At 36.7% G+C, this 57671-nt stretch carries 58 protein-coding genes and 1 other annotated feature (2 of these 59 running past the window's edge); of the genes, 34 read left to right on the forward strand and 24 right to left on the reverse strand.

Going from position 1 to position 57671, the window contains the following annotated elements:
- The 3 genes in view from addB to AC3WVA_RS09785 are tightly spaced (at most 12 nt apart) and all read left to right on the forward strand, a layout consistent with a single transcriptional unit that may run on beyond the window.
- On the forward strand, positions 1-3020 hold the 3' portion of the coding sequence (gene addB / locus AC3WVA_RS09775) for a helicase-exonuclease AddAB subunit AddB (RefSeq protein ID WP_429603900.1). 496 nt of this gene lie to the left of the window's left edge; only the last 3020 of its 3516 coding nucleotides appear in the window; its start codon lies beyond the left edge, outside the window; it ends in the stop codon at positions 3018-3020.
- On the forward strand, positions 3017-6742 hold the full coding sequence (addA, locus tag AC3WVA_RS09780; RefSeq protein WP_098521069.1) for a helicase-exonuclease AddAB subunit AddA: 3726 nt from the start codon (positions 3017-3019) through the stop codon (positions 6740-6742). Before addB ends, addA begins: the two co-directional genes overlap by 4 nt.
- Before the next feature lie 12 nt (positions 6743-6754).
- A complete protein-coding gene (locus tag AC3WVA_RS09785) occupies positions 6755-7042 on the forward strand; it encodes an RNA polymerase alpha subunit C-terminal domain-containing protein (RefSeq protein ID WP_000255723.1) in 288 nt (95 codons plus the stop codon).
- 93 nt (positions 7043-7135) lie between these two features.
- Here the strand turns inward: AC3WVA_RS09785 and AC3WVA_RS09790 are convergent, their stop codons facing one another.
- On the reverse strand, positions 7136-7513 hold the full coding sequence (locus AC3WVA_RS09790; protein ID WP_048526657.1) for a DUF1433 domain-containing protein: 378 nt from the start codon (positions 7511-7513) through the stop codon (positions 7136-7138).
- Positions 7514-7571: 58 nt separating this feature from the next.
- Between AC3WVA_RS09790 and AC3WVA_RS09795 the strand changes: the two genes are divergently transcribed.
- Together AC3WVA_RS09795 and AC3WVA_RS09800 are read left to right on the forward strand one after the other, a co-directional pair.
- A complete protein-coding gene (locus AC3WVA_RS09795) occupies positions 7572-8741 on the forward strand; it encodes a hypothetical protein (RefSeq protein ID WP_098344764.1) in 1170 nt (389 codons plus the stop codon).
- A gap of 10 nt (positions 8742-8751) precedes the next feature.
- Positions 8752-9132: a hypothetical protein gene (locus AC3WVA_RS09800; protein WP_098344763.1), complete on the forward strand. Its 381-nt coding sequence runs from the start codon at positions 8752-8754 to the stop codon at positions 9130-9132.
- Between the two features lie 278 nt (positions 9133-9410).
- On the opposite strand, the gene gerPF is transcribed toward AC3WVA_RS09800, so the two are convergent.
- The 7 genes from gerPF to AC3WVA_RS09835 form a co-directional block, all read right to left on the reverse strand.
- Positions 9411-9626, reverse strand: coding sequence for a spore germination protein GerPF (gene gerPF / locus AC3WVA_RS09805; RefSeq protein ID WP_001141566.1), 216 nt, complete (start codon positions 9624-9626; stop codon positions 9411-9413).
- A 42-nt stretch (positions 9627-9668) separates the two neighbouring features.
- Positions 9669-10055, reverse strand: a complete 387-nt coding sequence (locus AC3WVA_RS09810) for a spore germination protein GerPE (RefSeq protein ID WP_098344762.1) — start codon at positions 10053-10055, stop codon at positions 9669-9671.
- 15 nt (positions 10056-10070) lie between these two features.
- Complete coding sequence (gene gerPD / locus AC3WVA_RS09815; RefSeq protein ID WP_001102342.1) at positions 10071-10265, reverse strand: spore germination protein GerPD; 195 nt, start codon at positions 10263-10265, stop codon at positions 10071-10073.
- Positions 10266-10271: 6 nt separating this feature from the next.
- Positions 10272-10886, reverse strand: coding sequence for a spore germination protein GerPC (gene gerPC, locus AC3WVA_RS09820; protein WP_098344761.1), 615 nt, complete (start codon positions 10884-10886; stop codon positions 10272-10274).
- 68 nt (positions 10887-10954) lie between these two features.
- Positions 10955-11161, reverse strand: coding sequence for a spore germination protein GerPB (gene gerPB / locus AC3WVA_RS09825; protein ID WP_001012508.1), 207 nt, complete (start codon positions 11159-11161; stop codon positions 10955-10957).
- Positions 11162-11175: 14 nt separating this feature from the next.
- Entirely contained in the window at positions 11176-11397 is a 222-nt protein-coding gene (gene gerPA / locus AC3WVA_RS09830) for a spore germination protein GerPA (protein WP_001111188.1), read from the reverse strand.
- Between the two features lie 96 nt (positions 11398-11493).
- Complete coding sequence (locus tag AC3WVA_RS09835; RefSeq protein ID WP_000462846.1) at positions 11494-11673, reverse strand: aspartyl-phosphate phosphatase Spo0E family protein; 180 nt, start codon at positions 11671-11673, stop codon at positions 11494-11496.
- Between the two features lie 246 nt (positions 11674-11919).
- On the opposite strand from AC3WVA_RS09835, the gene AC3WVA_RS09840 reads away from it, so the two are divergent.
- Complete coding sequence (locus tag AC3WVA_RS09840) at positions 11920-12819, forward strand: fumarylacetoacetate hydrolase family protein (RefSeq protein ID WP_176539104.1); 900 nt, start codon at positions 11920-11922, stop codon at positions 12817-12819.
- 34 nt (positions 12820-12853) lie between these two features.
- Here the strand turns inward: AC3WVA_RS09840 and AC3WVA_RS09845 are convergent, their stop codons facing one another.
- Positions 12854-13138 carry a hypothetical protein gene (locus AC3WVA_RS09845; protein ID WP_098521071.1) on the reverse strand — a complete coding sequence of 95 codons (285 nt, stop codon included), beginning with the start codon at positions 13136-13138 and terminating at the stop codon, positions 12854-12856.
- Positions 13139-13248: 110 nt separating this feature from the next.
- Positions 13249-14439: an ornithine aminotransferase gene (gene rocD / locus AC3WVA_RS09850; protein WP_098521072.1), complete on the reverse strand. Its 1191-nt coding sequence runs from the start codon at positions 14437-14439 to the stop codon at positions 13249-13251.
- Positions 14440-14589: 150 nt separating this feature from the next.
- Between rocD and AC3WVA_RS09855 the strand changes: the two genes are divergently transcribed.
- On the forward strand, positions 14590-14958 hold the full coding sequence (locus tag AC3WVA_RS09855; protein WP_048526673.1) for a YisL family protein: 369 nt from the start codon (positions 14590-14592) through the stop codon (positions 14956-14958).
- A 54-nt stretch (positions 14959-15012) separates the two neighbouring features.
- Here the strand turns inward: AC3WVA_RS09855 and AC3WVA_RS09860 are convergent, their stop codons facing one another.
- Positions 15013-15567, reverse strand: coding sequence for a DUF2777 domain-containing protein (locus AC3WVA_RS09860; RefSeq protein ID WP_087957708.1), 555 nt, complete (start codon positions 15565-15567; stop codon positions 15013-15015).
- Positions 15568-15806: 239 nt separating this feature from the next.
- Here AC3WVA_RS09860 and asnB point away from each other — a divergent pair, with 239 nt between their 5' ends.
- The 3 genes from asnB to katB all read left to right on the forward strand — a co-directional run bounded on the left by asnB (position 15807) and on the right by katB (position 20327).
- Entirely contained in the window at positions 15807-17654 is a 1848-nt protein-coding gene (gene asnB / locus AC3WVA_RS09865; protein WP_098344757.1) for an asparagine synthase (glutamine-hydrolyzing), read from the forward strand.
- A 187-nt stretch (positions 17655-17841) separates the two neighbouring features.
- A complete protein-coding gene (gene hemH / locus AC3WVA_RS09870) occupies positions 17842-18801 on the forward strand; it encodes a ferrochelatase (protein ID WP_071758307.1) in 960 nt (319 codons plus the stop codon).
- A 59-nt stretch (positions 18802-18860) separates the two neighbouring features.
- Positions 18861-20327 carry a catalase KatB gene (gene katB / locus AC3WVA_RS09875; protein WP_048526680.1) on the forward strand — a complete coding sequence of 489 codons (1467 nt, stop codon included), beginning with the start codon at positions 18861-18863 and terminating at the stop codon, positions 20325-20327.
- Between the two features lie 228 nt (positions 20328-20555).
- On the opposite strand, the gene AC3WVA_RS09880 is transcribed toward katB, so the two are convergent.
- The gene (locus AC3WVA_RS09880) at positions 20556-21788 is read right to left on the reverse strand and encodes an ammonium transporter (RefSeq protein ID WP_098344755.1); all 1233 of its coding nucleotides are present in this window, start codon (positions 21786-21788) and stop codon (positions 20556-20558) included.
- Between the two features lie 213 nt (positions 21789-22001).
- Here AC3WVA_RS09880 and AC3WVA_RS09885 point away from each other — a divergent pair, with 213 nt between their 5' ends.
- The 3 genes from AC3WVA_RS09885 (at position 22002) to AC3WVA_RS09895 (ending at position 24674) form a co-directional block, all read left to right on the forward strand.
- Positions 22002-23303, forward strand: a complete 1302-nt coding sequence (locus AC3WVA_RS09885) for an alpha-amylase family glycosyl hydrolase (protein WP_195756370.1) — start codon at positions 22002-22004, stop codon at positions 23301-23303.
- Positions 23304-23349: 46 nt separating this feature from the next.
- Positions 23350-23577: a hypothetical protein gene (locus AC3WVA_RS09890; protein WP_098344753.1), complete on the forward strand. Its 228-nt coding sequence runs from the start codon at positions 23350-23352 to the stop codon at positions 23575-23577.
- 215 nt (positions 23578-23792) lie between these two features.
- The gene (locus AC3WVA_RS09895) at positions 23793-24674 is read left to right on the forward strand and encodes a helix-turn-helix domain-containing protein (RefSeq protein ID WP_087957713.1); all 882 of its coding nucleotides are present in this window, start codon (positions 23793-23795) and stop codon (positions 24672-24674) included.
- Positions 24675-25384: 710 nt separating this feature from the next.
- Here AC3WVA_RS09895 and AC3WVA_RS09900 read toward each other — a convergent pair.
- Positions 25385-25876, reverse strand: coding sequence for a YajQ family cyclic di-GMP-binding protein (locus tag AC3WVA_RS09900; protein ID WP_001040149.1), 492 nt, complete (start codon positions 25874-25876; stop codon positions 25385-25387).
- A 389-nt stretch (positions 25877-26265) separates the two neighbouring features.
- Here AC3WVA_RS09900 and AC3WVA_RS09905 point away from each other — a divergent pair, with 389 nt between their 5' ends.
- Positions 26266-27120 carry a CvfB family protein gene (locus tag AC3WVA_RS09905; RefSeq protein WP_048526688.1) on the forward strand — a complete coding sequence of 285 codons (855 nt, stop codon included), beginning with the start codon at positions 26266-26268 and terminating at the stop codon, positions 27118-27120.
- A gap of 51 nt (positions 27121-27171) precedes the next feature.
- Here AC3WVA_RS09905 and prsA read toward each other — a convergent pair whose 3' ends face one another.
- Entirely contained in the window at positions 27172-28029 is an 858-nt protein-coding gene (prsA, locus tag AC3WVA_RS09910) for a peptidylprolyl isomerase PrsA (protein WP_048526689.1), read from the reverse strand.
- A 129-nt stretch (positions 28030-28158) separates the two neighbouring features.
- The gene (locus AC3WVA_RS09915; protein ID WP_001120847.1) at positions 28159-28290 is read right to left on the reverse strand and encodes a DUF3941 domain-containing protein; all 132 of its coding nucleotides are present in this window, start codon (positions 28288-28290) and stop codon (positions 28159-28161) included.
- A gap of 100 nt (positions 28291-28390) precedes the next feature.
- Here AC3WVA_RS09915 and AC3WVA_RS09920 point away from each other — a divergent pair, with 100 nt between their 5' ends.
- The gene (locus AC3WVA_RS09920) at positions 28391-29248 is read left to right on the forward strand and encodes a YitT family protein (protein WP_492321880.1); all 858 of its coding nucleotides are present in this window, start codon (positions 28391-28393) and stop codon (positions 29246-29248) included.
- A 25-nt stretch (positions 29249-29273) separates the two neighbouring features.
- On the opposite strand, the gene AC3WVA_RS09925 is transcribed toward AC3WVA_RS09920, so the two are convergent.
- The 3 genes from AC3WVA_RS09925 to AC3WVA_RS09935 form a co-directional block, all read right to left on the reverse strand.
- Positions 29274-29471 carry a DUF3813 domain-containing protein gene (locus AC3WVA_RS09925; protein ID WP_000527393.1) on the reverse strand — a complete coding sequence of 66 codons (198 nt, stop codon included), beginning with the start codon at positions 29469-29471 and terminating at the stop codon, positions 29274-29276.
- Positions 29472-29612 carry a hypothetical protein gene (locus AC3WVA_RS09930; RefSeq protein WP_030023925.1) on the reverse strand — a complete coding sequence of 47 codons (141 nt, stop codon included), beginning with the start codon at positions 29610-29612 and terminating at the stop codon, positions 29472-29474.
- Positions 29613-29717: 105 nt separating this feature from the next.
- Positions 29718-30527 carry a Cof-type HAD-IIB family hydrolase gene (locus AC3WVA_RS09935; RefSeq protein WP_001041237.1) on the reverse strand — a complete coding sequence of 270 codons (810 nt, stop codon included), beginning with the start codon at positions 30525-30527 and terminating at the stop codon, positions 29718-29720.
- Between the two features lie 492 nt (positions 30528-31019).
- On the opposite strand from AC3WVA_RS09935, the gene AC3WVA_RS09940 reads away from it, so the two are divergent.
- Together AC3WVA_RS09940 and clpB are read left to right on the forward strand one after the other, a co-directional pair.
- Entirely contained in the window at positions 31020-31199 is a 180-nt protein-coding gene (locus tag AC3WVA_RS09940; RefSeq protein WP_000531421.1) for a YjzC family protein, read from the forward strand.
- A gap of 210 nt (positions 31200-31409) precedes the next feature.
- Positions 31410-34010: an ATP-dependent chaperone ClpB gene (gene clpB, locus AC3WVA_RS09945; RefSeq protein WP_098344752.1), complete on the forward strand. Its 2601-nt coding sequence runs from the start codon at positions 31410-31412 to the stop codon at positions 34008-34010.
- 33 nt (positions 34011-34043) lie between these two features.
- Here the strand turns inward: clpB and AC3WVA_RS09950 are convergent, their stop codons facing one another.
- Positions 34044-34226, reverse strand: coding sequence for a YjzD family protein (locus tag AC3WVA_RS09950; protein WP_001211116.1), 183 nt, complete (start codon positions 34224-34226; stop codon positions 34044-34046).
- A 156-nt stretch (positions 34227-34382) separates the two neighbouring features.
- Here AC3WVA_RS09950 and AC3WVA_RS09955 point away from each other — a divergent pair, with 156 nt between their 5' ends.
- The 7 genes from AC3WVA_RS09955 to AC3WVA_RS09985 all read left to right on the forward strand — a co-directional run bounded on the left by AC3WVA_RS09955 (position 34383) and on the right by AC3WVA_RS09985 (position 40637).
- Complete coding sequence (locus tag AC3WVA_RS09955) at positions 34383-35117, forward strand: lipase family protein (protein WP_098521073.1); 735 nt, start codon at positions 34383-34385, stop codon at positions 35115-35117.
- A gap of 29 nt (positions 35118-35146) precedes the next feature.
- Positions 35147-36019: an NAD-dependent epimerase/dehydratase family protein gene (locus AC3WVA_RS09960; protein WP_141539611.1), complete on the forward strand. Its 873-nt coding sequence runs from the start codon at positions 35147-35149 to the stop codon at positions 36017-36019.
- Between the two features lie 53 nt (positions 36020-36072).
- Positions 36073-36249: a ComZ family protein gene (locus AC3WVA_RS09965; protein ID WP_048527481.1), complete on the forward strand. Its 177-nt coding sequence runs from the start codon at positions 36073-36075 to the stop codon at positions 36247-36249.
- Between the two features lie 401 nt (positions 36250-36650).
- The gene (gene fabH / locus AC3WVA_RS09970) at positions 36651-37583 is read left to right on the forward strand and encodes a beta-ketoacyl-ACP synthase III (protein ID WP_001100534.1); all 933 of its coding nucleotides are present in this window, start codon (positions 36651-36653) and stop codon (positions 37581-37583) included.
- A gap of 31 nt (positions 37584-37614) precedes the next feature.
- Positions 37615-38853 (forward strand): beta-ketoacyl-ACP synthase II, encoded by a 1239-nt coding sequence (gene fabF, locus AC3WVA_RS09975; protein WP_000412652.1) that lies wholly within the window; start codon positions 37615-37617, stop codon positions 38851-38853.
- A gap of 106 nt (positions 38854-38959) precedes the next feature.
- Positions 38960-39748: a DUF2268 domain-containing putative Zn-dependent protease gene (locus AC3WVA_RS09980; RefSeq protein WP_098344751.1), complete on the forward strand. Its 789-nt coding sequence runs from the start codon at positions 38960-38962 to the stop codon at positions 39746-39748.
- A gap of 142 nt (positions 39749-39890) precedes the next feature.
- The gene (locus AC3WVA_RS09985) at positions 39891-40637 is read left to right on the forward strand and encodes a YjbA family protein (RefSeq protein ID WP_098344750.1); all 747 of its coding nucleotides are present in this window, start codon (positions 39891-39893) and stop codon (positions 40635-40637) included.
- A gap of 210 nt (positions 40638-40847) precedes the next feature.
- Here AC3WVA_RS09985 and trpS read toward each other — a convergent pair whose 3' ends face one another.
- Entirely contained in the window at positions 40848-41837 is a 990-nt protein-coding gene (gene trpS, locus AC3WVA_RS09990) for a tryptophan--tRNA ligase (RefSeq protein WP_000110997.1), read from the reverse strand.
- Between the two features lie 75 nt (positions 41838-41912).
- Positions 41913-42129 (reverse strand) — a binding site (T-box leader).
- Positions 42130-42234: 105 nt separating this feature from the next.
- On the reverse strand, positions 42235-42615 hold the full coding sequence (locus tag AC3WVA_RS09995) for a DUF3899 domain-containing protein (RefSeq protein ID WP_071758296.1): 381 nt from the start codon (positions 42613-42615) through the stop codon (positions 42235-42237).
- 319 nt (positions 42616-42934) lie between these two features.
- Between AC3WVA_RS09995 and AC3WVA_RS10000 the strand changes: the two genes are divergently transcribed.
- From AC3WVA_RS10000 to AC3WVA_RS10020, 5 genes are all read left to right on the forward strand, one after another.
- Positions 42935-44566: a peptide ABC transporter substrate-binding protein gene (locus AC3WVA_RS10000; protein WP_098344749.1), complete on the forward strand. Its 1632-nt coding sequence runs from the start codon at positions 42935-42937 to the stop codon at positions 44564-44566.
- Positions 44567-44693: 127 nt separating this feature from the next.
- Positions 44694-45623: an oligopeptide ABC transporter permease gene (opp3b, locus tag AC3WVA_RS10005; protein ID WP_000534165.1), complete on the forward strand. Its 930-nt coding sequence runs from the start codon at positions 44694-44696 to the stop codon at positions 45621-45623.
- A complete protein-coding gene (gene opp3C / locus AC3WVA_RS10010; protein ID WP_000974099.1) occupies positions 45620-46636 on the forward strand; it encodes an oligopeptide ABC transporter permease in 1017 nt (338 codons plus the stop codon). Before opp3b ends, opp3C begins: the two co-directional genes overlap by 4 nt.
- An 18-nt stretch (positions 46637-46654) precedes the next feature.
- The gene (locus tag AC3WVA_RS10015) at positions 46655-47698 is read left to right on the forward strand and encodes an ABC transporter ATP-binding protein (RefSeq protein ID WP_000854346.1); all 1044 of its coding nucleotides are present in this window, start codon (positions 46655-46657) and stop codon (positions 47696-47698) included.
- Positions 47691-48626 carry an ABC transporter ATP-binding protein gene (locus tag AC3WVA_RS10020; protein ID WP_000166346.1) on the forward strand — a complete coding sequence of 312 codons (936 nt, stop codon included), beginning with the start codon at positions 47691-47693 and terminating at the stop codon, positions 48624-48626. The genes AC3WVA_RS10015 and AC3WVA_RS10020 overlap by 8 nt, the downstream gene beginning before the upstream one ends.
- A 110-nt stretch (positions 48627-48736) precedes the next feature.
- Here the strand turns inward: AC3WVA_RS10020 and AC3WVA_RS10025 are convergent, their stop codons facing one another.
- Positions 48737-50182, reverse strand: coding sequence for an MATE family efflux transporter (locus AC3WVA_RS10025; RefSeq protein ID WP_492321881.1), 1446 nt, complete (start codon positions 50180-50182; stop codon positions 48737-48739).
- 353 nt (positions 50183-50535) lie between these two features.
- On the opposite strand from AC3WVA_RS10025, the gene AC3WVA_RS10030 reads away from it, so the two are divergent.
- Positions 50536-52182, forward strand: a complete 1647-nt coding sequence (locus AC3WVA_RS10030) for a peptide ABC transporter substrate-binding protein (RefSeq protein ID WP_071757022.1) — start codon at positions 50536-50538, stop codon at positions 52180-52182.
- Positions 52183-52209: 27 nt separating this feature from the next.
- Here the strand turns inward: AC3WVA_RS10030 and AC3WVA_RS10035 are convergent, their stop codons facing one another.
- Entirely contained in the window at positions 52210-52413 is a 204-nt protein-coding gene (locus tag AC3WVA_RS10035) for a hypothetical protein (RefSeq protein WP_000559976.1), read from the reverse strand.
- A gap of 594 nt (positions 52414-53007) precedes the next feature.
- Here AC3WVA_RS10035 and spx point away from each other — a divergent pair.
- Entirely contained in the window at positions 53008-53403 is a 396-nt protein-coding gene (gene spx, locus AC3WVA_RS10040; RefSeq protein ID WP_000258267.1) for a transcriptional regulator Spx, read from the forward strand.
- A gap of 49 nt (positions 53404-53452) precedes the next feature.
- Here the strand turns inward: spx and AC3WVA_RS10045 are convergent, their stop codons facing one another.
- A complete protein-coding gene (locus tag AC3WVA_RS10045) occupies positions 53453-54127 on the reverse strand; it encodes a TerC family protein (protein WP_098344748.1) in 675 nt (224 codons plus the stop codon).
- 342 nt (positions 54128-54469) lie between these two features.
- Between AC3WVA_RS10045 and mecA the strand changes: the two genes are divergently transcribed.
- The 3 genes from mecA to AC3WVA_RS10060 form a co-directional block, all read left to right on the forward strand.
- Positions 54470-55153 carry an adaptor protein MecA gene (gene mecA, locus AC3WVA_RS10050; protein ID WP_000350711.1) on the forward strand — a complete coding sequence of 228 codons (684 nt, stop codon included), beginning with the start codon at positions 54470-54472 and terminating at the stop codon, positions 55151-55153.
- 72 nt (positions 55154-55225) lie between these two features.
- Positions 55226-56770 carry a cardiolipin synthase gene (locus AC3WVA_RS10055; RefSeq protein WP_048526701.1) on the forward strand — a complete coding sequence of 515 codons (1545 nt, stop codon included), beginning with the start codon at positions 55226-55228 and terminating at the stop codon, positions 56768-56770.
- Positions 56771-56850: 80 nt separating this feature from the next.
- Positions 56851-57671 carry the 5' portion of a competence protein CoiA gene (locus AC3WVA_RS10060; RefSeq protein ID WP_098344747.1) on the forward strand. The gene runs 424 nt beyond the window's last position, so only the first 821 of its 1245 coding nucleotides appear in the window; the start codon lies at positions 56851-56853; its stop codon lies beyond the right edge, outside the window.

The raw sequence follows: 57671 nt of genomic DNA on the forward strand, positions 1-57671 counted from the left end.
TACAACTACTATATGATGATTTTGAGCGTGCTTTAATCGGAAAATATTTAGATTCAGAAGACTACTTGCAATTGCTAGTCGAAAAGCTTCCGCAGTCTGAATATGTAAATGGGGCTGAAATTTATATAGATGGATTTCATTCATTCTCACCGCAAGAGCTAGAAATTGTAAGACAGCTTATGATTTGCGGAGCGAGAGTGACAATCACGTTAACACTAGATGAAAAAACGTTAGCACAGCCAGTAAATGAACTAGATTTATTTTATGAAACGACGTTAACGTATGAAAAAATAAAACAAGTAGCACGTGAAGAGAAGATAGAAATTGAAAAAACGATTCCGCTTATGGAACAACCGCGTTTTCATTCGCAATCATTAGCGCATTTAGAAACGCATTACGAAGCTCGTCCAAATGAAAAGTTTCACGGAGAAGCGAGTGTAACGATTAGTACAGCAGCGAATTTACGAGCTGAAGTAGAAGGCATTGCGCGTGAAATTCGTAGACTTGTGGCAGATGAAGACTATCGTTACCGAGATATCGCGGTACTTCTTCGTAACGGGGAAAGTTATTATGATGTAATGCGAACGCTATTTACAGATTATAATATCCCGCACTTCATCGATGAAAAGCGCCCGATGTCACATCATCCGCTAGTAGAATGCATTCGTTCTGCACTCGAGATTATTAGCGGGAATTGGCGTTATGATGCAGTGTTTCGCTGCGTGAAAACAGAGCTTTTATATCCATTAGACGTAAGAAAAGAAACGATGCGTGAAGAGATGGATGAGTTTGAAAACTACTGTTTAGCTTATGGTGTACAAGGGAAGAGATGGACTTCTGAGGATCCGTGGATGTATCGCCGCTATCGTTCTCTTGACGATACGGACGGGATGATTACAGACAGTGAACGTGAAATGGAAGAGAAAATAAATCGATTGCGTGACGTTGTAAGAACGCCTGTTATTCGTATGCAAAAAAGACTGAAGCGTGCGGGAACAGTTATGCAAATGTGCGAAGCTGTTTACTTATTTTTAGAAGAGCTTGACGTTCCGAAAAAGCTAGAAGCATTACGTATTCGTGCAGAAGAGAGCGGAGATTTCTTATTTGCGACAGATCACGAGCAAGTATGGGAAGAAGTAATGAGTCTTCTTGATACGTTCGTAGAGATGCTTGGCGAAGAGAAAATGTCACTTTCTATGTTCACAGACGTTATGTCGACAGGTCTTGAGGCGCTTCAATTCGCCAACATTCCGCCGTCATTAGACCAAGTGTTAATTGCGAATATTGATCGTTCAAGATTATCAAATGTGAAAGCAACATTTGTCATTGGCGTAAATGAAGGAGTTATTCCAGCAGCACCGATGGATGAAGGTATGCTTTCTGATGAGGAAAGAGACGTTCTTAGTGCTGCAGGTATCGAATTAGCGCCAACGACGAGACAAACTTTATTAGAAGAACAGTTCGTTATGTACCAAATGGTAACGAGAGCAACTGAGAAATTATACATTTCTTGTCCGCTTGCAGATGAGGAAGGAAAGACGTTACTTGCTTCTAGCTTTATTAAGAAAATAAAAAGAATGTTCCCTGATGTGAAAGATACATTTATTACGAATGACGTAAATGATTTATCCCGTTCGGAACAAATTTCATACGTAGCAACGCCAGAAGTAACGTTATCTTACGTTATGCAGCAACTTCAAACGTGGAAGCGATACGGATTTGAAGGGAATTTAGACTTTTGGTGGGACGTATATAACTTCTACGTTACTTCAGATGAATGGAAGCAAAAAAGTAGCCGCGTATTATCAAGCTTATTCTACCGAAATCGTGCGCAAAAGCTAAGTACAGTTGTAAGTAGAGATTTATACGGAGATAAAATAAAAGGAAGCGTCTCTCGTATGGAACTATTTAACCGTTGTGCGTACGCTCATTTCGCGCAGCACGGTTTATCGTTAAGAGAGCGTGATATTTTCAAACTGGATGCGCCAGATATCGGCGAATTATTCCATGCAGCGCTGAAGAGAATTGCAGACAGGCTATTACGTGAAAATCGTACTTGGGCAGACTTATCAATAAAAGAATGCGAGCATCTTTCTGTTTTAGTAATAGAAGAGATTGCACCGTTATTACAAAGACAAATTTTATTAAGTTCAAACCGCCATTTCTATTTAAAACAAAAATTGCAGCAAATCATTTTCCGTACGTCAATCATTCTTCGTGAGCACGCGAAATCAAGTGGTTTCGTACCAGTTGATTTAGAAGTACCATTCGGTATGGGCGGTACAGGATCGCTTCCGCCGATGGAATTCTCATTACCAAATGGTGTGAAGATGGAAGTAGTTGGCCGTATTGACCGTGTTGATAAGGCAGAAGATGAAAACGGGACATACCTCCGTATTATTGATTATAAATCGAGCTCAAAAGCGTTAGATTTAACGGAAGTGTACTACGGATTAGCACTTCAAATGTTAACGTATTTAGATGTTGTTACTTCAAATGCACATACGTGGATGAAAAAAGGCGGAACGGCTTCACCGGCTGGTGTACTGTACTTCCATATTCATAACCCGATTGTTGAGATGAAAGGTGACGCATCTGAAGCGGAAATTGAGAAAGAAATTTTAAAGAAATTTAAAATGAAAGGACTCGTGCTAGGAGATGCTGACGTTGTTCGTTTAATGGATAACAAACTTTCAACAGGAAGCTCTGATATTATTTCTGCTGGTCTGAAAAAAGACGGTAGCTTTAGTGCGCGTTCAAGCATTGCAAGTGAACAAGAGTTTAACGTACTGCAAAAATATGTACACCATACGTTTGAAAATATCGGAAAAGATATTACAGAAGGTGTGATCGATATTGCCCCTTATAAAAAAGGGAATAAAGCGGCGTGTACGTTCTGTAACTTCAAATCTGTTTGTCAGTTCGATGAATCACTTGAAGATAACCAATTCCGTACGCTAAAAGATATGAAAGATAGCGAAGCGATGGAGAAAATTAGAGAGGAGGTTGGCGGAGAATGATAGAAAATTGGCCTAAAAAACCAGAAGGTAGTCAGTGGACAGATGACCAGTGGAAAGCCGTTGTAGCGAACGGACGTGATATTTTAGTCGCGGCAGCAGCTGGTTCAGGGAAAACAGCAGTATTAGTTGAACGTATTATTAAAAAGATTATAAATGAAGAAAACCCAGTCGATGTCGACCGCCTGCTCGTTGTAACATTTACGAATGCAGCGGCGCAAGAGATGAAAAACAGAATTGGGGAAGCGTTAGAAAAAGTATTAATTGATGAACCAGGCTCTCAGCACATTAGAAAGCAGCTGAGCCTATTAAATAAAGCTTCTATTTCGACGATCCATTCCTTTTGTTTACAAGTAATTAGAGGATACTATTACATGCTTGATGTTGATCCTCGTTTCCGCATTGCGAATCAAACGGAAAATGAATTGTTAAAAGAAGAAGTGCTAGATGACATATTAGAAGAAGAGTACGGAATTGAAGATAATACGATATTCTTTGAGCTCGTTGATCGTTATACGAGTGATCGTAGTGACGATGATTTACAGCGTATGATTTTAGCACTTCATACAGAATCAAGAGCGCATCCAAATCCGGAAAAGTGGCTCGATAAATTAGTAGAAGCATATGACGTGGAAGGAAAGACAATTGAAGATTTAGTGTATGCTTCTTATTTATTAGAAGATGTGAGATTCCAGCTTGAAACAGCGGAACAGCATATTCGGAAAGCGACGGAACTCGCAATGCTTCCTGACGGTCCAGCGCCTCGCGTTGAAACACTGCAAGCAGATTTAGCTTTACTTGGAACGTTATCATCAGCCGCTCGTGAATCGTGGACAAGCGTGTATGAAGCGATGCAAAACGTATCGTGGCAAACGTTAAAGCGTATTAAGAAAAGTGATTACAATGAAGATATTGTAAAACAAGTAGACTCTCTTCGTAATAAAGCGAAAGATGAAGTGAAGAAATTACAAGAAGAGTTATTTAGCCGCAAACCTGAAAGTTTCTTACGAGATTTTCAAGATATGCACCCAGTATTAGAAAAGCTTGTTCAACTTGTAAAAGTATTTACAGAGCGTTTCCAAGCGATGAAGCGAGATAAAGGAATGGTCGATTTCACAGATTTAGAGCATTTCTGTTTACAAATTTTAAGTGAACATAGTGAAAACGGTGAAATGAATCCGTCAGCAGTAGCGCTTCAATATCGTAATAAATTTGCTGAAGTACTAGTCGATGAATATCAAGATACGAACTTCGTACAGGAATCTATTATTAAATTCGTAACGAAAGATTCTGAGAGTGAAGGAAACTTGTTCATGGTAGGTGACGTAAAACAGTCAATTTATCGTTTCCGACTAGCAGAACCAGGTTTATTCCTAGGAAAGTATAAACGCTTTACACAAGAAGGATCGGGTGGCGGAATGAAGATAGACTTAGCGAAAAACTTCCGTAGTCGTCATGAAGTGCTAGCAGGTACAAACTTTATCTTCAAACAAATTATGGGCGAAGAAGTCGGAGAAATCGACTACGATGCTGACGCTGAATTGAAGTTAGGTGCTACCTATCCAGAAGGTGAAGATGTAGCGGCTGAACTACTATGTATTCAGCAAACGGAAGAAGAAGTGCCAGAAGGTGAAGAAGGTGCCGAAGTAGAAAAAGCACAGCTTGAAGCTCGACTTATGGCGCAGCGTATTAAAGCGATGGTTGATTCAGGTTATGAAGTGTATGACCGTAAAACGGATAGTATGCGCCCTGTACAATACCGTGACTTCGTTATTTTGCTTCGCTCTATGCCGTGGGCGCCGCAAATTATGGAAGAGTTAAAGTTGCAAGGAATTCCAGTATACGCTGATCTTGCGACTGGTTACTTTGAAGCGACAGAAGTAAATATAATGATGAACGTATTCCGCGTGATCGATAATCCGATGCAAGATATTCCGCTTGCAGCAGTGCTTCGTTCACCAATCGTTGGATTACATGATGAAGAACTTGCAACGCTTCGTGCCCACGGAAAGAAAGGTTCGTTTTATGAAGTAATGAGCTCATTCTTAAAAGGAGCACCGCTTGAAGAAGAAAAAGAACTACATGATAAATTAGAGTGGTTCTATAACTTACTACAAGGATGGCGTGAATTCGCACGTCAACAGTCTCTTTCTGATTTAATTTGGAAAGTGTACGGTGAGACAGGTTATTACGACTTTGTCGGTGGTTTACCAGCCGGAAAGCAAAGACAGGCAAACTTGCGTGTCTTATATGACCGCGCAAGACAATACGAAGCAACATCGTTTAGAGGACTATTCCGCTTCTTACGTTTTATTGAACGTATTTTAGAACGCGGTGACGATATGGGTACGGCGAGAGCTTTAGGTGAACAAGAAGACGTCGTTCGCATTATGACGATTCATAAAAGTAAAGGGCTTGAGTTCCCAGTCGTATTCGTAGCGGGGCTTGGTCGCCGTTTTAATACACAAGACTTAATGAAACGTTTCTTACTGCATAAAGACTTCGGATTCGGTTCGCAATTTATCGATCCGCGTAAACGAATTAAATATACGACATTATCGCAACTAGCGATTAAGCGTAAAATGAAAATGGAATTAATTGCGGAAGAAATGCGCGTATTATACGTAGCGTTAACGCGTGCAAAAGAGAAGCTAATTTTAATTGGAACAGTGAAGGATGCAAATAAGGAAATGGAAAAATGGCTTGATGCGAGGGAGCATAGTGAATGGTTATTACCAGACCATATACGTGCCGGAGCGTCTTGTTATTTAGACTGGATTGCACCTTCATTATATAGACATCGTGATAGTGAAATGCTTCTTGAATTAGGACAAGGTAGTATTCCGGCTGAAATTTATGGGTATGACACTAGCTGGAAAGTAGAAGTTGTGGACGGTAATACGTTACTTGCGCCAGAACCGGTTCAAGAAGAGAAACAAGAATTACTAGAAGCACTTCGTGAGAAAAAAGCTGTTCCCCTGCAAAGTGAACGAAAAGATGAAGTGTACGACAGATTAATGTGGAAGTACGGATATGGGGAAGCAGCATCTCACCGTGCGAAACAATCTGTTACGGAAATAAAGAGAAATTATCAATCTGAAGAAGGTAGCGATAACGCCTTTATTAAAAAACTACGTGCGCCAATTCAAACACGCCCTCGTTTTATGGAGAAAAAAGGATTAACGTACGCTGAAAGAGGTACGGCAGTTCACGCTGTTATGCAGCATGTTGATTTGAAGAAGCCGATTACAGAAGAAGTGATTCGGGAACAAATTAATGGCATGGTCAATAAAGAGCTATTAACATTCGAACAAGCAGAAGAAATAGCAATCGAAAAAGTCATTTCATTCTTTGACAGTGATCTAGGTAAAAGAGTATTAGCGGCGAAAAGCGTTGAGCGTGAAGTACCATTTACGATGATGCTTGCAGCAGAAGAAGCATATCAAGATTGGCAAGGAAAGAGCGGGGAATCAATTCTTGTTCAAGGGGTTATTGACTGTATGATTGAAGAAGAAGACGGTATTACGTTAATCGATTTTAAAACGGATACGATTGAAGGGAAGTTCCCAGGCGGATTTGATCAAGCGAAACCAATTTTAGAAGATCGATATAAAGTGCAACTTTCTTTATATGCAAAGGCACTTGAAAAAAGCTTACAACATCCTGTGAAAGAGAAATGTTTATATTTCTTTGATGGGAATCACGTTGTAAATATTGAAGAATAGAGGGGCTTGAAAATGGTGACGGAAAAAACGTTAAGAACTTGTGAACAGGGACACGAGTACTATAAGAGTAGCGATTGTCCAACTTGCCCAACCTGTGAGAAAGAGAGAAAACCAAAAGAAGGTTTTCTCTCTCTTCTTTCAGCGCCAGCAAGAAGGGCATTAGAACACCATGGAATTCAAACTGTAGAAGAACTTTCAAAATATAGTGAAAAAGAAATTTTAAAACTGCATGGTATGGGACCTGCGTCTTTGCCGAAGCTTAGGAAGGCTTTGGAGGAGAGCGGGTTATCATTTAAATAAAAAGAGTATTATATAACTTCCTCAGTCCTTATGAAAAACGTACCGTTGCATTCTTCTTAAAACGGGACGCAAAAGAGAAGAGTAGTGTAAAGACTACTCTTCTCTTTTCTCTTCTTTTTCAATTTCGGTTACAGATTTTGCAGGTTTTTTTATCAATTCATCTAATTCTCCAGAACATGTGAATTTGTCTTCAAAGTTTTCAGTCGTGCTTATACGGGCTATAAAATCTAATTTTTCATCATTGTTTATATAACCTTTTAATCTAGGAACGCCCATCGGACTTACACTGTGCTCCTTAAATGTAATTGTTTTTGCATCCTGAATATTATAATGTATATATTTTTCTACTCTTGCTTCTTGCGCCTTCCAAAACTTTTCTTCCTGTTCTTTATGTTTTAAGTATTCCATAGTAAAATACCCTCCTGCTATAATGAAAATAACAAATGTAAAAATTACCAATTTAGTTTTCATAGGATATCCCCTTGAATTTGAGTATAGTTAAAATATACCATGAAATGAGTTGGAACATATGAATGAATTTAAAAAGAATCCAATTGCGACAGATGAAGATTATTTTGAGCTATCAGATCAAGTTTATGATGACGAAGTCTTAAAAAAGGGAGCAAAAATAACAGGATTTAATGGTCAAGAATGGAAAGTTATAGAAACAATAGATGCAGATAAAGAGAAAATAAAAAACGGATTGCAAGCAATCGCTGTAGTGCCTGCAGAAGAATATAAACCAAATAAAAAACATTACGAAAATATAATCTATTCATTCCGTGGAACAGAGTTCGGGAAATTTGATGGAGATTTATCTACAGACACATTTCAGATATCAGCTGGAATGAAAAAAAACTTAGGTATGGTAGATGGGAAGGTACAAAATCTACCTACATCATTTGATAGTGCGCTAGAGTTTGTAGATAAAGTGAATAAAAAATATGAACCAACTTCTGTTCATACTACTGGACACAGTAAAGGGGCTGCAGAAGCTCAATATGTAGCTGCAGAGAGGAATTTCTATACAACAACATTTGCTGCACCAAATATTTATCGCTTACTTAGTGATAAAGCAAAAAAAAGGGTAGATGAAGGAGTTATGGAAAATAAGGCGGTAGATTATACACATAAAAAAGATGCTGTAGGAAATTTTGAACAGTTCGGTGCACCTATGATTGGTAAACAATTTATAACAAAAAGTAATGGGGTAGATAGGGTCCTTGCGGTGTTATTTATGGGAGAACATCCTATGAAGACCTTTAAAGACATGTTCGGCAAAAATGGTAGTGTCCGATTAGAGTTAGAGCCTGATGAAATTATTAAGTATGCAAGAGAATTACAACAATTAGGCGATGTATTATCTACTGTAATTAGAAATATAGAGGAGTTTCAACAAAAAGAAGCGGAGAGAATTTCAGAGCTAAAAAGAAAATTAAAATATGAAACACAACCAGGTGGAAAATATCATCTTTTAGCAGAATATGAAATAGATGATGCTATTCGAGAAGTCGCAAAAATAACTCAAAATGGTCAAGAATATTTTTATAATGTCCAGCTTGCCGAAGAATTAATACATAATTTAAAAAAGAAACAGAGAGAATTAGAACAATTTGGGGAAGAAATTATCTATGCAGCTAATTCATTAAGAGACAAAGATGGTCAATTAAATGAAAATTTCAAAGGAGTAGTAAGGTGAGGGTTGAAAAATGAATTTCATTGAAGAAATAAGAAAAATAGAAAGTCAAATTGCTAATACAACAGGGGACTTAGCCAATCAAATTATTGATGAATTACAAGCTACTAAAAAACAACTCGAAAGACAAATGGAGCGTGTAATGCTAAAAACAGAGGTAGACCTGAAATCATTAGATATTATAAAGGAAGACAACCTTACTTTACAAAAAAATATTAGGGAATTTCACGTTCTACAAACTAGTATCCGTAATATAGCATCAAAATTAGAAGGAAGTTTTGAAAGTAAAACAGGTACTGCAATACAAGAAGTATTAAAAAAACATGAAAAAGAAACAGCCCATAACCTATTAGGTCAATATGTTCACCTATCAAATAGTTGTGGGAAAAGATGACGTATTTCTCTCAATTATCTAGATCAGTGTTTAGCGGGTTCTGTTAAGATACGAGTAAGAATGGGGCGTGGTGGTACCGAAAAACAACGCATAAATAGAGAGCAACAGAGCAACTTCCAATGGCTTCGTAAAATATGAATCAAGGAAATTTCTGTTTGAGTATGGCAAAAATACAGGATTTTATTCAAAGATTAAAAAAGTGTCTCTGGTGCTAAAGGCAGCGGAGACACTTTTTTACTGTCTACCTATAGAGGTACTGCAAAGAAACAGCTCTTTTTTTACGCTGTTCCAATTTGATCTTGATCGGCCACATCAGAATCAAACGTATTTGTTGCACTAACACCGTTAAACGTATTCACGACAAACCCAACATTGGAAGCTCCGGAACCATTATAAGCTTTCGTATTTTCTTTCGGAGACACGTTATAAAAATCTCCTAAATTAAAAGAACCATTACTGTTTTGAACGACGAGATTTCCAACAACAGAAGGCATACCATCCACCTACTTTACTAAGCTTTTTAATTACTATATGAATTATGGAGCGGAAGGTTCATCCGTAATATATTGGCGGATTTGCATAATACGAGAATTATTAAACCCATAATCAACGTTTCCAATTTGAAAGCAACCAGAATTTAAAAGTGTTCGCAATTCAACATTGTTTACTTCAATAAAAGGGCATTCATTTACAATGTTTAATTTTACATCTGTCGTTCGTTTCGGGATTGTAATGTATTCATCGGTAAAGATTTCAAAGGCATCTAAGCGACCTTCGTCTTTTATATAACAAGGAATTTCTCGGTGAACAGCAAGAGCTCTACTTTTTAACTCCATTTGATTTGCATCTCCAACTTGAAATACGGCAGCAATACCTAAAGAAATAATAGAAACATTTTCGACAATAGATACATGATGTAACATAATTTCTCAGTCTCCTTAACCTGGAGTAGGAGGGACATCTGTAACTAACGGTACAAACGGACCCTCTGTAACAGTTTCGAATGGTGTATCAAGAATAGAAGATAGAATGAGGAGATTTGCATCCCCGATTAAAAAGAGTGCGGACGACGATACACCGTTCATTTTAATCTGTCCGACTTTTAATTCACGATTTACAACGTTAACATTCATACATACTTACTCCTTTCGGAAATTGCCCGGTATGTGTTGAATAAAAGAGAGGAAGGCTTTGTCAATATCATGTTTCATTGCTTGAATAATGATATCTCGTAAGTAATCTGGATCTGTTGAAATCCCTTCATATGATTGCGCTTGAGTTAAATAATAAGGAAGTCTATGCTCCATCTGTTTTTTTATGTCATCCACCATCATTTGTCGATACATTTCATCGAGCGGTGTTCTCTCTTCTTGTTCAAAATGGAGAATTCGATTATATGCTTCTTCATCTAAGTAACGATGCATTTCTTGAAGGATACCTTGGTAAAAGTCTGGATTTGTTTCAGTTTCAGGATTGACCTTCAAAGTTTCTGTATCAACTTGAAAATCCTCGATTTGTTGCCCTTTTGCTGAAAATGGGTTTAAACCAATATTTAAAGTACCATTTAAATTTTCTACTTTTAATTGATCGAATTTGTATTCCACTTTTCCTACAGAAGAGGAGGGGCGATTTTTTAATTCGTTAAGCTCTTCTTGTAGTTGGCGCACTTGATCCTCTAAATTCAGGATGGATGCTTGTTGTATTTGAAGAGCTTGTTGAAGTTGGTGTAAGTAAGTATATATATCTTGATTCATTTTGTGAAACCTCCTTTTCAATAGGGAGGGTAAATACATTCCTGCTATATATTTATGACAAGGATGTCTTAAGAAGAACTAGTTGATGGTTTGATAGAAATAATTTGTCCTTTCGCCTGTAATGGGCGAAGTGGTTCTGTAAATCCGCCAGTATTTGAGAATTTAGATAGAGCTTTAATACTTCCAGCAGTACCAATTTGGAATACAGAAGAGGTTGTAATGCTATCAATTTTAATGCTGTTAATGATGATGCTTTGGTTTACGTAAAAATTCAATACAATCGCCTCCTTTAAGTTGAACCAATTATCGCTTGATCAACAACATCTGAATCATTAACAGTCGTTGCACTTTGATAATTGTAGACAGAAACATTATCTCCAACATTAAAAGAGCCGGCCCCAGCGAAAGCGCGTGAATAACTAATAGGCCTAATCGCAAATACATCTCCAATATGAAAAATACCACTTGATCCAATATTGACGATACGAATATGTCCGACCATAGCTGGCATACAAAACACCTTTCGTTTTTAAAGTTTTCTTTTCTACTATTGTATGGGCGTTTTCAATAAAATGTGTGTTTTTTTGAAATAAAAGAAACACACACGTTATTGTGTGTGTGTTTCGAGTGTTTGATTAGGGTGAAAATCCGTATGTACATGCCAAATTACATTTAAGAGCCTGTCCAGTTCTTGGCTACAATCCACTGTTTTTTGAGAAGTCATTCCGTAGCGTTCAGCAAAATAAATCATTTTTTCACGTTTTTTTTCAATCGCTTGCTCAAACATTGAAATCGGCTCCATCTCTAAATGAAATTTTTAGTATATATGTAGTACATATTATACAAAAATCCCATAAAAAAGAAATGTTTTCGCTAAAAAAAGTAAATTTTCTACATTTTATGTCAAATATAAAGGAGTAACGAATAGGATGGGTGAAGAATATTGTAAAAATTAGCGTGCATGAGAAGGTTTTTTTCTTACGAATGCGAATACAATTAAAAGGTATGAGTTTTAGGATGGAGAGTGGAAATATTGCGTTTGGTAACGGCAAAAAAAGATGAAAAGGTATTTGTAGGTATTGTGGATGAAGAGGAAGAGAAGGTATTGCACTTAAGAGAAGCGCAAAGGCAAAAAGGGGAAAAGGTTACGATTCCAATCACAATGTTAGAGTGTATTGAAAAAGGAACCGAATGTTTTGAAAAAATATGTGATATTGTAAATTGGGCAAAGGAAAATGAAGGAACGGCGTATTACCCGTTAACTGAGGTGAAAATATTAGCACCAATTCCAAGGCCAAGGAAGAATATTTTGTGCGTTGGAAAAAATTATCGTGAGCATGCGATAGAAATGGGCGGAGAAGAGTCGATTCCAGAAAATATAATGATCTTCACGAAAGCGCCAACGACAGTAATTGGAATGGATGAAAAAATTAATAGTCATCCCCACGCAACGAATGAACTAGATTATGAAGGAGAACTAGCTATTATCATCGGTAAACGAGGGAAACAAATAAAAAAAGAAAAAGCGCTTGAGCATGTTTTTGGTTACACCATTATAAATGATATAACTGCTCGCGATATTCAAAGGAAGCATAAACAATTTTTCCTTGGAAAAAGTTTCGATACATTTTGTCCAATGGGACCGTATCTAATTCATAAATCAATGGTTGAAACGCCAAATGCGTTACACATTGAAACGGTAGTAAATGGGGAAGTAAGGCAAACTTCAAATACAAATAAAATGATTTTTTCAATAGAAGAAATCATTTCAACGATAAGTAAAGGAATGACGTTAGAGCCAGGTGATATTATCGCAACAGGAACGCCGGCTGGTGTCGGAAAAGGTTTCACACCACCGAAATTTTTGCATGCTGGTGATGAAGTGGTCATCACAGTAGAAGGAATTGGTACTTTGCGAAATGTAGTGAAATGAAAAAAGAGCTATCTCGTGAAAAGATAGCTCTTTTCTATGGTCTTGGATGATAGAGGTAATCGATAACGGAAAAAGTGTAAAGACCAATGACTGCAAGTGTACAAATGCCAAATAGTATAACCGTAAGTGCGCTTTTTTCTCGTCTAAAACCAATGATAGTAAGAATAACAGTAGTCCAAAATGATACTTTCAGTAGTGTGAATGTAGTGGGAGTTGAGTAGTGACTAAGCAATGTTACGGAAAGTAGGAAGCCAAAGAATGTAACTAAAAGAAAAGATGTAGCTAAATAGTTAATATGTTTGCCGTATCTTAATAACATATCGCACCTCTTTTATGATTTTAAAATACAGAAAATTACAATTTAATTTTAGTATAAATCAATATAAAAAGAAAGAGGTTGTCCCAACATGTAGGACAACCTCTCTATTATTAAGATAATACAGCTTTAATTTTTTGGAACGCCCACTCTAAGTCTTCTTCAGAGATTACTAGAGGTGGTGCGATACGAATTACGTTTTCGTGTGTTTCTTTACATAATAGACCAGCTGCTTTTAGTTGTTCACAGTAAGGACGAGCTGGCTCGTTTAATTCGATACCGATGAATAAGCCTTTACCGCGAACTTCAGTGATCATTGGGTTATCAATCTCTTTTAATTGCCCAACTAATTTTTCTCCTAATTGAAGAGAACGCTCTGTTAATTTTTCTTCTTCTAACACTTCAAGAGCTGCGATAGAAACAGCACATGCAAGTGGGTTACCACCGAATGTAGAACCGTGAGAACCTGGCTCGAATACGCCTAAAATGTCGCGGTTTGCTGCTACACAAGAGATTGGGAATACGCCGCCACCAAGCGCTTTACCAAGTATGTACATGTCAGGAGTTACACCGTCCCAGTCACAAGCAAATACTTTACCAGTACGACCTAAACCAGTTTGGATTTCATCCGCTACAAATAAAACGTTTTCTTTTTTACATACTTCAAGAGCTTCTTTTAAGTAACCAGCTGGTGGAATGTTAATTCCTGCTTCACCTTGGATTGGCTCTAAAATGAATGCAGCTGTATTTGGTGTAATTGCGGCTTTTAACGCTTCTAAATCACCGTAAGGAATTACGATAATGCCAGGAAGCATTGGGCCGAATCCACGTTTGTACTCTTCGTTTGAAGACATAGAAACAGCACCCATCGTACGTCCGTGGAAGTTATCTTCACAAACGATAATTTCAGCACGGTTTGCTTCTACGTTCTTCACATCATAAGCCCAGCGGCGAGCTGTTTTAATTGCAGTCTCAACAGCCTCTGCACCTGTGTTCATTGGAAGTACCATTTCTTTATTAGTTAGTTTCGCAACTTTTTCGTACCAAGGACCTAATTGATCGCTATGGAAAGCACGAGAAGTTAACGTAACACGATTAGCTTGGTCAATTAAAGCGTTAATAATTTTTGGGTGACGATGACCTTGGTTTACTGCAGAATATGCACTTAATAAGTCCATATAGCGGTTTCCTTCAGGATCTTCTACCCAAACGCCTTCTGCTTTAGAAATAACGATCGGAAGTGGGTGATAGTTATTTGCTCCATATGTGTCTGTAAGTTCGATAATATCCTTAGTTTGAATCATGATTGTTCCCCCTTTTGTTATTACAAGAAGTTTGTAAATACTCTAAATATTATATCATTTAAATGTAAAAAAGCGAAACATTTCCTGAAAATAAATGAACATGTTATCATATAGAGTGAAAAAGTGTGAAAAGAGGAGGTAAGGGATACGATGGTACATATGCATATTACAGCATGGGCGTTAGGTTTAATTTTATTCTTCGTTGCGTATTCACTTTATTCAGCAGGAAGAAAAGGTAAAGGTGTACATATGGGTCTTCGCCTAATGTATATCTTAATTATTGTGTCAGGCTTCATGTTGTACATGAGTATTATGAAAACAGCAACAGGTAGCGTGCACATGTGGTACGGCCTGAAAATGTTAGCCGGCATTTTAGTTATCGGCGGAATGGAAATGGTTCTTGTAAAAATGAGCAAAAACAAACCAACAGGGGCGGTTTGGGGCTTATTTATTGTTGCGCTAGTAGCGGTATTATACTTAGGACTAAAATTACCAATTGGCTGGTACGTATTCAAATAAAAACAAAACCACCTTATAATCTCAAAGACTTGGGAAATAAGGTGGTTTTTATTTTTATGTCGCATCGATATGCAACTCTTCTCCGTTTACTTTCGTAAAACGAAACATATTTTTATTTGACGCAGCATGACGAACAAAATGGTGCTGCAATGTACAAATCATCTCCTCGTTATCAAATAAAAGAATATTTACTCCTTCGCATGCTTCCTCTTTCGGTAAGAAAGATAAATAATTATGACAATACATGCAATCATATAAAGAGTAATGAAGTGATTGCAATGATTCCGTTAATAACGTAAAGACGGAGTCAGGTAACTCTTCAAGCCATTCCGTATAGCTAAGCAGTAATTTTTTTCGAATGCGTATCATCTCACCGTTTTGCAGGTGGTGCTGTTCATTGGCGATTTGTAATACATCTTGTTCATAGAAACGAGCTGGTAGCCAGTTGTTGTTATATAAAATCTCAAAGCCATCTTCGGCAATATCTTCTAATAAAAATGCTTCATCATTTTCATCATCAAAGAATACCCATTCATTGTTTATATATTCTACATTACCGACCGTATGAGCACGAGGCTGGTTATATAAAATATGGTTACGTTGTATCATACACGATTTCTCCTTTATGAAAAGTAGTTATTTCTGTTATAGACAGTTCGCGCATTCTTTATAACTAGACACATCTAGACATAGGTGGGCATACAATAAAACACGTTTTACTGAGTGAAAATGCTATTCCGTATGTGGATAGTAGGTTATCGTTAAGTTTTTCATTTTTTAATCCGCATCCCTTAGGGTGGGGATTACTGCACGTTCGAGAAAAGAAATAAGATGGAAGGATGATTTATATGTGCGGGATTACAGGATGGGTGGATTATAAACGCTCATTAGAAGGAGAGCGAGACGTCATTACGAAGATGGCTGAGACGTTAGCGAAGCGTGGCCCAGATGATAATAAAGTTTGGATTAAAGGCAATGTTGCATTTGGGCACAAACGGTTAATCGTTGTTGATCCTGAGGGTGGGAAACAACCGATGACTTGTTTAAAAGATGAAACGAATTATGCAATTTGCTATAACGGTGAACTGTATAATACGGAAGATATTCGAAAGGAACTATTAAGAAGAGGATATACGTTCAAAGGTCATTCTGATACGGAAGTACTATTAGCGTCGTATATGGAATGGAAAGAAGAATGTGTCGATCATTTAAACGGTATATATGCGTTTGCTGTATGGGATGAACAGAAAGAACAAGTATTTATTGCGCGGGATCGATTAGGTGTAAAACCGCTATTTTTTAAATATGATAGTGGGCGGTTACTATTTGGTTCAGAGTTAAAAGCGATATTGGCTCATCCTGATGTGAAGGCGGAAGTAACGTTAGAAGGATTATCCGAAATATTTGGTCTTGGGCCATCTAGAACGCCTGGTCACGGTATTTATGCTGGTATAAAAGAATTACGTCCAGGTCATGCGATGACATTTTCAAAGAACGGTTTATGTATATGGAGATATTGGAATGTGGAAAGTAAAAAGCATGAAGACTCTTTTGAAGAAACAGTAGAGAAAACGCGCTTTTTATTACAAGATGCGATTACAAGGCAGCTCGTTTCTGATGTACCACTATGCACTTTTCTATCAGGTGGTGTAGATTCGAGCGCAATTACAGCAATTGCTGCGAAAGAATACGCACGGTCAGGAAAAGGGCAATTACACACATACTCTGTCGATTATGAAGATAATGACAAATACTTTAAAGCGAATGCGTTCCAGCCAAATTCAGATGCACCATTTATTCATTTGATGACGGAGACGTTTGAAACGATTCATCATCGCTGCGTCATTTCAAATGAACAATTAGCACAGTATTTAACGGAAGCTGTACTCGTTCGTGATTTGCCTGGTATGGCAGATATCGATTCGTCATTATTATGGTTTTGCCGTGAAATTAAACAAGATTTTGTCGTCGGTTTATCTGGGGAATGTGCAGATGAAATATTTGGTGGTTATCCGTGGTTTTATAGAGAAGACGATTTACAATCGAGTGCGTTTCCGTGGATGCGCTCTACAGAAGCACGTGAACAACTGCTAAAGAAAGAATGGAGAAATAAATTAAACCTACAACAATATGTACAACAGCGCTATGAAGAATCCATTCAAGAAGTTCCTGTTTTAGAGGGAGAAAGCCCAATTGAAGCAAAGAGACGACAACTATTTTACTTGAATATGGTATGGTTTATGACAACATTATTAGACAGAAAAGACCGTATGAGCATGGGCGCAAGCTTAGAAGTACGCGTTCCGTTTGCAGATCACCGACTTGTCGAATATGCGTGGAATATTCCTTGGGAAATGAAAATGTATAAAAACCGCGAAAAAGGTCTATTGCGTAAAGCGTTAGAAGGATTACTTCCAAATGACATCTTATATAGAAAGAAGAGTCCGTATCCGAAAACGCATAATCCGCACTATACGAAAGCAGTCACAGTATGGCTACAAGATTTATTAACGGATAAAGGATCAATTTTACACGAACTATTTGATAAAGAGCAGCTGGGCGGATTAATTGAGTCAGGCGGCAGTGCATTTCAATCACCTTGGTTCGGTCAATTAATGACGGGCCCTCAACTTTTAGCCCATTTAGCGCAGATTCATGTTTGGTTTAAAGAATACGGGGTAAATATTAAAGAATAGAAGAAAAGCGACTTACTTTTATGTAAGTCGCTTTTTATTAAATAAATTGTCAAATAAAATTCAAAATCATATTAGAAAAAATGTTTATTTAGAATAATTATTTTGACGTACTTATTATTAGTTGTTATAATTGGAAACAAATGTTCTTGAAAAAGATTCTCATTTATAAAATTGAGGTGTTATATAGATGACAAAGAAAAAAATAGGTTTGCTCGTAATGGCGTATGGAACGCCAGAATCATTAGATGATGTAGAAGCGTACTACACACATATTCGCCACGGTCGTAAACCTTCCGAAGAAGCACTCCGAGACTTAATCGGGCGCTATAAAGCGATTGGCGGAATTTCACCACTTGCAAAAATTACGAAAGAGCAAGCGCATAAATTAACAGATTCTATGAATAATATATTTACAGAGTATGAATTTACTTGTTACTTAGGCTTAAAACATATTGCTCCATTTATAGAAGATGCAGTAGAAGGGATGAAGCGCGATGGAATTGAGCAGGCGATTAGTATCGTATTAGCGCCGCACTATTCTACATTTAGCATTAAAGCGTATAATGACCGTGCGATTCGTCTTTCAAAAGAAATCGGTGGTCCTGTTATTGAACCGATTGAACAATGGTACGATGAACCGAAATTTATTTCCTATTGGGCAGATCAAATAAAAGAAACATTTACAAAGATTGAAGATAAAGAGAAAGCAGTCGTAATTTTTTCAGCGCATAGTTTGCCAGAGAAAATTATTGCGGCAGGGGACCCTTATGTGGAGCAATTGCAGCATACAGCAGATTTAATTGCGGAGGCTGCCGATATTCAAAACTATACAATTGGTTGGCAAAGCGCTGGAAATACGCCTGATCCATGGATTGGACCGGATGTGCAAGATTTAACGAGAGATTTATTTGAAGAGCATGGATATGTATCTTTCGTATATTGCCCAGTTGGGTTTGTAGCAGAGCATTTAGAAGTTTTATATGACAACGATTATGAGTGTAAAGTTGTAACTGATGAATTAAATGCCGCATATTTTAGACCAAATATGCCAAATTCACAATCTGTATTTATCGATTGCTTAGCTGAAATTGTTTCCAAAAAAATGAAGGAAATAGTTGACAAGAACTCAGTTTTGAATAATAATTAGTTTATAATAATTTTAAATAAATAATAATTACTATGAAAGAAAGAGGAGGATCCCCCTAGATGAATCCAAATAATCGCTTAACAACAAACCAAGGTGCTCCAGTTGGAGACAACCAAAATTCTCGTACAGCTGGTCGCCGTGGACCGGTATTATTAGAAGACTATCATTTAGTAGAAAAACTCGCGCACTTTGATCGTGAACGTATTCCGGAGCGTGTTGTGCATGCACGTGGTGCAGGTGCTCACGGTGTATTCGTAACGAAAAACAGCATGAAGCAATATACGAAAGCAGCATTTTTACAAAATGAAGGAACTGAAACGCCTGTATTTGTTCGTTTCTCAACGGTTATTCATGGTCAAGGTTCTCCAGAAACAGCTCGTGACCCACGTGGGTTCGCTGTTAAATTTTATACAGAAGAAGGAAATTACGATATCGTAGGTAACCATTTACCAGTCTTCTTCATTCGTGATGCAATTAAATTCCCTGATATGGTGCATTCTTTAAAACCAGCACCTGATACAAATATTCAAACGCCAGATCGTTACTGGGATTTCATGACGTTAAGTCCAGAATCTACACATATGATGACATGGGTGTTTTCTGATTACGGTACACCAGCAAGCTATCGCGAAATGGAAGGTTTCGGTGTCCATTCATTTAAATGGATTAATGCAGAAGGAAAAATCGTCTACATTAAATATCACTGGAAACCACAGCAAGGTGTACGTAACTTAAATGCAAAAGAAGTGCAAGAAGTACAAGGAAAAGACTTCAACCATGCAACTCGTGACTTGTTCGATGCAATCGAAAAAGGAAATTATCCGAAGTGGGATTTACACGTACAAGTGATGCAACTAGAAGAAACGGATTCTTTAGATTTCGATCCATTAGACCCAACAAAAGTATGGCCAGAAGATCGCTTCCCGTTAATTGAAGTAGGAACAATGACGTTAAATCGTAATCCGAAAAACTTCTTTGCAGAAGTAGAACAAGTGGCGTTCTCTCCAAGTGCAACTGTAAATGGTATTGAACCATCTGAAGATAAATTATTACAAGGTCGTTTATTCTCTTACCCAGATACACAGCGTTACCGTCTTGGTGCAAACTACTTACAAATTCCTGTAAACTGCCCATACGCAGCTGTTCATAACCAACAACGTGATGGGGCAATGCAAATCAATCAAAACCCATCTACAATCAACTACGAACCGAGCCGTCATGCTGAAAATCCAGTTGAAGACCCAGCTTACCGCGATTCAACTATGAAAGTAGAAGGCTACGTGTCTCGTGAAAAAATTGACAAACCAAATGACTTCAAACAAGCGGGTGAGCGTTACCGTTCATTCTCTAAAGAAGAGCAAGACAACTTAATTGCAAACTTAACAAATGACTTAAAAGACGTAAATGAACGCACGAAATTATTAGCTGTTTGTAACTTCTTCCGTGCAGATCAAGAATATGGAATGCGTTTAGCACAAGCGTTAAATGTTGATATTACGCAATATGTGGGAAATGCTCCGAAATAAATAGGAAAAGGCGACTGTGAAACGGTCGTCTTTTTTTGTAAAGTTACGCCGGGGTATTCTTCAGTTTCGTTATGTCGGAATTTGTTAGTAAATAGATATATCGTGTCGAAACGTCGATATATCGAAATAATCGCTGATATATTCGCCGGAATACCAGTGTGGTATACCTAGGCAACAACTAAACTAAAAAGAGATGCAATCTATTACCGATAGATTGCATCTCTTTTTTTAGTTCACTCGCTCCGTATATTCATAAGCTTTCTCCCCATGCATCGAAATATCAAGGCCCATATGTTCTTCATGTTCATCTACCCGAACGGGGAGGAAGAAGTTAATCGCTTTAATAATAGCATACGTCATGATGATCGTGAATGTATATGTTGCGCCGATTGCTACAAGTTGTTTGAACAGTAAAGCGGCGTTTCCGTAAAATAATCCGTTCGCACCATCGCTGTTTACAGTAGTAGTTGCAAATAGTCCTGTCGCAATGCCGCCCCAAGTTCCGCCGATGCCGTGGCATCCGAATGCATCGAGTGTGTCGTCGTATCCGAATTTTGTTTTTAAGAAAAAGACCGCTCCGAAGCATAATACGCCGCCGATCGCTCCGATAAGAAGAGCTGAGAAAGGTGTAACGAACCCACAAGCTGGTGTAATAGCGACTAAACCGGAAACGACTCCACAAGCAGCTCCCATCGCAGTCGGTTTTGATTGAAAGAACCATTCTGACAGCATCCAAGTTAATGCGGAGGCAGCAGCGGCTATATTTGTGTTAATAAATGCAGTTAAAGCTACATCATTTAAAGATAATGCGCTACCGACGTTAAAACCGAACCAGCCGAACCATAGTAAACCTGCGCCTAACATCGTAAATGGTAAATGGTGAGGAGAAGAACCGTTTATGTTTTTTCGTTTCCCTAGGAAAATAGCTAATACAAGGCCGGCGACGCCAGATGTAATATGAACGACATTACCACCAGCGAAGTCTAACGCGCCAAGCTCTCTTAGCCACCCGCCAACGCCCCATACCCAATGAGCGACAGGATTGTAAACGATTGTTGTCCATAGAAGGATGAAAATAAGGAAAGCTGAAAATCGCATTCTTTCGGCGAATGCACCTGAAATTAAAGCGGGAGTTAAAATAGCAAACATAAGCTGGAACATCATAAATAAATTGTGAGGAATAGTAGATGAGTAGTCTGGATTTGGTGCGTAGGTAACTTCGTTTAAACCGAACCAATCGAGTGTGCCGATAAGTCCGTGCCAATCGGGTCCAAATGATAAAGAATAACCAATTACAATCCATTGAATCGAAACGATAGCCATTGCGCTATAACTATGCATTGTCGTACTAAGTACGTTTTTACTGCGAACCATGCCCCCATAGAAAAGTGCCAAGCCTGGTGTCATTAACATGACCATTACTGTTGATACAAACATAAAAACAGTATCTCCCGTATTCATTCTCTCTCCTCCTATAATGTTAGAAAATATAACATTAATTTGTTATGTTTCATATCATATTCGAAATAAAAAGAAAAATCAACTAAAAATTCAGAAAACTTTTTGGTTCGTGTTAGAAAAACTAACATGAGATAATTTGAGAAGAATGAAATCAACGTATGCGATTCGTTCGGATAATTGGTATAATATTCTTACAATTAAAAAACATGGGGGATGCGTGTGGGGAAAATACATACTAGGAAACTGTTCATTTATTTTTGTTTAGCTGTCGTTTTATTTGTACCAATACATACGTTTGCAGATGAAAAAAGAGAGTGGCGAGACGAAGTTATATATTCCATTATGATTGATCGCTTTAATAATGGAGAACCGAAAAATGACAAACAGTTAGAAGTTGGTAATTTAGAAGGGTATCAAGGCGGAGATATAAGAGGGATTATAAAAAGACTGGATTACATAAAAGAAATGGGATTTACCACTGTTATGCTTTCACCGCTTTTTGAAAGTGGAAAGTACGATGGATTAGACGTGTACAATTTTCGAAAGGTAAATGAACATTTTGGAACAGAAAATGATGTGAAAGAACTTGTACAAGCTGCTCACGCAAAAGGAATGAAAATTGTACTTCAATTTCCGCCTGGAGAGAACGAACAACAAGTCATCGACGCGATGAAATGGTGGATCAAAGAAGTCGATTTAGATGCAAGTTATGTAATACATAGTGAAAAAAAGTCGCGTTCTTTCTGGGATGACGTGCAAAAAGATATGCAAGCGATAAAGAAAGATTTTCGTATTATGGCAAAAGAAGATAGTGAATACAACGAAAAAATGGTAGGAGCGTTTTCTAAAGCGGACGTATCGGTGAAACCTTTATATGATGTGAGTAAAAAAGAAAGGGAATCCACTACATTTTTAGATAATCAAGATACGAAAAGATTTGCTCGTATTGCAAAAGAGAATATGAATTATCCGCCATCTCGCTTGAAACTAGCCCTTACATATTTATTAACAACACCAGGTATTCCGAATTTTTATTACGGAACTGAAATTGCATTAGATGGAGGGGATACTCCGGATAATAGACGATTAATGGATTTCAAATCAGATGAAAAGTTTATGCAGCACATAACGAAACTCGGTGAGCTTAGACAATCGAGACCATCTCTACGTAGAGGTACGTTTGAGCTTCTATACGATAAAGATGGAATGAGTGTACTAAAGAGAAAGTATAAAGATGAAGTGACAGTAGTAGCGATTAATAATACGAAAGAAACACAAAAAGTTGCTTTACCTGTAAGTGCAATTGGCGAAAAACAAGAGTTACGAGGATTGTTAGAGGATGAAATTATAAGAGAAGAAAACGGAAATTTTTATCTTGTTTTAAAGCGTGAAGAATCAAATGTGTATAAAGTTAACGGGGAAACAGGTGTGAATTGGCTATTTATCTCTTTAATTGTTGGTGTGAACGTATTGTTTATTGCGTTTTTACTTGCGGTTAAAAAGAGGCGGAAATGAGTAGCGTTTTTTAGTAGTTTTTCTTTAGTTTAAGGTGGTGAGGTATTTGCGGAAAAAGAAGTGGTTCGCTCTATGCTTATGTGCTTTTATCGTATTCGTAAGTTTTTATTTTTGGGACAACCGTGATGATGGGGAATTTGTTCGGTGGGGAGATAGTGTTCATTCTGTTGATACGGCAGTTCTGAAGAGAAACGATATAAAATACAAAATCGAAAATGATAAAGTATACATTCCTAAAAAATCATTTGATAAAGCAATACGGTGTTGCTCTTAATAAATGCGAAATCTCGGTGGGACAGGCTAAGGAGAAAACTTTCTCCCTAGTCTGTTTTTCTATGAAGTAAGACTCTCACCTCGAAATGCAGCTGAGCAAAGAAGTAAAAAGTCTGTAAGAGCAAACAATAATTGCAACTATACGAATTTTACATTACATTAAAGGATGAAAAATAGTCTTATACTCATTAAGGGTTACACATTTGAGGAGGAAAAATGGAATTTTACGATTTGGGTATTACCATTAAAGAACTTAGAGTGAAAAAGAATATATCACAATCTGAATTGTGTCATGGAATATGTTCACAAAGTCAAATTAGCAAAATAGAAAAAGGTATGATTTTTCCATCGAGTATATTGTTATATCAACTATCTGAAAGACTTGGTATTGATCCGAATAATATATTTGCACTAACTCAAAATAAAAGATTGAAATATGTAGAAAATGTAAAATGTGTAATAAGAGATTGCATAAAGCAAAAACAATATACAGAACTTTATGAGATAGTAAAAAAAGAAAAAGATGAAAATGCTTTCCAGACAAAAGAAGATAAACAATTTCTACTATGGCATGAAGCAATTGCTATATTTATGGTGAATAGATCAACAAAAACGGCTCTAGATCTTTTAAACAATGCATTAAAACTAACGTTAACCAATGCTGATTTTTTATCTGAAAGAGAAATAGATATTATGCAGACAATGTCCATATTTTATGCGGAAAATAAAGAATATGAAAAAAGTATTGATATATTAAGAAAATGTTTAACTAACTTTAATAAGTTAGATTTTCCTAGAGATAGAGAAATTAAATTAAAAATCATTTTTAATTTAGCGAACTGTTTAGGTCAGGCATATCAACATGAAGAGGCAATGAAATACCTTGATAAGGGCATCAAATTAGCTATTAATCTAAACACGTTATACCTATTAGGTGAACTATACTATTTAAAGGGCTGGAATTTATTAAGGATTAAAGAACATAATGAAGAAGATGTTGTTGATAACATGAAAAAAGCATTATTTATATTTGAACTAACAGAAAAAGAGCATTATATAAAAAGGATTAAAGAAAAATATTTAAAAAAACATCTATAAATGCTTAAAAATTCCTTATACATAGAACAAAACCTACAGGGAAAATGCCCGTAGGTTTTACGCTTATAAACATCTTATTATTTTCTATAAACTTGATTCTAAAATCGTTTTTGAAGTTTGTATCCTTGTTAATAATTTATATTTCCGTCTATATAGTATTAAAATTAAGTTGATGCGATTATCGCATTACATATGTTTCTTATACCAAGCTTTGTTGATGTGTTTGCACTTCGCTGGTGTTGAAGTTTTAGATTTATCCTTGAGTGTAGTCATATTATTAGAACATCCTGCAATATGTAGACAGAATGTAGTTAATAAAAACCATAGTATTAATTTTTTCAAATAACCACTTCTAACTCTTTTTTAATGAATATTTTTCATAAAACAAATTCCTTACTCATTGTACATTACATGAAAGGGTGGAAAATATTCTTATACTCATAATTTGTTACATTTGAGCCGGGAGGGGGGATTGCACCGATTTTCAAAAGGGCTTCCTTGATTTATCCCCCCACCTCAAAATTCAGCGAAAGCAAAGAAGTTAGGTGGGGGTCTTACTGCTCATAAAAGTCCGATTGGTGAGGGCTAATAATCAGTGGGGATGAAGAAAACCCCACTGATTAAAGTTTCACTTTATGCAAACTATCCGATTGTGAGTTTCCCTACCGTTAAAAAGAAAAACATCCTCTGCAGAGAGGATGTTTTTCTTTTTAGCGGTAATTAATGAATTGTACGTCAATCGGTAAATCAGCACTGCGAACTGCAGCGATAACTGCTTGTAAGTCATCACGGCTTTTCGCTGTAACACGTACTTGGTCATCTTGTACTTGTGTTTTTACTTTTAATTTCATTTCTTTAATGATGTTGTTAATTTTTTTCGCGTTATCTTTATCGATACCTTGTTGAAGTGTTGCGCGTTGGCGAACAGTGTTACCAGTTGCAGCTTCAACTTTTCCGTAATCTAAGTTCTTAATTGGAACGTTACGTTTTACAAGTTTAGAAATTAGAACGTCTTTTACTTGTTCTAATTTGAACTCGTCGTCAGAAGTTAAAACAAGTACTTCTTTTTCTAATTTAATATCACTTTTACTTCCTTTAAAGTCATATCGGTTTTGGATTTCCTTTAATGCGATATTAATTGCGTTTGTTACTTCAGGTAATTCTACTTTCGAAACGATGTCAAAAGAACTATCTTTTGCCATAGTTAGCACCTCCAAATAAATTTCTAATCTTTTTATGTACTGTACATACTAAAGTATAGCTGAAAACGAGTCTAGACTTAAGTGTTTTCATACTTATATTCATGTAACCTCATTTTATTATAGTGAATTTTGGGCAGTTGGACAAATAAAGGAAAAATCGTGTTATAATTAACTTTTGTTTGGAATGATAAAAAGATAAAAAAGTTAATTTTACCCCGCATTAACGGGCAGTAAGACTCCCACCTAAAAATTCGACTGTAGCAAAGAAGGGAGGCGGGAGATCAACTGCCCGTAAAAGCCCGATTGGTTCAACTAATAATCAGTGGGAAGGAACAAAACCCCCACTGATTAAAGTTTCACTTTATATATAGAGAAGGGAATTAAAAAATATGTATTTACAAATAGGATCGATTGAACAGGTAACTGTTTTACGCGAAACGGAAATCGGATATATGGTTGGGAATGAAGAAGAAGAAATTTTCCTACATAAAAACGAAGTAGCTGGAGAAATTGAAGAAGGCGATACGATTGATGTATTCTTATACCTTGATCATCAAAATCGTATTTCAGCAACAATGAAAGAGCCAATTATTACAACGTATGATTGGAACTGGGTAAAGGTTGTAGAAGTTATTCCTAGTTTAGGTGTGTTTGTTGATATTGGTGTATCAAAAGATATACTAATCCCGGCTGATGAGTTCCCAATTTATATGCCAGTATGGCCAGAAGTTGGAGACGAATTATATTGTACGCTAAAATTAACGAATCGTGATCGCCTTATCGCTCTTCCGGCAAGAGACAGTGATATGCAAGAAATTATCGTAGATGCGACGCCATCTATGCGTAATAAAAACGTAAATGGACGTGTGTATCGTTCACTTCAAGTTGGTTCATTTATACTAACTGATGAGCATTTCCGTGCTTTCTTACACCATACGGAAAGAAAAGAACAAGTCCGCATTGGTGAACGTGTAACTGGTCGTATTATTGACGTGAAAGATGACGGTACAATTAACATTTCACTTCTTCCTCGTAAAGAAGAGGGAATGGAAGATGATGCTGCAGTAATTTATGCATATATGGAAGAACGAGGCGGAGCAATGCCGTTTTGGGATAAGAGTTACCCAGAAGACATTAAAGAACGTTTCAATATGAGTAAAGCTGCGTTTAAGCGTGCGCTTGGTAAGTTGATGAAAGAAGAGAAGGTTTACCAAGAAGAAGGTTGGACGTACTTTAAGAAGTAAAGGAAATAAAAAGCACCACCTTATATTTTTCAAATATAAGGTGGTGCTTTTTTAATTCCCTTGCTCATGTACAAGACTAAACGTATCTTCCAAGTCACTATCGTTTATTTTAATATTTGCCTTTTTTAATTCTTTTTGTAATAGCTTTTTGCTGAATATAGGGTCAGCGAGACGCTCTTCTTCTAAGTGTTTGCGAATAGAGTCTTTCACTTCATCATAAGGTTTTAACTCTTTTTTATCAGTTAATTTAATAATGTGATAACCGTTTGGTGATGTAACAGGATTGCTAATTTGTCCGACCTTTAGTTTGTAGGCAGCTGTTTCAAATTCAGGTGCCATTTTGCCTGAATTGAAGTATCCAAGGTCTCCGCCTTTTTCTTTTGATAGTAAATCTTGTGATTCTTGCTTTGCTAATTCTTCAAATGAAGCACCAGCATCTAATTTTTTCTTTATTTCTTTCGCTTCGTTTTCATCGCTTACTAAAATATGGCTCGCTTTAATTTCTGGTTTATAGTGATCTTTCACGTCTTTTTCTGTAATGCTTTTCTTAATTGCTTCATTCATAGCAAGTCTGAACTTAATTTGATTTTTGAAATCAGCCTCATCTTTTAAACCGTTGTTTTTCAATACGTTTTTAAATTGGTCTCCGTATTGATTTTTCGCTTTTTCTACTTCTTTATCTACATCATCGTCAGATACTTTATATTTTTTTGTAATAACGTCTTGCGCCATCATTTCGTATAGCATGTCTTTTCCGTAACGATCTTTCAACTGTTTTTCGAAGTCGCCCTTCGTAATGGTTGAGTCTGTTGCTGTAGCGACTGTGTCTGAGTCGTTTTTTTGTCCACAAGCAGATAGCATTAATATACTTAGTAGTGCAGTAATAATGAAAATGTGTTTTCCTCTCATGCCAACACCTCATCCGAATATGTTATCGCTATTGTAGAATATAGAAGTGAACATGAAGTGAATTTTTAATGTTTTTTCCTGTGAAATGTAAAAAAAGTACATCAACAATATTGTTGATGTACGATGGAATCAAAGGTGATCGGTCTTTTTAGAATAGGCACGCTTACCTTGCTGAATATTTTTTTGTTCTTGCTCATTTTTTTGTGCGCGTTTTGCATTATTATCGCGTGCTTTTTTATCGTTGTCACTCGTATGTGGCATATGTATCAACTCCATTTCTAAACGTTGTACGTTTATCATTTCCTTTTTCGTAAAGACTATGTATAGCAGTGCATTCATGAATAATAAGGGTGGATTAGAAATGGATTTGAAGTTGAATTATGCCGAACTTATAAAGAAGTTAATCGTTGTAATTGTTGCAGGTTTGTTAAATGCGATTGGAATGAATTTATTTTTAACGCCAGCGAAAGTATATGCGAGTGGATTTGCTGGATTATCTCAATTGTTATCACAAATATTAGGGGACTTTTTATCCATTCATATATCAACAGGGGTATTGTTTAGCTTATTTAATATTCCTGTCGTTATTTTAGCATGGAAAAAGGTTGGAAAGGCCTTTACTTTCTTTAGTTTTCTTTGCGTTATATTTATGACTTTGTTTCTAGAAATTATCCCGGTTAGAGCAGTTTCGAATGACATCATATTAAATGCGATTTTTGGAGGGATTATTTCGGCAATAGGTGTAGGTATTGCGTTGAAGTGGGGGGCTTCTACAGGTGGTTTAGATATTATCGCCATGATTTTATCAAAGATTAAAGATAAGCCTGTCGGTACGTATTTTTTCTTCTTTAATGCACTGATTATTATCGCTGCTGGCTATGTGTATGGGTGGGAAAAAGCATTGTATACTTTGGTAACTTTGTATGTGTCAACGCGAATCATCGATGCGATCCATACGCGTCATGTGAAGATTACAGCTTTAATCGTTACGAAGAATGGGGGGGATGTACGAAAGGCGATTCACTCACGCTTAGTGAGGGGGATTACAACTATACCGGCAACAGGTGCTTATACGAATGAAAATAAGGAAATGTTAATGATTGTTATTACCCGTTACGAGCTATATGAATTAGAGAGGGTTATTAAACAAGTGGACCCAGGGGCATTTACAAACGTACTGCAGACGGTTGGGGTGTTTGGATTGTTTCGAAAAGATTAAAGAGGACCAAAGCCGGTCCTCTTTTTTAATGCAAATTCGTAATATTTTGCAACTGCTCTTGCATTTCGCGTAGCTGAACTTTTTCAGCTGTTGAAGAGTTTGCATAAGCAGAATGCAACGCGTTTTTTGCTCTATATACGAGATCTTGTTGCTCAGCGCCGCTTGAACAAGATACGGCATTTGCAACAGCATCTCTAGCTTGTTGGAATAGTAAGTTCCCCATTTAGACCCCTCCAAAAGAAGAGTTACTTCTCGTTTTTTCTGCCTCAGCTAATGTACCTCTGTACGGGAATCTTGCATCATGCTTCATAACAGCATCGGCTCCTTGTTGGATAAAACGTTTTGATTTGTTCTTTTTACCCATTCGAAAAACCCCCTTTATTTAGCTGAAAACAATCGACGCGCTGACTTATGCGTCTAATGATAGTATGAGCGTTTGGCGAGAAACTATAAGCAGGGAATTTTTAGATTACAATCCAAGAACCTCTTCTAAATATAGTGCAATACCGTCTTCCTCGTTCGTTAACGTCGTATGGTTTGCGAGTGATTTTAATTCAGGGATAGCATTTCCCATTGCGATGCCGTGACCAGCAAATTCAATCATTTCAAAGTCGTTATCCTCGTCACCGAAAGCGATAATTCGCTCTTGTGGAATGTTGTAATGACTTGAAATTTTTTGTAATCCGACAGCTTTATTTAATCCGCTTTTTACAATTTCAATAATCGGCCAAGGTGCGCCCCATTTTCTATGGTCGATTACTTCAGCATGCATATCAGTTAAATGTTGACGAATTGCAGTAGAATGCTCGTCATGTGCGTCAATTAATAAGCAAGTTGGATGATCGTTTAAAATATTTAATAAGTCTCCTGTAAAAATATTTGGAGAACCGAATTCGAAAATATGTTTTTTATCTTCATCAATTTCACGAACGTACACATCGTCCATTACTTCAGCGTATATATTTTTTACGCCAAAATCAAAGCAAGCTCGGACAATTTCTTGCGCTGTTGCTAGCTCAAGAGGAGAGTGATGTGTGCCCCACTTTGAATCAAGAGGATGATGTACGTATGCGCCATTAAAGTTTACGATTGGTGTATTTAGACCAAGTTCTTTATAGTAATCATAACTAGCGCGGAATGGACGTCCTGTTGAAATAACAACGATATGTCCTTGTTCCTTTGCCTTTGCAATTGTATGTTTTGTGCGAGTGGAAATTATTTTGTTGTCTGTTAATAAAGTGCCGTCTAAGTCTAATGCGATTAAATGTTGTTTGTTCATAATTTCACCTCTTATAATAATTTTTTTGTATCTATCTGTATTTCCGTTTTTAATATGCAGAAATAAGAGGTTAGACTGGGTGAGACCACCAAAGATGGAAAGTTCACTATATATCCATCTTACGTCGCAAAGTGCTGCGGTGTCTACTATTTCTCGCTGGAAATCAAGAAAAGTCAACATCTTTTTAGAAAGTTCAAACAATGTTTCTTTCATTATGGACAAATTGTGAAAAGGGTTACATTACTCGTATGATGAGGCTTATAATGAACATGTAATCTTCTCGTATATGTTTGACTCTCCTTTGAAACTGGCCTATAGTAGGTTGGTTTCTTTTTTTTCTACAAATAGGAAAGAAATCCCTTCCTAAGCTTGTGTCATTCATGTATATGTACAAGGATGAAATATAGTACTTGTTTCCTAAACATGACAGACAAGCTTTCTTTTAAAATGGATATACTAATGAGGCAAAGACGTCATGGAAGGAGAATGGAAATGGGACAAAATCGCAGGTTTCGTTCTGGACAAAAAGCGCCGAATGATGGCATTTACGTAGAAATTGGTGAAACGGGAAGTATGGTAAAAGATCCGCAAATGGTAAAACTAACTGCTGGTGAAAAGTTTCCAGATAACACGAATCATAATCGCCAGTGGACATATAAAAGAAAACCGTAACAGAAGCCGCAATCGTTATTGCGGCTTTTTGTCGTTACACATTATAATTTCATTTACCGTAATTTTTTAAGTAGCATAATGAATTTTCCCTTTTTCTTTTTCCAATAATAAGTTTGAAAATACATAAGCAAAATTATTGTATAAAAAAGTCAGTTGGCGTATAATCAAATCAAAGGTCAAAGAAAGTCAAACATTTGGAGGACTGTAAAGATGGACTTAAATCAAATGACAACGAAAACACAAGAGGCGATTATGAGTGCCCAATCTTTAGCGGTGTCTCATCATCATCAAGAAGTAGATACTGTTCATCTCTTGTTTACATTATTAGAAGAGCAAGATGGGTTAGCAGTACGTATTTTTCAAAAAATGAATGTCGATATAGAAGCGTTAAAACAAGGTGCTGAAAGTTTAATTAAGAAAAAGCCCTCTGTAACGGGAAGCGGTGCAGAAGCAGGTAAATTATATATAACAGGTGCTCTGCAACAACTACTTGTAAGAGCCGGAAAAGAAGCAGAAAAATTGCAAGATGACTACATTTCAGTCGAGCATGTATTGCTTGCTTTTTCTGAAGAAAAAGGCGATATCAATCAATTATTCACAAGATTTCATATTACGAAAGATAACTTATTACAGTCTTTAATGACAGTTCGGGGGAATCAAAGAGTGACTAGTCAAAATCCAGAAGCAACTTATGAAGCGTTAGAAAAATATGGCCGTGATTTAGTGGCGGAAGTAAGAGCGGGGAAAATTGACCCTGTTATCGGCCGCGATAGTGAAATTCGCCGTGTAATCCGCATTCTTTCACGTAAAACGAAAAACAACCCGGTTTTAATTGGTGAGCCAGGTGTTGGTAAAACAGCGATCGTTGAAGGATTAGCACAGCGTATTGTGAAGAAGGATGTGCCTGAAGGATTAAAAGATAGAACAATCTTTGCATTAGATATGAGTGCGCTTGTAGCTGGAGCGAAATTCCGTGGTGAATTTGAAGAGCGTCTGCAAGCTGTATTAAATGAAATTAAAAAGAGTGAAGGCCGCATTTTATTATTCATTGATGAACTTCATACAATCGTCGGCGCTGGTAAAACAGAAGGTGCGATGGACGCAGGAAATATGTTAAAACCGATGCTTGCTCGCGGTGAACTGCATTGTATCGGAGCGACGACGCTCGATGAATATCGTAAATATATTGAGAAAGATCCAGCGTTAGAAAGACGTTTCCAACAAGTATTAGCAGAAGAACCAACTGTTGAAGATACAATTTCCATTTTACGTGGTTTAAAAGAGCGTTTTGAAATTTATCACGGTGTAAATATTCATGACCGCGCGATTGTAGCAGCATCTGTTTTATCAGATCGATATATTTCGGATCGTTTCTTACCAGATAAAGCAATTGATCTTGTTGACGAAGCGTGTGCAACGATTCGAACAGAGATTGATTCTATGCCAACAGAATTAGATGAAGTAACGCGCCGCATTATGCAGCTGGAAATTGAAGAAGCAGCTCTTGGAAAAGAGAAGGACTTCGGTAGCCAAGAACGTCTAAAAACGTTGCAACGTGAATTATCGGATTTAAAAGAAGTTGCAAGTGGTATGAGAGCGAAATGGGAGAAAGAAAAAGAAGATATTCACAAAGTACGTGACTTACGTGAACATTTAGAGCGTCTGCGCCGCGAATTAGAAGAAGCAGAAGGGAATTACGATTTAAATAAAGCAGCGGAACTTCGCCACGGAAAAATTCCTGCAATTGAAAAAGAGTTAAAAGAAGCAGAAGAAATGGGCGCACATAATAAACAAGAAAATCGTTTATTACGTGAGGAAGTAAGTGAAGAAGAAATTGCTGATATTGTTTCACGCTGGACTGGTATTCCTGTTGCAAAACTCGTTGAAGGTGAACGTGAGAAATTACTACGCTTAGAGCAAATTTTATCAGAACGTGTCATCGGACAAGAGGAAGCGGTAAGCTTAGTATCAGACGCAGTTCTTCGTGCGCGCGCTGGTATTAAAGACCCGAACCGTCCAATTGGTTCCTTCATCTTCTTAGGACCGACTGGTGTTGGTAAAACAGAACTTGCAAAAACTTTAGCGCAGTCTTTATTCGATAGTGAAGAGCAAATGATTCGTATCGATATGTCTGAGTATATGGAGAAACACGCTGTGTCACGCTTAATTGGTGCGCCTCCTGGATATGTTGGATATGAAGAGGGCGGTCAATTAACAGAAGCAGTAAGACGTAAACCGTATTCCGTTATTTTATTAGACGAAATCGAAAAAGCACATCCAGAAGTATTCAACATTTTATTACAAATGTTAGATGACGGACGCATTACAGATTCGCAAGGACGTACAGTAGACTTTAAAAACACAGTTATTATTATGACTTCAAATATTGGATCTGCTCATTTATTAGATGGTTTAGAAGCAGATGGATCAATTAAAGAGGAATCAAGAGAACTTGTGATGGGACAATTAAGAGGACATTTCCGACCAGAGTTTTTAAACCGTGTCGACGAAATTATTTTATTCAAACCTCTTACAACGAATGAAATTAAAGGTATTGTTGATAAAATTGTAAAAGAATTACAAGGTCGTTTAGCTGACCGTCATATTACAGTAGAATTAACAGACGCAGCGAAAGAATTTGTTGTAGAAGCTGGCTTTGATCCGATGTACGGAGCTCGTCCATTAAAACGATATGTACAGCGTCAAGTTGAGACGAAATTAGCGAGAGAATTAATTGCAGGAACGATTACTGATAACAGTCACGTAGTTGTGGATGTAGAAAATAACGAATTAGTCGTTCATGTGAAATAAAAAAAGAGTTCGGATAAAATCCGGACTCTTTTTTTAGTGTTGTTCTACTGGCTCGTTTGGAATTGCAGCTGAAATTGCTAGTACTAATACCGCAAGAACAACTGAGAAAATAGACGCTTGGTTAAAATCGTATGTACCGCCAGTCATAGAGCCGATTACGTAGCTCATCATATGTACAAGCAAGAACGACCAAATTAATGCCCAAATGAAACGCATATTTTACACCTCTATTCGTTCAATCTGTCCTTATTGTAACACAATTGAAAAAAGAATATAGAAAAATATTTGTAGATTTTTCAACGCAAATTTGCATTCCGTTCATACAGTATAAAAGAGTACTTTTATACGTTTAGAAAATAAGGCGGGGGAAAAATGAGTATTACGGAACGTTTTTTTTACTTAGAAAAAGAACCATGTGTCATTTATTTACCGGAGAAGCCAAACGGATTTTCTGTAATGCTTCTTGGTGATTACAACTACTTTATTGAGAATGGTACAAGTTTATGGACACAGCATGCGGGTAGATCTTATTTTTTACATGGCCTTATTGAGGAAGGCTACACGGTCTTTTCTTCTAATTTATACGGAAGACATTGGGGAAACGACCAATCTGTTCGTCTAGCAAAACGCTTATATGATGTTGTGTTGAGAAAAGAGACATTGAATGCGAAAATGCACATTATGGCGGATGGGATGGGTGCACTTGTAGCACTTGAAATGATGAACAAATACCCTGAATGTATACGCTCTGTCATTATGTTAAATCCGTGTTTAGATTTACCGGAATATGTGGAGTTTGAGAAAGAGCATAAGTTTTTTTACAAGAGACTCTTGAAGGAATTATGTTTGGCGTATGATTCCAAAGAATCAGAATTAGAATCAAAAATAAATAAGAAATCATTTACGCTTCTTCCATCTTGTGTACCTGTTAAAGTTTTCGTATCAACACAAGAAAAAAGAGGAAGAAAACAGTTGTTACGTAAATACGAGAAAATGAGGCAATTCAATCAATGTGATACTTCTGTCTTATTCCATCTGCAAGATGTGAAATATAAAATGGTTAGGCAAACGACTGATTTCTTTAAAAAATATGAAGAAGAATTGTGAGGCTCCCATATACATAAATGAGGAGCTATTTGTTTCAAGGAGAAAGGGTTGGTGGTATGGAACGCGTGCTAATTATAGGTGCACTTACGTTTGTAGGTTATCACCTTGTGAATAAAATGATTGCAGAAGAAGTAGAAGTGTACGGTCTTGATTTTGATGAATTCGAGAGTATGACAAAAATTAATGAAGAAAAGTTATTGTTAATTGGGCGAAATGCGTTATTTACGTATTACTCGATAAGAGATGAGGATGGATGGAGATCAGTAGAAGGAGAGAAGTTCGATACAGTTTACTTTTGCTTGTATGAACCAAATCAACAAAGTGGCTTTCGGAATGAAAGAGTTATATTACAGTATTTAAAGCGAATTGTAAGACTATGTGAAGAACATAAAGTGAAGTTAAATCTAATTTCTTCTATTGAAGTAGGAAACGCAGATGAATCCGAAAATAAACGTCTATTTTCGAAAGTAGAAGAAGGTTTGAAAAAAGGAGAGGTACAATATAGTGTATTTCGAGTTCCTACATTATATGGGCCATGGCAACCATCTTTTATGATGTATCATCAGCTCATGTTATCAGAACTGGGTGAGAAAGAGTGCCATTATGCGAGTGAGGAAAACGGAAGGGATCTACTGTACGTTGAAGATGTATGTGAATACTTATGGGAAAATGGAATGAACGAAGGGCATCTCGGTATATACAATTTACTTAGTGGCAAAAAATCATTATGGAAAAAAGGTATGAATCTTTTACGTGCAGAGGATAAAGTAAATAAAGAGGATGAGGAAGAAAGAGATGCAGCTGTAGAGGTGATTTCGATAAAAAGAAACACGCCGTTAGAATACGGTTTAAATAAACAATTAGCGCATATGAAAAAATATAAAGAGTTATACGAAGGATAGCGAGCGTGTTACACTATGTATGTGAAAGTTTTAATGGAGAGGAAGAACGTAATATGAATGAAAAAAGCATGCAATTTTTACAAATCGCAATGAAGCATTTACCAGAAGCAAAGGCCATTTTGGATGATAATGGAATTGCGCTTGATATGGAAAAAGCACAACCAGTATTAGAGTTATTGATGAAAGTTATGAACGAAGCATATGAGCTTGGGAAAGCAGAAAAAGAATAAAAAGAATAAAAAAGCATCTTTTTAGATGGAAGAGAGGCCCGAACCGTGGATAGAAGCGGTCAGGGCCTTTTTTATTCTCGCCTGGGGAAAAACCAGAGATATGAAGAGGATAAAGAAAAAGTAGTGAGGAGAGCTCTCTAGTTTAGAAGGGAAGCAGAAAAAGAATAAAAAGCATCTTTTTAGATGGAAGAGAGGCCCGAACCGTGGATAGAAGTGGTTCGGGCTTTTTTATATTTCGAAAGAAACAGGGAAAGGTATGTTTCTGTTTCTTTTCATAAACAATAAGGTGAATAATGCGCTCGCTTTATGTTTTTGCCGAAATATATTCTAGACAAAAATACATTTATGTTTTAAAATTAGTACCAAGTCATAATAATTGATATAAAACGGAGGGCTGCGATGTGAACGTGGGCATTTTAGGGATCGGAAGATATGTGCCAGAAAAAGTAGTCACAAATCACGATTTAGAGAAAATAATGGATACATCCGATGAATGGATACGTACGAGAACGGGAATTGCAGAAAGACGCATTGCCGATGATACAATAGATACTTCATATATGGCCGTAGAGGCTGCTAAAAAAGCACTTGAAGATGCAGGGGTGAGCGGAGAGGAAATCGATCTTATTTTAGTGGCGACAGTAACACCAGATCGCGCGTTTCCAGCGGTAGCTTGTGTCATTCAAGAAGCGATTGGAGCGAAACATGCAGCTGCAATGGATGTAGGTGCAGCATGTGCTGGTTTTATGTACGGAATGATTACAGCGCAGCAATTTATTCAAACGGGAACTTATAAAAATGTATTAGTAGTTGGTAGTGATAAACTATCTAAAATTGTAGACTGGAACGATCGCAATACAGCAGTACTATTCGGAGACGGAGCCGGTGCTATCGTAATGGGGGCTGTTTCAGAAGGAAGAGGTGTTCTATCTTTCGAATTAGGAGCAGATGGAAGTGGCGGTAAGCATCTTTATCAAGACGAGTATGTTATGATGAATGGCAGAGAAGTCTTTAAATTTGCTGTTCGTCAACTTGGTGAATCTTGTCTTCGCGTGCTGGATAAAGCTGGTCTTACAAAAGAGGACGTGGATTTCTTAGTACCACATCAAGCGAATATTCGTATTATGGAATCTGCAAGAGAGAGATTAAATTTACCACAAGAAAAAATGAGTATGACAATTGAGAAGTTCGGTAATACATCAGCTTCTTCCATTCCGATTGCAATGGTAGAGGAATTGCAAAACGGACGTATTCAAGATGGTGATTTAATTATACTTGTTGGTTTTGGCGGCGGATTAACATGGGGAGCAGTCGCTCTTCGTTGGGGTAAATAAGGACTGAGAGAAAAAAAGGAGTGTATTTTGTATGGAAAAAAAGAGGGTCGTAATTACAGGACTAGGAGCTGTTACACCGGTCGGTACAGATGTTGAAACAGCGTGGGAAAACATTAAAAAGGGTGTATCTGGAATCGGACGACTTACAAGAATTGATCCGGAACTATTTCCAGCAAAAGTAGCAGCAGAAATTAACGACTTTGAAGTCGAGAAATATATTGATAAAAAAGAAGCACGCCGTATGGATCGCTTTACACAATATGCAGTAGCAGCAGCGAAAATGGCAGTTGCAGATGCAAAGCTTGAAATTACAGAAGAAAACGGACCGCGAATTGGTGTATGGATTGGTTCTGGTATTGGCGGTATGGAAACATACGAAGAACAATTTAAGATTTTTACTGAGAAAGGCCCGCGCCGCGTGAGCCCATTCTTCGTACCGATGATGATTCCAGATATGGCAGCAGGTCAAGTATCGATCGCAACAGGAGCAAAAGGAATTAACACTTGTTCTGTAACGGCTTGTGCATCTGGTGCAAACTCAATTGGTGATGCATTTAAAGCGATTCAGCGCGGTGATGCTGATGCAATGATTACGGGCGGGGCAGAGGCGCCGTTAACAAGTATGGCATTCGCAGGATTTAGCTCAGCGAAAGCATTAACATTTAATGAAGATCCAGCAACAGCTTGTCGTCCATTCGATAAAAACCGTAGTGGTTTCGTAATGGGTGAAGGTTCAGGTATTTTAATTCTTGAAGAATTAGAGCACGCATTAGCTCGTGGTGCTCACATTTATGCGGAAATTGCTGGTTACGGTGCAACTGGTGATGCATTCCATATTACAATGCCGGCTCCTGGCGGTGAAGGCGGCGTGCGTGCAATGCGTCAAGCTTTAGCCGATGCAGGTCTACAGCCAGAAGATATTGATTACATTAATGCGCACGGTACAAGTACGGATGCGAATGAAAAGTATGAAACGATGGCAATTAAAGAAACGTTCGGTGAGCACGCGTATAAAGTAGCGATCAGTTCAACGAAATCAATGACAGGTCACTTATTAGGAGCAGCTGGTGCTGTTGAAGCGATCTTCTCTATTAAATCAATTACAGACGGAGTAATTCCTCCAACAATTAACTATGAAACACCAGATCCAGAGTGTGATTTAGATTATGTACCGAATAATGCGAGACATCAAGAAGTAAACGCAGTGTTAAGTAATTCACTAGGATTCGGTGGTCATAACGCAGTATTAGTATTTAAATCGTATAAATAATAGATGAAATAAGGAGTTTTTTCGCAATATATTGCGAAAAAACTCCTTATTTATTTTTACGCCTTTTTCTCCTTTTGCATATACATAAGAAAAAGGAGGGATAAAGATGGGGATTGTTGAAACTGCCGAGTGGTTACATCTATATTACGGACGGCCAGAAAAGCTCTGTGAGAAGTTTACGAAGTATATTCCGCTTCCAAAAGAAAGGTTGTATCGCTTTTTAATTTCTAAAGGTATGTATCGCCCGGTTATGCGAGGAGAACAAGAAATTAAAGAGTTAGAGAAAAAGGAAGTTTGGAAAGAATTACGTACAGAGTATGAGAAACTAAAAAATTGGTTAAAAGGTCCAGATGTCCCTGTCTTTATTTTATTATCAGATTCCTATAATCGAACTGTACAAGAAGAGTATAACGGCAGGGCAGGATTATCTATGCGTCACGTTATTTTCTTATTCGTATGTGGACGGAATTCGGTGGAAGAGTTAAAAGTGTTATTGGCACATGAATATCACCACATATGCAGGTTGCATCAAATGGATACGAAAGAAACAGAGTATACATTACTTGATACGATGATTATGGAAGGATTAGCTGAGCAAGCAGTAGCAGAAAGGTACTCAGAAAAAAACAATGCACCGTGGACGACGTATCTTTCAAAAGATGAGGCTATTTATTATTGGAAAAACGTTGTACAGGAAAGAATAAGTATAAAACGAGGAACAAGGGAGCACGACATTTTATTAAATGGATTTCATTCTTATCCGAAGATGCTTGGCTATGCACTTGGATTTCATATTGTCAAAGATTGTGTAGCTTCCGCATCTATAGATACACTTTCTTTATTATCTATAGATGCGAAAGAAATATTGAATAAAGCGAATACATTTCATATATAAAAAACAGGAGCTCTATTTCCTGTTTTTTTAGTATTAATAGAAGAAAAAATAATAATTAGAATATATTTCCTTAGGTGGAATAAAGTTTAGAAAAATTGAACATAATGATTGATACAAACAGTAGTGAAGTGAGGGGTAGTGAATGTTATATCTACATGATGTATGGGTAAATTGGTTTGAAGGTGAAGAGAATGGGTATAACGTTTGTCATTTTTACGAATGGCGAAAAGATGATACGATTGAGCTATTAGATCAAGTGCCATTATTAAAAGTAGATTCCACATTATATCATTACATCGAGGACGAATTGTTAGAGCTTCCGCAAAAAATGTTGGAAGACGTACATCATAAGGCTTATATTCGTAAAAATCATGAACGTTTGCAGCAAGAGTATTGCTTTGTAGTTACAGATGGAAAAGGAATTATTGCGATTGACACAATTGGTTATAATGTACCAATCCGAAAAAGTAGACTTATACCGCGCCAAGAGCAGATGGTATATGAGATGGTAGAAAACGTACAAGCAGAAAAGTATGAGTTCCAAGTAGAAGAAATGGAAAAAGAACATCATATTTTATCACCATCACCTTTCATTATGAATGGCTTAACTCGTAAAGAAAGACAGCTGAAACAATTATTATTTATGGCGTTAGATCAATTACATACAACGAAAAACACAGCAGAGATTCGCTATTGGTTCACAGAGTGGGATCCATCAGCATACGGAATGGTTCAACATATGGAATTTGAAGATATTTGGTCTAAACTGTACGATGAAGCGAAAACGGGTTGGTCTGAGAAGCACGAACAATTATGTGAGCGTCTCGTAAAAGGACAGCCATTTTTTGAAAAGTTATGGGAAATGGAAAACGAGCAAAAGGTAAATTAAAAAACCGCCAATTGGCGGTTTTTTTATTTGTTGTAACTTAGCTTCAGCCACCGAATATTTTGAACGAGCCGCCTCCGCTTTATATGAAATCCAGCTCCGGCAGCGAGCTCTTCGTGTCTAAGAACCTTCCGCATAAGAAGACAAAAAGCGTCTTCTATGCGAAAGAACCTTAGCCAGTCAGAGCTGAACGAGCTGCCTCCGCTTTATAAGTTACCTACGTTTTCTACTTAATCCCATTGCGTTTTCTACTTTGCGTAGTTGTTTGAATGCAACGCGGTTTGCTTTTTCGGCACCTTTGTCTAGAATTTCGTCTAGTTCTGGTGAGCTGATTAGTTCGTTATATTTGTCTTGGATTGGACGAATTGCTTCTACGACTACTTGTGCTAGGTCGCCTTTGAAGTCGCCGTATCCTTTTCCTTCGTACATTGCTTCGATTTCTTCTACTGTTTTTCCAGAGAATGAAGAGTAGATTGTCAATAAGTTAGAGATGCCAGGTTTGTTTTCTTTATCGAATTTCACAATACCTTCAGAATCAGTTACAGCACTCTTAATTTTCTTTTCAATTGTTTTTGGTTCATCAAGCATGCTGATCATTGATTTTGGATTCGGATCAGATTTACTCATTTTCTTCGTAGGCTCTGTTAATGACATAACGCGAGCGCCTACTTTTGGAATACGGATTTCAGGAACAGTGAACACTTCACGGAAGCGTTTGTTGAAACGCTCTGCTAGGTCACGTGTTAGTTCCATATGTTGTTTTTGATCATCACCGACAGGTACGATTTCAGTGTTGTAAAGTAAAATATCAGCAGCCATTAATGGTGGATACGTAAGTAATCCAGCTGGAACGGAATCTCTACCTGATGCTTTATCTTTATATTGCGTCATACGCTCTAATTCTCCAACGTAAGCAACTGATTGCATAATCCATCCTAGTTGAGCGTGTGCTGGTACTTCTGACTGTACAAATAAAGTAGCTTTTTCAGGATCGATGCCGCATGCTACATAAAGTGCAGCAAGACTGCGGATGTTTTTACGAAGTTGTACGGGATCTTGAGGTACTGTAATCGCATGTTGGTTTACAATACAGAAATAACAGTCGTGCTCATTTTGAAGCTCTGTAAATTGCTTCATAGCTCCTAAATAGTTTCCAAGTGTAATCGTTCCACTCGGCTGAATACCAGAAAAGATAACTGACATAAGTAATTCCTCCTAAATTTGAATGCGTGATAGGGAAGAGAAGGCAAACAAAAAAGCCCATTCATCCCAAAAAACTATAGGGACGAATGGACCGCGGTACCACCCTAATTATTTCACTACTGTGAAATCTCTCTAATCCATCATAACGTTTGGATATAACGCCAAAGCCTACTACTTTCGGTTCGGTTTGGTGCTCAAAAGCCCATTCCATACTGTACAATTACTTGTTCACACCAGCCACAAGCTCTCTGAAATTGCCTCAATATGTACTCTTCTTTATCATCGCATACATATAAATTTATTTATTGTTACTTGAGCTCTTTTAATATGAAAGAACTAAAGTTTTATAACAAAATGTTTTGCTGATTATTATATCATATGGGATAGTGTTTGCAAACTACATCAAAATAGTAAAGCTAATGAGGGTCGAGAACAACCCAAGAACGATACCTGTAATACAAATTGGATACGTCCATTTGAATGAATATGTTTTATAAATACGTTCTTTCTTATCAACAGGTTCCTCTACTTCTTCAATTAAGGACTCAATTTTTTTGTTCGTACCAAATACTCTTTGAAAGGCGTAAATTGTTACATTGAAAAATCCATTTTGAAATATGAATAAAAAACCGCCAACAAGAATAAAAAATAGTGCGATATAAAACGAGATGTTGACAAAATTCAACAAAAACTGCGATGAAACGAGGAATGCGCCAATACTAGAAGCGATTATCGCCATGAAAATTAGTATACAAGTATGAAAAAAAACTTTATTCAAAATGTTCCCCTCCGTCAAAATATTACTAGAATTATTATACTATAAAAGCTATAATATGTACTATAATTAATTTTTTGAAAATTATACGCAATTAAAGGTCTGATTTCAAGATGATGGTAGCAATGTTAACGTATCCCTTTACAAAAAAATAAAAATATAAACATTTTATTAAAAATTTTAACAAAAAAACAAAAAACTATATTCACAATTGTTATATTATATGTATAATGAAAATTGTAGAAACTTGGAGATTATTCTTTCAATTCTACTTTTTTACAAGTGAGGGTGCAGGAAGTGCAATTAGGGGAGGCAACACAACATGAAGAAAAAGATACCGTTATTACTTGCATCGACGTTGACTGTCAGTATGTTAGGAGCTTGTAGTTACCAAAAAGAGGATAATAAAGCAGGCGCAAAAGAAAAATCCTCAAACAAGCAAGTTTTAAATCTAACCGAGACAGCTGAAATCCCAACTATGGATACGACGTTATCAACAGATGCAACATCTTCTAACATCATGAATAACACAATGGAAGGATTATATCGTCTGGGGAAAGACGATAAACTTGTTCCAGGTGTCGCTAAATCTTATGAGAAATCAGAGGATGGCAAAAAGTATGTATTTAAGTTACGTGAAGATGCGAAATGGTCTAATGGTGAACCTGTAACAGCGAAAGACTTCGTTTATTCTTGGCGAAGAGCTGTAGATTCAAACACGGGTGCCAAGTTTGCTTACATACTATTTGATGTTAAAAATGCGGAGAAAGTTAACAAAAAAGAATTACCAGTTGAAGAACTTGGTGTAAAGGCAATTGATGATCATACACTTGAAGTGGAATTAGATAACCCTGTTCCTTATTTTGTAAGTTTAACAGTCTATCCAACATTGTATCCTTTGAATGAAAAGTTTGTAACAGAACAAGGAGCAAAATTTGGATTAGAATCCAATACGACACTTTATAATGGTCCATTCGTATTAAATGAATGGAAACATGAACAAAGTTTCCAACTTAAGAAAAATCCAACGTATTGGGAAAATAAAGAAGTAAAACTTGAGGAAATAAACTTCAATATTGTTAAGGATCGTTCAACTGCTATAAATTTATATGAAACGAAAGCAATTGATCGTGTAGTCTTAACATCAGAGTTTGTAGATAAATACAAATCAGATGCTGACTTTAAAACGATTAAGAGACCATCTACACAATTTATTCGCTTAAATGAAAAGAATAAATTTTTAGCAAATAAAAATATCCGAAAAGCAATTGCAATGTCCTTTGAACGTGAAAATATCGGAAAAGTGATCTTAAACGATGGTTCAGAGGGTATATATGGTTTTGTTCCGAAAGGCTTAGCAAAAGGTCCGAATGGAAAAGACTTCCGTGAAGAAAACGGAAAGCTTATAAAAGAGGATATTAAAGAAGCGCAAAAATACTGGGAAGCTGGTAAAAAAGAACTTGGTGTAGACAAAGTAGAGTTAGAGCTATTAAACTTTGATACTGATGATGCAAAAAAAATCGGAGAGTATTTAAAAGGCCAATTCGAAAAGAACTTACCAGGTTTAACAGTTCCAACAAAAATGCAGCCATTTGCACAAAAATTAAAACTTGAAGCAAGTGGAGATTATGCAATGTCATATGCGGGATGGAGTCCAGATTATATGGATCCAATGTCATTCCTTGAAATGTATACGACAGGTAATGCGCAAAACAAAGTAAATTATGCAAATGCAGCGTATGATGATTTAATTAAAAAAGCGAAAACAGAAGTTGATGTACAAGCTCGCTGGGATGCATTATTACAAGCAGAAAAACAATTGCTTGAAGATGCAGCGATTGCTCCAGTATATCAACCTGGAAAAGCATATTTACAACGTGGTTCAATTACTGGCCTATTAGAACATAAATATGGCGGGGAATTTAGCTATAAGTGGGTTGAACTCAAAAACTAAAAATGGTTTCCATCATGAATAAGGGTATATGCCTATGATGGGCATATGCTCTTATTTTAAAAAAATAAAAGTAAGAATATTTTAAACTATCTTATTGCTTTTGAGAAAAACGGGGAGGTGCTTGACTATGGGACGTTATGTATTAAAACGTTTCGTGTACATGGCTTTGACATTATTTTTAATTACTACACTGACTTTCTTTTTGATGAAATTACTTCCGGGTTCTCCGCTTAAAAACCAGGAGAAGCTATCACCGGCACAAAAAGAAATCATTCTTGAAAAATATGGCTTAAATGATCCAGTACCAGTTCAATATGCACGTTACTTAGGTAACTTAGCAAAAGGTGATTTAGGGGTATCATTCCAATATGATAACCGTCCAGTAACAGATATGATTGTGGATCGCATTGGACCATCAGCACAACTTGGTTTACAAGCGATTATATTAGGTACATTTATCGGTTTAATTTTAGGAATCGTTGCGGCGCTTCGTAACAATACGTGGGTCGATTATGGGGCGACAATTATTTCCGTACTCGGGATGTCGGTACCATCGTTCGTATTCGCCGCATTACTACAATATTTCGTAGGGGTAAAACTTGGATGGTTCCCAGTAGCATTCTGGAAAGGACCAGAGTTTACAGTAATGCCTACAATTGCTTTATCGATGGCAGTTATCGCAACAATTGCACGTTTCGCTCGTGCGGAGTTAATTGAGGTTATGCAAGCTGACTACATTTTAACAGCGAAAGCGAAAGGAATTAGCCAAGGCGTTATTATTATTAAACACGCACTTCGTAACGCGTTAATTCCAGTTGTAACAATTTTAGGACCAATGGTTGCAGGTTTAATTACAGGAACATTAGTTATTGAGCAAATTTATGCTGTACCTGGACTAGGGGAACAGTTCGTAAAATCTATTACAGTGAATGACTATACAGTTATTATGGGAACTACAATTTTCTATAGTGCAATCTTCATTTTAGTTATTTTCATTGTCGATATTTTATACGGAATTATTGATCCTCGAATTCGTTTAGCGGGAGGGAAAAAATGATGAAAGATGTACAAAAATTATCTCCAGATTTATTTCAACAAGCCAATCAAAATAATGTGGATAATGAAGTCATTGCCCGTCCAAGCTTAACGTTTTGGCAAGATGTAAGAAGACGTTTGTTCCAACATAAAGGAGCAATGTTCGGTTTCGTTTTATTAACGCTTATTATATTACTAGCAATTTTAGGACCGATGGTAAGCAAACACTCGTATAAAGAGCAAGACTTAGGTCGTGCGAAATTACCACCGAAAATTCCTGTTATTGAAAATGTTCATTGGCTACCATTTGACGGTACAGATCAATATGGTGTTGATCAATATGAAAAACGTGATATTAAAGAGTATTTCTGGTTTGGTACAGATGATCTTGGACGAGATTTATGGACAAGAACATGGGAAGGTACGCGTGTATCATTATATATCGCTCTTTTAGCAGCAGCGATTGACTTAGTAATTGGGGTTGCATATGGAGGTATTTCAGCGTTCTATGGCGGTAGAGTAGATAACATTATGCAACGTATTATGGAGATTATTAACGGTATTCCATACTTAATCATCGTTATTTTAATGGTAATCATTATGGGATCTGGTATATGGTCAATTACACTCGCAATGGCAATTACAGGTTGGATAGGGATGTCGCGTATCGTTCGTGGACAAATCCTAAAATTAAAAAACCAAGAATACGTATTAGCATCTCGTACATTAGGTGCAACAAATACACAATTAATTGTAAAACACTTAATCCCGAACGTAATGGGACCAATTATCGTAATGACAATGTTTACAATTCCAACAGCGGTGTTTGGTGAGGCGTTCTTAAGCTTCATCGGTTTAGGTATCCAGCCACCATTCGCATCACTTGGTTCTCTTGTAAATGACGGTTATAAATCAATTCAAACGTATCCGCATATGATGTTCATCCCTGCGGTTGTCATCAGTATATTAATTTTAGCGTTTAACTTAATGGCAGACGGATTACGCGACGCGTTAGATCCAAAAATGCGTAAGTAAAAGAGGGGAGAGGCAAAGATGAAAACATTGTTAGAGGTAAAAGATTTACAAGTCTCCTTTGATACACATGCAGGTGAAGTACAAGCTGTGCGCGGCGTTACTTTTGATTTGAAAAAAGGAGAAACATTAGCGATTGTAGGAGAATCTGGTTCTGGGAAATCAGTTACTTCTAAAGCGTTAATGGGATTAATTCCGAATCCTCCTGGACGTATTAAAAATGGTGAAATCGTATTTGAAGGTCGTGACTTAACGAAATTAACAGAAAAAGAAATGCAACAAGTTCGTGGTAAAGATATCGCGATGATTTTCCAAGATCCAATGACATCATTAAACCCAACGATGACAATTGGAAATCAAATTATGGAAGGCCTTATTAAACACCAAGGGATGAGTAAAGCAGATGCACGTAAAGTTGCTTTAGAATTAATCGACCTTGTAGGTATTCCAAATCCAGAAGCTCGCTTAAAACAATATCCTCACCAATTCTCAGGTGGTATGAGACAGCGTGTAGTTATTGCGATGGCGTTAGCTTGTAACCCGAAATTATTGATTGCCGATGAGCCGACAACAGCGTTAGACGTTACAATTCAGGCGCAAATTTTAGAACTTATGAAAGACATTCAGCAAAAAACAGAAGCAGCAATCATTTTCATTACGCATGACTTAGGTGTAGTGGCGAACGTTGCGGACCGCGTAGCAGTTATGTACGCTGGTAAAGTTGTTGAAATCGGAACTGTAGATGAAATTTTCTACAATCCAAAACATCCGTATACTTGGGGCTTAATCGCATCTATGCCAAGTTTAGATGGTTCAGAAGAAGAGTTATATGCAATCCCTGGAACGCCTCCAGATTTATTGAAGCCGCCAAAGGGAGATGCTTTTGCACCACGTAACCCGCAGGCATTGAAAATTGACTTTGAAATGGACCCACCTTTATTTAAAGTAAGTGATACACACTATGCGGCAACTTGGTTACTTCACGAGCAAGCTCCAGAAGTAAAACCGCCGGCAGTTGTTGAAAAACGCATTCTTCAAATGAAAGCAGGTGAACAACATGACTAAACAACGCGAGAAATTAATTGAAGTAAAAAATGTGAAGCAGCACTTCGACGTGAGTGGTGGTGTTGTCAAAGCGGTTAATGATATTTCATTTGATATTTACCGCGGTGAAACATTTGGTCTTGTAGGAGAATCAGGTTGTGGTAAATCAACAACTGGAAGAACGATTATTCGTTTATATGATGCAACTGCTGGTGAAGTGTTATTCGATGGTGAAAATGTACATGGTAAAAAATCGCGCGCAGAGCTGAAGAAATTCAACCGTAAAATGCAAATGATTTTCCAAGATCCATATGCATCATTAAACCCTCGTATGACAGTAGGGGATATTATTGCAGAAGGTATCGATATTCACGGACTAGCAAAAAACAAAAAAGAGCGTATGGACCGTGTTCATGAATTATTAAACACAGTTGGTTTAAATAAAGAGCACGCAAACCGTTTCCCGCATGAATTCTCAGGTGGACAACGTCAACGTATCGGTATCGCTCGTGCACTTGCTGTAGAACCTGAATTTATTATTGCGGATGAGCCAATCTCAGCACTTGACGTATCAATTCAGGCACAAGTTGTAAACTTACTGAAAAAGCTACAAAAAGAAAAAGGTTTAACATACTTATTCATTGCCCACGATTTATCAATGGTAAAATACATTAGTGACCGCATTGGCGTAATGTACCGTGGTCAAATCGTTGAGCTAACAACAAGTGATGAGTTATATGCGAATCCAATTCATCCATATACAAAATCACTATTATCAGCAATTCCACTTCCGGATCCAGATTATGAGCGCAATCGTAAACGTATCGTATACGATCCATCTCAGCATAATTATGGTAGTGAAGAACCAACAATGCGTGAAATTCGCCCAGGACATTTTGTACTATGTTCTGAAGCGGAGTATAAGAAATATAAAGAGATTTATCAATAATAAAACAGCCAATCTTCCGTTATGGAAGATTGGCTGTTTTTCTACTATATAAACAGTTTTATTGTTAACATTTGTTTGTAAGTGAATACATGCATTTGATTCAATGAGTATTACTGTGCCGGAATAGAAACAAACTCCTCTTGTTCTTCAGGTTTAACAAGTGCATAACGCTCCCAGGCTCTACTTTTCCAGCGGAAGAACATAATAATCGCACGTGTCCATTCATCAATAGCAATTGCTAACCAAATACCAACGAGTCCCATGTCTAAATGGAAGGCGAAAAAGTAACCGAGCGGTAAGCTCATTAATACCATGGAGAATGCGCCGATTAAAACTGGGTACTTTGCATCGCCAGCTGCGCGAAGTGAATTGATAATGACGATGTTCATCGTACGCCCTGTTTCAAGTAGTACACTTAATAAAAGAACGCTTGCACCTAACGCGATAATGTGCGGATTATCTGTAAACAGTCCCATTAATTGTGTGCGGAACGTAATAACGAGAGCGACCATACATAAAGTGACACCAATTGCCCATTTTACACTTTTCCATACTCGTTCATACGCTTCGTCTTTTTCGCCACCGCCAACGAGGCGCCCGATAATAATGGCTGTTCCCATACCAATTGCAATAGCGAATAAATACGTGAACATAGAAATGTTCGTAGCGTATTGTCTAGCTGCTAATGATTCTGTTCCTAAGTATGTTGCATAGTATAAGAAGACGATTTGGCAAGCTTGATACATAACCTGCTCAAATGCAGATGGAATCCCGATCTTTAAAATTTTTCCGATGTATTCTTTTGATAAGGTGAAGTAATATTGTAATTTCACACGGTATTCCATAACGCGGTACAGTAACCAGAAGAAAACGATAAGTGCGATTAATCTGCTGACAGCAGAAGAAATGGCAGCCCCTTGTACACCGAGCTCTGGGAAACCAAATTTCCCGAAAATAAGTACGTAGTTTCCAGCGATATGAATAATGTTCATTCCAAGTGAAATAAACATCGCTTGCTTTGTGAAGCCATGTACGCGGATAATTGCGGCTAATGAATTAATAATAGCCTGAAGGAAAATAGCCCCTCCGACGATGGATAAATAGCTTTGCGCATACATGAGTACATCGCCTTGTAAGTTCATTGCCATCATCATATGTTTTGAAAATAAAAGAAAACCAGCGCTTATAACGAGTCCGACCACTAAATTTAATGTGACGGCTAAAGCTGATATTTTAGATGCTTCCATAAAACGTTTGGAACCGAGGTATTGAGATACGACGATAGCTGCGCCGTTCCCGATGACTTCTAGTACCAAAATAGCGATATGGAGGTATTGATTCGCTGCACCAACCCCAGATACAGCATCGTCTGATAATGCACTTAACATGAAAGTATCAGCGATCCCCATTAACATAAATAGAAAAACTTCTAGAAAAATAGGCCATGTTAATAAGAATAAACTTAATTTCTCTGTCGGCCCGTTTTTTGCCTGAATTGCTGTCATGTCCGTCCCCTCTTTACCGATATCTATTTTTAGCAAAGTGTATCGTAACATACTTTCTTATCCTTTGCACTCATTTTAACCTACATATCTTTATTATGAAGGGGGCGCTATTTTATGATAAAAAGAGAAGGATAATTATGCAGGAAGTATTATAAAATATAAAATTTATTTTTCTCTGATAATTTAGAAAAATATAAAAATTATTATTTTCAACACGTTAGTAAGGATAATCAGCAATATGAAACGTTTACAAAGGTTTATTTTTTTAATAGAAAATTTTAATGAAATAGAAATATAAATATACAAAAAATATATTTGTGTGTATAATATGAATTGTTAGAACATATATATATTTCTATTTGTTTGAAAATGAAAGGGCTAACATTTTTGTGGAGGGTGGAAGTATGAAAAAAAAGATGCCAGTATTTGTAGTATCAACAGTAGCGATGAGCATGATGTTAGGGGCATGTAGCTATCAAAAAGATGAACCGCAAGCGAACGCAAAAGGGGATAGCGGGAAAAGCGGTGCGAAGCAAGTTATTAATCTAACAGAAGTGTCTGAAATTCCGACAATGGATACAACACTTGCCTCGGATGCTGCTTCTTCAAAAGTTATGAATAATACAATGGAAGGGCTATATCGACTTGGGAAAGGCGATAAGTTAGTTCCAGGTGTAGCGAAATCCCATACGAAATCTGAAGATGGTAAAAAATATACATTTAAATTACGTGAAGACGCTAAATGGTCGAATGGTGATCCTGTAACAGCAAAAGATTTTGTATATGCATGGCAAAGAGCTGTTAACCCTGATACGGCTGCGAAATCAGGATATATTATGCTAGATGTGAAAAATGCAGAGAAAATTAATAAAAGAGAGCTATCACCGGATCAATTAGGTGTAAAAGCGATAGATGACCATACATTTGAAGTTGAATTGGATAATCCAGTTCCATATTTTCTTGATTTAACGGTTTACCCACTATTTTTCCCATTAAATGAGAAGTATATGAAAGAACAGGGAGAAAAATTTGGCTTGGAAGCAAATACAACTTTGTATAACGGTCCATTTGTATTAAATGAATGGAAACATGAACAAAGTTTCCAATTAAAGAAAAATCCAAGCTATTGGGATCAAAAAGAAGTGAAATTAGAAGAAGTTAATTTTAATGTTGTAAAAGATACAGGAGCAGCTGTTAATTTGTATAATACGAATGCGATTGACAGAGTCGGTTTATCAGCAGAATTAGTTGATAAGTATAAAGGGCAAAAAGATTTTAAAACAATTAATGATCCAACTGTATTCTTCTTACGTTTTAATCAAAAAAATCCAGCTTTAGCTAACAAAAATATTCGTAAGGCTATTTCTAGTGCATACGATCGAGATGGTATTGGTGAAGTTATTTTAAACAACGGTTCTAAGGGAGCTTACGGTTTAGTACCATCTGATTTTGTTAAGGGACCAGATAAGCAGGATTTCAGAAAAGAAAATGGAAAACTTTCAAAAGTAGATGTGAAGGAAGCTAAAAAATTCTGGGAAGCAGGAAAGAAAGAATTAGGTAAGGATAAAATAGAACTAGAATTTTTAAACTTTGATAATGAAGAATCTAAGAAAATTGGTGAGTATGTAAAGGGAGAATTAGAAAAGAATTTACCAGGTCTAACAGTAACAATTAAAATGCAACCATTTGCACAAAAATTAAAACTAGAAGATAGTGGACAATTTGATATTTCATTTACTGGATGGGGACCTGATTTCCCTGATGCAATCACATTCCTTGATATGTTTATAACAGATGGTTCACAAAATAAAATGAGTTATTCTAATGCCCAGTATGATGGCCTAATTAAAAAGGCAAAGCAAGAGGGTTCAGATGTAAAAGGACGTTGGAATGACCTGTTAAAAGCGGAAAAAATCTTATTTGAGGATGCAGCAATTGCACCAGTATTCCAACGCGGTAGATCTATATTAGAAAGAGAAACAATTAAAGATGTCTATATCCACAAATATGGCGGCGAATTAAGCTTTAAGTGGGCATCCGTAGAAAAATAAAAAAAGCAGGCTAACCGCCTGCTTTTTTTAATACGTACGTTTCTTATAAATACCTTTCCCGCCGACCTCGTTCCAGCCGGATTGTACATCCAAACTTTTATTAACAAACTTCATCTTTTCTTTTCCGCCAAAGAGTTTTTCACCAATGCTATTTGTAATGACACCAATCAATGCTGTTATTCCGATGATGAGGGCAGCAACAGTGACAAAATCAATAAAAAAAGCAATCATTTGCAAATTCCCCCTTTGCCTGTCTGTATTTTTATTGTATGAGATAAAAGATAAAAAAGAAAGAAATGTCAGAAAAATATTTAGTTTATTTTCCAAATCATATGGACATGAATGAGAATGTTTGTTAAAATAAGAACAAACGTTCTTGTTGGTTCTCACTTGTATAGTCTTACATTTCATAATTGATTTATCAAGAAAAGGTAAGAAAACGTTCTCTTTTTCATAGGAAAGATTATGGGAAAATAACTATAAATCATATGAAAAATCTATGAAAAGCAAGCGTTAATAGGGTTGGGTATTATTGTTAAAGAACAGCTGAAATGAGTGTAGTCATGTTACATAGCAGTGGAATACACGGAAGAGTTTTCTCAATTAGAAGGAAATTTACTGTATATTTCTTGCAAAATCTATTGTATAATGATTATAGAAGTTACTTATTAAAAGTAATTGTTGTTTGCTAAAAGTTGTTGCTTACATGAAATGCGATTTTTTGCACTTTATTATAAGACAAGGTATCGCAAAAAATTGCTGAATTTAGAAATTTAAACTGTAATTAGTACAGAATTTGTACTCTTTAAGGAGAGTGAGCTTTGTATGGTAACATTATATAGTTCTCCAAGCTGTACGTCTTGTAGAAAGGCGAAATTATGGCTAGAGGAAAATCATATTCCTTATACAGAACGTAATATTTTCTCAGATCCATTAACGATTGAGGAAATTAAAGAGATTTTACGTATGACAGAAAGCGGAACGGATGAGATTATTTCTACTCGTTCGAAAGTTTTCCAAGAATTAAATGTAAACTTAGAGTCTTTACCACTTCAAGATTTATATAAGATGATTCGTGACTATCCAGGGATTTTACGTCGTCCAATTATGATTGACGAGAAACGCCTTCAAGTAGGTTACAATGAAGACGAAATCCGCCGTTTCTTACCACGTACAGTAAGAACGTTCCAATTACGTGAAGCACAGCGTCTTGTAAATTAATTATAATAATATGAAAACCTTCTACTTATTATATAGTAGAAGGTTTTTTTTAATGTTTCACATTCCGTAATCGAACTTGTTGAACGATAATACCGATGCATAAAATGGTGAAAATAAATAAGTAAGGAATGCTTGCAGTGAAACTTGGGTTGTTATGAAAAAAAGTTGCAAGTCTGTCTTCATGTGTGACCATTTTTCCTGCTGTATAAGCGAGAATTGCCGCCCCGCAATAAATGAGGAATGGAAAGCGTTCCATAAGTATTAAAATAAGTTTGCTGCCCCAAATAATAATCGGGATAGAAATGAGTAAGCCGATTATTACAAGTAAAAATCTTCCGTGAGCTGCCCCTGCAATGGCAATAACGTTGTCAAATCCCATAACAAGGTCCGCGAATACAATTGTACGCACAGCTTGAAATAAAGTTGTTTTTCCTTGGATAGAAGAAAGATCGTTGCTATTATCAGTTAGTAAATTTACTGCAATTAATGTAAGTAAAATCCCGCCGATCAGTTGCAGAAATGGAATGTCGAGTAAATAGACAGCTAGTATAGTAAGGACAATCCTTAGTACGATTGCTAAAAGAGTACCGATCAAAATGGCTTTATTTCGTTTTGATTCAGGTAAATTTCGGCTAGCAAGTGCGATGACAATTGCGTTGTCACCACCTAATACAACATCGATACCGACAATCATTAGTACAGATGTTAAAAACTCTAAGTCCATTCGTCTGCCTCCATTTATGATGTTTTAATAAGCGAACTATATGTATGTGGTGAAGTGAGAGACTACATCATCTTCTCAAATAAAAGTTTCACTTTAGTACAGTGTACGGGGGAAGGTGGAAATGTATGTCCAAATTTTTTATGAGTGAGAAATCGCCATAATGATATATTTGTGTAGACCATCGAATGAAGATAGGCATATAACTATTTTTGTAAAATAAATCGATTTTATTTCCATTCTGGAGAATCTTATCATAAAATGAGAGTACAAGAATCTATTGATTTGTCATATGAGTGGGGAATCCCTTCATAACAATTCTAAGCAGGAAGGGAGAGTTGTATTTTGGATATTGAAAGAATTAATGACCATACGATGAAATTTTTTATTACGTACATTGATATAGAGGACAGAGGCTTTAATCGTGAGGAGATTTGGTACGACCGCGAAAGAAGCGAAGAGCTCTTTTGGGAAATGATGGACGAAGCTCGTGATCATGACGATTTCTTTATTGATGGACCGTTATGGATTCAAGTGCAAGCAGTCGATAAAGGGATTGAAGTACTTGTAACGAAAGCAGAGCTTTCAAAGGATGGACAAAAGTTAGAACTACCTATAGGTGTAGATAAAATTATAGACATTCCGTTAGATGAAGGCATTGAATCATTATTCCAGCAAGAATTAGTGGAAGAGGTAGAAGAACAAGCAGGCACAAACTTTAACGAAGATGGTACGTTTGGCTTTTTAATTAAGTTTAATGATTTTGAAGATGTTATTTCATTAAGCCACCGTCTTATCTTTGAAGATATAAAAGATGAGCTGTATTCATTTGAGAACCGCTATTATGTATATGTGGAATTCGATGAAGTGCTACATGATGAGGAAGAAATTGATCGTATTTTAAGTATTGTTTTAGAATACGGAGAAGAATCAACTTTAACAATTCATCGTGTAAGTGAGTATGGAAAACAAATTGTGAAAGAGCATGCACTTGAAACAATTCGCAATAATTTTCCTGCTAAAACGTAGGCCGATTTCTGTAGTATGAAATCGGCTTTTTATATGAAGAATAGGAAAGCTTTCTTAGTAAGGAGGTAAGAGATGAAAAATACGTTAAAGTTGATTTTCTTTGTTTTACTATTGTTCGCATTATTTGTTTCGTTACGTATGTTTATTGACGTAGCATTTTATTCGGATGTAATCGGAATAAAAGATGTTTCGATTTTAGGTATTATTAGTATTTTATTTACGGTATCTGCATTTTTAATTGGCTGCGTTATTTTCCTAGAGAACCGTCATCCGTCTAAAACACTTACATGGCTCATTGTGTTAGGGATTTTTCCGGTGTTTGGATTCTTCGCTTATTTATTATTCGGACAGAACTTTCGGAGGAAGAGAATGTTCCAAAAGAAGGCGTTGCTCGATGAACAAGCATTTTTACAATATAAGGGGCATGAAGATTACGAGGAACGGATTTTGCGCAATCATAAGCATCAAGAGCTGTTATTTCGTTTAGCGGATCGTTTAGGCGCTTTAAATATTTCATTTCAAACTGAAACGAGAACATTAACAAATGGAGATGAAACGTTTCAGGCTATTTTAGATGGATTAAAACGAGCGAAACATCACATTCATATGGAATATTACATTGTACGTGATGATAAGCTTGGAACCGAAATTAAAGATATTTTAATACAAAAATCAAAAGAAGGCGTAGTCGTTCGGTTTTTATATGATGCGGTTGGAAGTTTTAGATTATCGAATTCGTATATTGAAGAATTAAACGATGCAGGTGTCGAAATGATTCCGTTCTTTCCTGTGCGCTTTCCGATTTTAAACGATAAGATTAATTACCGAAATCACCGAAAAATCGTAATTATCGATGGAAATGAAGGATTTGTAGGTGGATTAAATATTGGTGATGAATATTTAGGAAAGGATAAGTATTTCGGTTTTTGGCGAGACACGCATTTATATTTGCGTGGTGAAGCTGTTCAAAGCTTGCAACTTATTTTCCTTCAAGATTGGTTTTATATGACTGGTGAGGCTGTGCTCGCCCCTGAATATTTACAAGCGAAAGCAGTTGAGGGAGATCATTGGGGAGGCGTGCAGCTCGTTGCAGGTGGACCGGATAATAAATGGGAAACAATTAAACATTTATACTTTGCTATGATCGCTTCTGCGCGGAAATCCATTTGGATTGCGACGCCGTATTTCATTCCTGATGATGATATTTTATCCGCATTAAAGGTAGCTGCTCTTGCTGGTATTGATGTTCGTTTATTAATGCCGAGTAAGCCTGATAAGCGCACTGTCTTTTACGCATCGAGATCGTACTTCCCAGAGCTTTTAGATGCAGGGGTAAAGATATATGAATATGAAAAAGGTTTTCTTCATAGTAAAGTTGTTATTGTTGATTCTGATTTAGCTTCAATTGGGACAGCTAATATGGATATGAGAAGTTTTCATTTGAACTTTGAAGTAAATGCTTTTTTATATGATACAGATAGCATTCGAAAACTTGTTCAAGATTTTAAAGAGGATATAGAAGAATCCAGTGAAATCCATGTTGATCGTTTTCATAAAAGGCGTCTTCATAGACGAATTGTTGAATCAACGTATCGATTATTATCGCCTTTATTATAAAAAGAGATGTCCGAAATTGGGACATCTCTTTTTTAAAAGGAATTTGTAATAAATTGTAGAATATAAGGAGCTGAAAGGGTGTGATTACGATGTTTATCGCCAAAAGAGAAAACGGAGAAAAAATTCATCTACTCTATCATCATGATGAAGAGCTTTTACACCGTATGCGTAAAAGGGAAAGTTTCTTTTGTGTAGCTTGCGGGAAGGAAGTGCAAATGAAATTAGGGAAGCAAAAAAGCTGGCATTTTGCTCATAAAAAAATGGATGCGTGCCTTGCCTTTTATGAAGCAGAATCTATGTATCATAGGCACGGTAAAGAATTACTATATAGATGGTTCAAACATCAAAATTTTCATGTAGATATAGAGCATTATTTGCCAGAGATTCAGCAACGACCAGATATTTTCATAGAGAGAGCAGGGAGAAAAATTGCGATTGAATACCAATGCGCAAATCTCTCTATAGAACAGCTGTACAAACGAACCTATTCGTATTGGCGAGCTGGTATACAGGTCATTTGGATCATTGGTGGAAATCAATTGAAAAAGCACTCTGCATATTGGATGAAATTCTCCTCTCTTATGGCTTTCTCCTTACAATCTTATCCTCAGCCACTTCTTATTTTCTTCTGTTCGAAACAAAAATCATTTATGAGGTGCGCGTTTCTCACTTTGTTTTCTACAAGCATCTCTTTCTCACATATTATATATTTACCAACTGAAACGACTACTTTTGAAATGCTCTTTTCTCCTGTTCCATTCAAAAAAGAAATATTAGACCGAGAATGGAAGCAGCGAAAGGACTATTTTCGAAAAAATGCGTTGCCTATTTGGAATTATAATCATAAGTCACTATTACGCCTCTTGTATCAATGTAAATGTACCCCAGCAAATTTCCCTTC

Source organism: Bacillus sp. EB106-04-02-XG92, from assembly GCF_058791995.1.

Excerpts from the sequence above, each read along its gene's own strand:
- addA (WP_098521069.1), top strand. The coding sequence starts at position 3,017 with ATGATAGAAAATTGGCCTAAAAAACCAGAAGGTAGTCAGTGGACAGAT.
- AC3WVA_RS09785 (WP_000255723.1), top strand. The coding sequence starts at position 6,755 with ATGGTGACGGAAAAAACGTTAAGAACTTGTGAACAGGGACACGAGTAC.
- AC3WVA_RS09790 (WP_048526657.1), bottom strand. The coding sequence starts at position 7,513 with ATGAAAACTAAATTGGTAATTTTTACATTTGTTATTTTCATTATAGCA.
- AC3WVA_RS09795 (WP_098344764.1), top strand. The coding sequence starts at position 7,572 with ATGAATGAATTTAAAAAGAATCCAATTGCGACAGATGAAGATTATTTT.
- AC3WVA_RS09800 (WP_098344763.1), top strand. The coding sequence starts at position 8,752 with ATGAATTTCATTGAAGAAATAAGAAAAATAGAAAGTCAAATTGCTAAT.
- gerPF (WP_001141566.1), bottom strand. The coding sequence starts at position 9,626 with ATGCCTTCTGTTGTTGGAAATCTCGTCGTTCAAAACAGTAATGGTTCT.
- AC3WVA_RS09810 (WP_098344762.1), bottom strand. The coding sequence starts at position 10,055 with ATGTTACATCATGTATCTATTGTCGAAAATGTTTCTATTATTTCTTTA.
- gerPD (WP_001102342.1), bottom strand. The coding sequence starts at position 10,265 with ATGAATGTTAACGTTGTAAATCGTGAATTAAAAGTCGGACAGATTAAA.
- gerPC (WP_098344761.1), bottom strand. The coding sequence starts at position 10,886 with ATGAATCAAGATATATATACTTACTTACACCAACTTCAACAAGCTCTT.
- gerPA (WP_001111188.1), bottom strand. The coding sequence starts at position 11,397 with ATGCCAGCTATGGTCGGACATATTCGTATCGTCAATATTGGATCAAGT.
- AC3WVA_RS09835 (WP_000462846.1), bottom strand. The coding sequence starts at position 11,673 with ATGTTTGAGCAAGCGATTGAAAAAAAACGTGAAAAAATGATTTATTTT.
- AC3WVA_RS09845 (WP_098521071.1), bottom strand. The coding sequence starts at position 13,138 with ATGTTATTAAGATACGGCAAACATATTAACTATTTAGCTACATCTTTT.
- rocD (WP_098521072.1), bottom strand. The coding sequence starts at position 14,439 with ATGATTCAAACTAAGGATATTATCGAACTTACAGACACATATGGAGCA.
- AC3WVA_RS09855 (WP_048526673.1), top strand. The coding sequence starts at position 14,590 with ATGGTACATATGCATATTACAGCATGGGCGTTAGGTTTAATTTTATTC.
- AC3WVA_RS09860 (WP_087957708.1), bottom strand. The coding sequence starts at position 15,567 with ATGATACAACGTAACCATATTTTATATAACCAGCCTCGTGCTCATACG.
- asnB (WP_098344757.1), top strand. The coding sequence starts at position 15,807 with ATGTGCGGGATTACAGGATGGGTGGATTATAAACGCTCATTAGAAGGA.
- hemH (WP_071758307.1), top strand. The coding sequence starts at position 17,842 with ATGACAAAGAAAAAAATAGGTTTGCTCGTAATGGCGTATGGAACGCCA.
- katB (WP_048526680.1), top strand. The coding sequence starts at position 18,861 with ATGAATCCAAATAATCGCTTAACAACAAACCAAGGTGCTCCAGTTGGA.
- AC3WVA_RS09880 (WP_098344755.1), bottom strand. The coding sequence starts at position 21,788 with ATGAATACGGGAGATACTGTTTTTATGTTTGTATCAACAGTAATGGTC.
- AC3WVA_RS09885 (WP_195756370.1), top strand. The coding sequence starts at position 22,002 with ATGCGTGTGGGGAAAATACATACTAGGAAACTGTTCATTTATTTTTGT.
- AC3WVA_RS09895 (WP_087957713.1), top strand. The coding sequence starts at position 23,793 with ATGGAATTTTACGATTTGGGTATTACCATTAAAGAACTTAGAGTGAAA.
- AC3WVA_RS09900 (WP_001040149.1), bottom strand. The coding sequence starts at position 25,876 with ATGGCAAAAGATAGTTCTTTTGACATCGTTTCGAAAGTAGAATTACCT.
- AC3WVA_RS09905 (WP_048526688.1), top strand. The coding sequence starts at position 26,266 with ATGTATTTACAAATAGGATCGATTGAACAGGTAACTGTTTTACGCGAA.
- prsA (WP_048526689.1), bottom strand. The coding sequence starts at position 28,029 with ATGAGAGGAAAACACATTTTCATTATTACTGCACTACTAAGTATATTA.
- AC3WVA_RS09915 (WP_001120847.1), bottom strand. The coding sequence starts at position 28,290 with ATGCCACATACGAGTGACAACGATAAAAAAGCACGCGATAATAATGCA.
- AC3WVA_RS09920 (WP_492321880.1), top strand. The coding sequence starts at position 28,391 with ATGGATTTGAAGTTGAATTATGCCGAACTTATAAAGAAGTTAATCGTT.
- AC3WVA_RS09925 (WP_000527393.1), bottom strand. The coding sequence starts at position 29,471 with ATGGGGAACTTACTATTCCAACAAGCTAGAGATGCTGTTGCAAATGCC.
- AC3WVA_RS09930 (WP_030023925.1), bottom strand. The coding sequence starts at position 29,612 with ATGGGTAAAAAGAACAAATCAAAACGTTTTATCCAACAAGGAGCCGAT.
- AC3WVA_RS09935 (WP_001041237.1), bottom strand. The coding sequence starts at position 30,527 with ATGAACAAACAACATTTAATCGCATTAGACTTAGACGGCACTTTATTA.
- AC3WVA_RS09940 (WP_000531421.1), top strand. The coding sequence starts at position 31,020 with ATGGGACAAAATCGCAGGTTTCGTTCTGGACAAAAAGCGCCGAATGAT.
- clpB (WP_098344752.1), top strand. The coding sequence starts at position 31,410 with ATGGACTTAAATCAAATGACAACGAAAACACAAGAGGCGATTATGAGT.
- AC3WVA_RS09950 (WP_001211116.1), bottom strand. The coding sequence starts at position 34,226 with ATGCGTTTCATTTGGGCATTAATTTGGTCGTTCTTGCTTGTACATATG.
- AC3WVA_RS09955 (WP_098521073.1), top strand. The coding sequence starts at position 34,383 with ATGAGTATTACGGAACGTTTTTTTTACTTAGAAAAAGAACCATGTGTC.
- AC3WVA_RS09965 (WP_048527481.1), top strand. The coding sequence starts at position 36,073 with ATGAATGAAAAAAGCATGCAATTTTTACAAATCGCAATGAAGCATTTA.
- fabF (WP_000412652.1), top strand. The coding sequence starts at position 37,615 with ATGGAAAAAAAGAGGGTCGTAATTACAGGACTAGGAGCTGTTACACCG.
- AC3WVA_RS09980 (WP_098344751.1), top strand. The coding sequence starts at position 38,960 with ATGGGGATTGTTGAAACTGCCGAGTGGTTACATCTATATTACGGACGG.
- AC3WVA_RS09985 (WP_098344750.1), top strand. The coding sequence starts at position 39,891 with ATGTTATATCTACATGATGTATGGGTAAATTGGTTTGAAGGTGAAGAG.
- trpS (WP_000110997.1), bottom strand. The coding sequence starts at position 41,837 with ATGTCAGTTATCTTTTCTGGTATTCAGCCGAGTGGAACGATTACACTT.
- AC3WVA_RS10000 (WP_098344749.1), top strand. The coding sequence starts at position 42,935 with ATGAAGAAAAAGATACCGTTATTACTTGCATCGACGTTGACTGTCAGT.
- opp3b (WP_000534165.1), top strand. The coding sequence starts at position 44,694 with ATGGGACGTTATGTATTAAAACGTTTCGTGTACATGGCTTTGACATTA.
- opp3C (WP_000974099.1), top strand. The coding sequence starts at position 45,620 with ATGATGAAAGATGTACAAAAATTATCTCCAGATTTATTTCAACAAGCC.
- AC3WVA_RS10015 (WP_000854346.1), top strand. The coding sequence starts at position 46,655 with ATGAAAACATTGTTAGAGGTAAAAGATTTACAAGTCTCCTTTGATACA.
- AC3WVA_RS10020 (WP_000166346.1), top strand. The coding sequence starts at position 47,691 with ATGACTAAACAACGCGAGAAATTAATTGAAGTAAAAAATGTGAAGCAG.
- AC3WVA_RS10025 (WP_492321881.1), bottom strand. The coding sequence starts at position 50,182 with ATGTTACGATACACTTTGCTAAAAATAGATATCGGTAAAGAGGGGACG.
- AC3WVA_RS10030 (WP_071757022.1), top strand. The coding sequence starts at position 50,536 with ATGAAAAAAAAGATGCCAGTATTTGTAGTATCAACAGTAGCGATGAGC.
- AC3WVA_RS10035 (WP_000559976.1), bottom strand. The coding sequence starts at position 52,413 with ATGATTGCTTTTTTTATTGATTTTGTCACTGTTGCTGCCCTCATCATC.
- spx (WP_000258267.1), top strand. The coding sequence starts at position 53,008 with ATGGTAACATTATATAGTTCTCCAAGCTGTACGTCTTGTAGAAAGGCG.
- AC3WVA_RS10045 (WP_098344748.1), bottom strand. The coding sequence starts at position 54,127 with ATGGACTTAGAGTTTTTAACATCTGTACTAATGATTGTCGGTATCGAT.
- AC3WVA_RS10055 (WP_048526701.1), top strand. The coding sequence starts at position 55,226 with ATGAAAAATACGTTAAAGTTGATTTTCTTTGTTTTACTATTGTTCGCA.